Source organism: Kitasatospora sp. NPDC001159 (genome assembly GCF_053598235.1).
The window spans coordinates 1-55,405 of sequence record NZ_JBSFJV010000018.1 but is presented as its reverse complement, the minus strand read 5'-3'; the positions used below and the strand labels follow the sequence as shown (position 1 = coordinate 55,405).

The 55,405-nt window shown below is 72.8% G+C and carries 56 protein-coding genes and 1 pseudogene (1 of these 57 cut by a window edge); 40 read left to right on the top strand and 17 right to left on the bottom strand.

Annotation, left to right across the window (positions count from 1 at the left end):
* Positions 1-699: the 5' portion of a HipA family kinase gene (locus ACWC9T_RS12255; protein WP_449820964.1), read on the bottom strand. The gene continues 195 nt to the left of window position 1, outside the view; 699 of the gene's 894 nt are visible here — the first part of the coding sequence; the start codon lies at positions 697-699; the stop codon falls past the left edge of the window.
* Positions 700-800: 101 nt separating this feature from the next.
* Between ACWC9T_RS12255 and ACWC9T_RS12250 the strand changes: the two genes are divergently transcribed.
* From ACWC9T_RS12250 to ACWC9T_RS12210, 9 genes are all read left to right on the top strand, one after another.
* On the top strand, positions 801-1,241 hold the full coding sequence (locus ACWC9T_RS12250; RefSeq protein WP_396249324.1) for an SRPBCC family protein: 441 nt from the start codon (positions 801-803) through the stop codon (positions 1,239-1,241).
* Between the two features lie 259 nt (positions 1,242-1,500).
* Positions 1,501-2,655, top strand: coding sequence for a glycosyltransferase (locus tag ACWC9T_RS12245; RefSeq protein WP_449820963.1), 1,155 nt, complete (start codon positions 1,501-1,503; stop codon positions 2,653-2,655).
* 391 nt (positions 2,656-3,046) lie between these two features.
* Positions 3,047-4,570, top strand: a complete 1,524-nt coding sequence (locus tag ACWC9T_RS12240) for an exopolysaccharide biosynthesis polyprenyl glycosylphosphotransferase (RefSeq protein ID WP_449820962.1) — start codon at positions 3,047-3,049, stop codon at positions 4,568-4,570.
* Between the two features lie 5 nt (positions 4,571-4,575).
* On the top strand, positions 4,576-5,922 hold the full coding sequence (locus tag ACWC9T_RS12235) for an O-antigen ligase family protein (RefSeq protein ID WP_449820961.1): 1,347 nt from the start codon (positions 4,576-4,578) through the stop codon (positions 5,920-5,922).
* Positions 5,919-7,688, top strand: coding sequence for a lipid II flippase MurJ (locus ACWC9T_RS12230; protein ID WP_449820960.1), 1,770 nt, complete (start codon positions 5,919-5,921; stop codon positions 7,686-7,688). Before ACWC9T_RS12235 ends, ACWC9T_RS12230 begins: the two co-directional genes overlap by 4 nt.
* Positions 7,678-8,568, top strand: a complete 891-nt coding sequence (locus tag ACWC9T_RS12225) for a polysaccharide deacetylase family protein (RefSeq protein WP_449820959.1) — start codon at positions 7,678-7,680, stop codon at positions 8,566-8,568. The genes ACWC9T_RS12230 and ACWC9T_RS12225 overlap by 11 nt, the downstream gene beginning before the upstream one ends.
* Complete coding sequence (locus ACWC9T_RS12220) at positions 8,565-9,680, top strand: glycosyltransferase (RefSeq protein WP_449820958.1); 1,116 nt, start codon at positions 8,565-8,567, stop codon at positions 9,678-9,680. The genes ACWC9T_RS12225 and ACWC9T_RS12220 overlap by 4 nt, the downstream gene beginning before the upstream one ends.
* A gap of 46 nt (positions 9,681-9,726) precedes the next feature.
* Positions 9,727-10,587 (top strand): Wzz/FepE/Etk N-terminal domain-containing protein, encoded by an 861-nt coding sequence (locus ACWC9T_RS12215; protein WP_449820957.1) that lies wholly within the window; start codon positions 9,727-9,729, stop codon positions 10,585-10,587.
* Positions 10,584-11,744 (top strand): GNAT family N-acetyltransferase, encoded by a 1,161-nt coding sequence (locus ACWC9T_RS12210; protein ID WP_449820956.1) that lies wholly within the window; start codon positions 10,584-10,586, stop codon positions 11,742-11,744. Before ACWC9T_RS12215 ends, ACWC9T_RS12210 begins: the two co-directional genes overlap by 4 nt.
* 39 nt (positions 11,745-11,783) lie before the next feature.
* On the opposite strand, the gene ACWC9T_RS12205 is transcribed toward ACWC9T_RS12210, so the two are convergent.
* A complete protein-coding gene (locus tag ACWC9T_RS12205; RefSeq protein WP_449820955.1) occupies positions 11,784-13,004 on the bottom strand; it encodes a glycoside hydrolase family 26 protein in 1,221 nt (406 codons plus the stop codon).
* A 367-nt stretch (positions 13,005-13,371) separates the two neighbouring features.
* Between ACWC9T_RS12205 and ACWC9T_RS12200 the strand changes: the two genes are divergently transcribed.
* The 9 genes from ACWC9T_RS12200 to ACWC9T_RS12160 all read left to right on the top strand — a co-directional run bounded on the left by ACWC9T_RS12200 (position 13,372) and on the right by ACWC9T_RS12160 (position 20,327).
* Positions 13,372-14,391 carry a hypothetical protein gene (locus ACWC9T_RS12200; RefSeq protein ID WP_449820954.1) on the top strand — a complete coding sequence of 340 codons (1,020 nt, stop codon included), beginning with the start codon at positions 13,372-13,374 and terminating at the stop codon, positions 14,389-14,391.
* A 204-nt stretch (positions 14,392-14,595) separates the two neighbouring features.
* Entirely contained in the window at positions 14,596-16,194 is a 1,599-nt protein-coding gene (locus ACWC9T_RS12195; RefSeq protein ID WP_449820953.1) for an ABC-F family ATP-binding cassette domain-containing protein, read from the top strand.
* Between the two features lie 327 nt (positions 16,195-16,521).
* Entirely contained in the window at positions 16,522-16,755 is a 234-nt protein-coding gene (locus ACWC9T_RS12190) for a helix-turn-helix domain-containing protein (protein WP_030059940.1), read from the top strand.
* Positions 16,756-16,988: 233 nt separating this feature from the next.
* Entirely contained in the window at positions 16,989-17,795 is an 807-nt protein-coding gene (locus ACWC9T_RS12185; protein WP_449820952.1) for an enoyl-CoA hydratase/isomerase family protein, read from the top strand.
* Between the two features lie 171 nt (positions 17,796-17,966).
* Positions 17,967-18,503 (top strand): Asp23/Gls24 family envelope stress response protein, encoded by a 537-nt coding sequence (locus ACWC9T_RS12180; RefSeq protein ID WP_449820951.1) that lies wholly within the window; start codon positions 17,967-17,969, stop codon positions 18,501-18,503.
* 54 nt (positions 18,504-18,557) lie between these two features.
* Positions 18,558-18,749 (top strand): hypothetical protein, encoded by a 192-nt coding sequence (locus ACWC9T_RS12175; protein WP_350749761.1) that lies wholly within the window; start codon positions 18,558-18,560, stop codon positions 18,747-18,749.
* On the top strand, positions 18,749-19,096 hold the full coding sequence (locus tag ACWC9T_RS12170) for a hypothetical protein (RefSeq protein ID WP_449820950.1): 348 nt from the start codon (positions 18,749-18,751) through the stop codon (positions 19,094-19,096). Before ACWC9T_RS12175 ends, ACWC9T_RS12170 begins: the two co-directional genes overlap by 1 nt.
* Positions 19,093-19,677 (top strand): DUF6286 domain-containing protein, encoded by a 585-nt coding sequence (locus tag ACWC9T_RS12165; RefSeq protein ID WP_449820949.1) that lies wholly within the window; start codon positions 19,093-19,095, stop codon positions 19,675-19,677. The genes ACWC9T_RS12170 and ACWC9T_RS12165 overlap by 4 nt, the downstream gene beginning before the upstream one ends.
* Positions 19,674-20,327, top strand: a complete 654-nt coding sequence (locus ACWC9T_RS12160) for an alkaline shock response membrane anchor protein AmaP (RefSeq protein WP_449820948.1) — start codon at positions 19,674-19,676, stop codon at positions 20,325-20,327. The genes ACWC9T_RS12165 and ACWC9T_RS12160 overlap by 4 nt, the downstream gene beginning before the upstream one ends.
* Positions 20,328-20,350: 23 nt before the next feature.
* Here the strand turns inward: ACWC9T_RS12160 and ACWC9T_RS12155 are convergent, their stop codons facing one another.
* Positions 20,351-21,112 carry an SDR family oxidoreductase gene (locus ACWC9T_RS12155; protein ID WP_449820947.1) on the bottom strand — a complete coding sequence of 254 codons (762 nt, stop codon included), beginning with the start codon at positions 21,110-21,112 and terminating at the stop codon, positions 20,351-20,353.
* Between the two features lie 146 nt (positions 21,113-21,258).
* Between ACWC9T_RS12155 and ACWC9T_RS12150 the strand changes: the two genes are divergently transcribed.
* Together ACWC9T_RS12150 and trxA are read left to right on the top strand one after the other, a co-directional pair.
* Positions 21,259-21,666: a MerR family transcriptional regulator gene (locus ACWC9T_RS12150; protein WP_355674823.1), complete on the top strand. Its 408-nt coding sequence runs from the start codon at positions 21,259-21,261 to the stop codon at positions 21,664-21,666.
* A 3-nt stretch (positions 21,667-21,669) separates the two neighbouring features.
* Positions 21,670-22,002, top strand: coding sequence for a thioredoxin (gene trxA, locus ACWC9T_RS12145; RefSeq protein ID WP_449820946.1), 333 nt, complete (start codon positions 21,670-21,672; stop codon positions 22,000-22,002).
* Here the strand turns inward: trxA and ACWC9T_RS12140 are convergent.
* Complete coding sequence (locus tag ACWC9T_RS12140) at positions 21,999-22,802, bottom strand: SURF1 family cytochrome oxidase biogenesis protein (protein WP_449820945.1); 804 nt, start codon at positions 22,800-22,802, stop codon at positions 21,999-22,001. The two genes, trxA and ACWC9T_RS12140, sit on opposite strands and share 4 nt — an antisense overlap.
* A 31-nt stretch (positions 22,803-22,833) precedes the next feature.
* Positions 22,834-23,829, bottom strand: coding sequence for a DEDDh family exonuclease (locus ACWC9T_RS12135; protein WP_449820944.1), 996 nt, complete (start codon positions 23,827-23,829; stop codon positions 22,834-22,836).
* 145 nt (positions 23,830-23,974) lie between these two features.
* On the opposite strand from ACWC9T_RS12135, the gene ACWC9T_RS12130 reads away from it, so the two are divergent.
* The gene (locus tag ACWC9T_RS12130) at positions 23,975-25,018 is read left to right on the top strand and encodes a zinc-dependent alcohol dehydrogenase family protein (RefSeq protein WP_449820943.1); all 1,044 of its coding nucleotides are present in this window, start codon (positions 23,975-23,977) and stop codon (positions 25,016-25,018) included.
* Between the two features lie 87 nt (positions 25,019-25,105).
* Here the strand turns inward: ACWC9T_RS12130 and ACWC9T_RS12125 are convergent, their stop codons facing one another.
* Positions 25,106-25,321: an N-acetylmuramoyl-L-alanine amidase gene (locus ACWC9T_RS12125; RefSeq protein WP_449820942.1), complete on the bottom strand. Its 216-nt coding sequence runs from the start codon at positions 25,319-25,321 to the stop codon at positions 25,106-25,108.
* A gap of 326 nt (positions 25,322-25,647) precedes the next feature.
* Here ACWC9T_RS12125 and ACWC9T_RS12120 point away from each other — a divergent pair, with 326 nt between their 5' ends.
* The 3 genes from ACWC9T_RS12120 (at position 25,648) to moaA (ending at position 28,689) form a co-directional block, all read left to right on the top strand.
* On the top strand, positions 25,648-26,004 hold the full coding sequence (locus ACWC9T_RS12120) for a DUF485 domain-containing protein (RefSeq protein WP_449820941.1): 357 nt from the start codon (positions 25,648-25,650) through the stop codon (positions 26,002-26,004).
* Positions 26,001-27,620 (top strand): solute symporter family protein, encoded by a 1,620-nt coding sequence (locus tag ACWC9T_RS12115; RefSeq protein WP_449820940.1) that lies wholly within the window; start codon positions 26,001-26,003, stop codon positions 27,618-27,620. The genes ACWC9T_RS12120 and ACWC9T_RS12115 overlap by 4 nt, the downstream gene beginning before the upstream one ends.
* A gap of 79 nt (positions 27,621-27,699) precedes the next feature.
* Positions 27,700-28,689: a GTP 3',8-cyclase MoaA gene (gene moaA / locus ACWC9T_RS12110; RefSeq protein WP_449820939.1), complete on the top strand. Its 990-nt coding sequence runs from the start codon at positions 27,700-27,702 to the stop codon at positions 28,687-28,689.
* On the opposite strand, the gene ACWC9T_RS12105 is transcribed toward moaA, so the two are convergent.
* The 6 genes from ACWC9T_RS12105 to ACWC9T_RS12080 all read right to left on the bottom strand — a co-directional run bounded on the left by ACWC9T_RS12105 (position 28,686) and on the right by ACWC9T_RS12080 (position 34,667).
* Positions 28,686-28,928 carry a hypothetical protein gene (locus tag ACWC9T_RS12105; protein WP_449820938.1) on the bottom strand — a complete coding sequence of 81 codons (243 nt, stop codon included), beginning with the start codon at positions 28,926-28,928 and terminating at the stop codon, positions 28,686-28,688. The two genes, moaA and ACWC9T_RS12105, sit on opposite strands and share 4 nt — an antisense overlap.
* A 265-nt stretch (positions 28,929-29,193) precedes the next feature.
* Complete coding sequence (locus ACWC9T_RS12100) at positions 29,194-29,577, bottom strand: DUF3099 domain-containing protein (RefSeq protein WP_449820937.1); 384 nt, start codon at positions 29,575-29,577, stop codon at positions 29,194-29,196.
* A gap of 193 nt (positions 29,578-29,770) precedes the next feature.
* Positions 29,771-30,319 (bottom strand): RNA 2'-phosphotransferase, encoded by a 549-nt coding sequence (locus ACWC9T_RS12095; protein WP_449821009.1) that lies wholly within the window; start codon positions 30,317-30,319, stop codon positions 29,771-29,773.
* A 32-nt stretch (positions 30,320-30,351) separates the two neighbouring features.
* The gene (locus ACWC9T_RS12090) at positions 30,352-31,767 is read right to left on the bottom strand and encodes a metallopeptidase TldD-related protein (protein ID WP_449820936.1); all 1,416 of its coding nucleotides are present in this window, start codon (positions 31,765-31,767) and stop codon (positions 30,352-30,354) included.
* A complete protein-coding gene (locus tag ACWC9T_RS12085; protein WP_449820935.1) occupies positions 31,767-33,368 on the bottom strand; it encodes a TldD/PmbA family protein in 1,602 nt (533 codons plus the stop codon). The genes ACWC9T_RS12090 and ACWC9T_RS12085 overlap by 1 nt, the downstream gene beginning before the upstream one ends.
* A 153-nt stretch (positions 33,369-33,521) precedes the next feature.
* Positions 33,522-34,667 (bottom strand): MBL fold metallo-hydrolase, encoded by a 1,146-nt coding sequence (locus ACWC9T_RS12080; protein ID WP_449820934.1) that lies wholly within the window; start codon positions 34,665-34,667, stop codon positions 33,522-33,524.
* Positions 34,668-35,015: 348 nt separating this feature from the next.
* Here ACWC9T_RS12080 and fabG point away from each other — a divergent pair, with 348 nt between their 5' ends.
* Positions 35,016-35,735, top strand: coding sequence for a 3-oxoacyl-[acyl-carrier-protein] reductase (gene fabG, locus ACWC9T_RS12075; protein ID WP_449820933.1), 720 nt, complete (start codon positions 35,016-35,018; stop codon positions 35,733-35,735).
* A 2-nt stretch (positions 35,736-35,737) separates the two neighbouring features.
* Positions 35,738-36,505, top strand: coding sequence for an enoyl-ACP reductase FabI (fabI, locus tag ACWC9T_RS12070; protein ID WP_449820932.1), 768 nt, complete (start codon positions 35,738-35,740; stop codon positions 36,503-36,505).
* Positions 36,506-36,645: 140 nt separating this feature from the next.
* Here fabI and ACWC9T_RS12065 read toward each other — a convergent pair whose 3' ends face one another.
* Positions 36,646-37,359: a FadR/GntR family transcriptional regulator gene (locus ACWC9T_RS12065; RefSeq protein WP_449820931.1), complete on the bottom strand. Its 714-nt coding sequence runs from the start codon at positions 37,357-37,359 to the stop codon at positions 36,646-36,648.
* A 122-nt stretch (positions 37,360-37,481) separates the two neighbouring features.
* Between ACWC9T_RS12065 and ACWC9T_RS12060 the strand changes: the two genes are divergently transcribed.
* The 3 genes from ACWC9T_RS12060 (at position 37,482) to ACWC9T_RS12050 (ending at position 39,647) form a co-directional block, all read left to right on the top strand.
* The gene (locus ACWC9T_RS12060; protein WP_449820930.1) at positions 37,482-38,768 is read left to right on the top strand and encodes a CynX/NimT family MFS transporter; all 1,287 of its coding nucleotides are present in this window, start codon (positions 37,482-37,484) and stop codon (positions 38,766-38,768) included.
* Between the two features lie 76 nt (positions 38,769-38,844).
* The gene (locus tag ACWC9T_RS12055; protein ID WP_449820929.1) at positions 38,845-38,967 is read left to right on the top strand and encodes an SGM_5486 family transporter-associated protein; all 123 of its coding nucleotides are present in this window, start codon (positions 38,845-38,847) and stop codon (positions 38,965-38,967) included.
* Positions 38,968-39,119: 152 nt separating this feature from the next.
* The gene (locus tag ACWC9T_RS12050; protein ID WP_449820928.1) at positions 39,120-39,647 is read left to right on the top strand and encodes a SixA phosphatase family protein; all 528 of its coding nucleotides are present in this window, start codon (positions 39,120-39,122) and stop codon (positions 39,645-39,647) included.
* A 66-nt stretch (positions 39,648-39,713) separates the two neighbouring features.
* On the opposite strand, the gene serB is transcribed toward ACWC9T_RS12050, so the two are convergent.
* Positions 39,714-40,970, bottom strand: a complete 1,257-nt coding sequence (gene serB, locus ACWC9T_RS12045) for a phosphoserine phosphatase SerB (protein WP_449820927.1) — start codon at positions 40,968-40,970, stop codon at positions 39,714-39,716.
* 225 nt (positions 40,971-41,195) lie between these two features.
* Between serB and ACWC9T_RS12040 the strand changes: the two genes are divergently transcribed.
* The 3 genes from ACWC9T_RS12040 to ACWC9T_RS12030 all read left to right on the top strand — a co-directional run bounded on the left by ACWC9T_RS12040 (position 41,196) and on the right by ACWC9T_RS12030 (position 45,816).
* Positions 41,196-43,778, top strand: coding sequence for an FHA domain-containing protein (locus ACWC9T_RS12040; protein WP_449820926.1), 2,583 nt, complete (start codon positions 41,196-41,198; stop codon positions 43,776-43,778).
* Between the two features lie 294 nt (positions 43,779-44,072).
* On the top strand, positions 44,073-45,170 hold the full coding sequence (locus ACWC9T_RS12035) for a GAF domain-containing sensor histidine kinase (protein ID WP_449821008.1): 1,098 nt from the start codon (positions 44,073-44,075) through the stop codon (positions 45,168-45,170).
* A complete protein-coding gene (locus ACWC9T_RS12030) occupies positions 45,163-45,816 on the top strand; it encodes a response regulator (RefSeq protein WP_449820925.1) in 654 nt (217 codons plus the stop codon). Before ACWC9T_RS12035 ends, ACWC9T_RS12030 begins: the two co-directional genes overlap by 8 nt.
* Here ACWC9T_RS12030 and ACWC9T_RS12025 read toward each other — a convergent pair.
* Complete coding sequence (locus ACWC9T_RS12025; RefSeq protein ID WP_449820923.1) at positions 45,813-46,616, bottom strand: hypothetical protein; 804 nt, start codon at positions 46,614-46,616, stop codon at positions 45,813-45,815. The two genes, ACWC9T_RS12030 and ACWC9T_RS12025, sit on opposite strands and share 4 nt — an antisense overlap.
* Positions 46,617-46,765: 149 nt before the next feature.
* Here ACWC9T_RS12025 and ACWC9T_RS12020 point away from each other — a divergent pair, with 149 nt between their 5' ends.
* From ACWC9T_RS12020 to ACWC9T_RS11990, 7 genes and pseudogenes are all read left to right on the top strand, one after another.
* The gene (locus ACWC9T_RS12020; RefSeq protein WP_355676774.1) at positions 46,766-47,557 is read left to right on the top strand and encodes an ABC transporter ATP-binding protein; all 792 of its coding nucleotides are present in this window, start codon (positions 46,766-46,768) and stop codon (positions 47,555-47,557) included.
* A gap of 146 nt (positions 47,558-47,703) precedes the next feature.
* A complete protein-coding gene (locus ACWC9T_RS12015) occupies positions 47,704-48,135 on the top strand; it encodes an NfeD family protein (RefSeq protein ID WP_449820922.1) in 432 nt (143 codons plus the stop codon).
* A 10-nt stretch (positions 48,136-48,145) separates the two neighbouring features.
* Positions 48,146-49,204: an SPFH domain-containing protein gene (locus ACWC9T_RS12010; protein WP_449820921.1), complete on the top strand. Its 1,059-nt coding sequence runs from the start codon at positions 48,146-48,148 to the stop codon at positions 49,202-49,204.
* 196 nt (positions 49,205-49,400) lie between these two features.
* Positions 49,401-50,159 carry a sulfite exporter TauE/SafE family protein gene (locus ACWC9T_RS12005; protein WP_449820920.1) on the top strand — a complete coding sequence of 253 codons (759 nt, stop codon included), beginning with the start codon at positions 49,401-49,403 and terminating at the stop codon, positions 50,157-50,159.
* A 131-nt stretch (positions 50,160-50,290) separates the two neighbouring features.
* A pseudogene (locus ACWC9T_RS12000) lies at positions 50,291-50,377 on the top strand (DUF1272 domain-containing protein); the annotation flags it as partial.
* Positions 50,378-50,411: 34 nt separating this feature from the next.
* A complete protein-coding gene (locus ACWC9T_RS11995; protein WP_396249365.1) occupies positions 50,412-50,717 on the top strand; it encodes a 4a-hydroxytetrahydrobiopterin dehydratase in 306 nt (101 codons plus the stop codon).
* Positions 50,718-50,823: 106 nt separating this feature from the next.
* On the top strand, positions 50,824-52,785 hold the full coding sequence (locus ACWC9T_RS11990; protein ID WP_449820919.1) for an outer membrane protein assembly factor BamB family protein: 1,962 nt from the start codon (positions 50,824-50,826) through the stop codon (positions 52,783-52,785).
* A 75-nt stretch (positions 52,786-52,860) separates the two neighbouring features.
* Here the strand turns inward: ACWC9T_RS11990 and ACWC9T_RS11985 are convergent, their stop codons facing one another.
* Positions 52,861-53,391, bottom strand: a complete 531-nt coding sequence (locus ACWC9T_RS11985) for an HNH endonuclease (protein ID WP_449820918.1) — start codon at positions 53,389-53,391, stop codon at positions 52,861-52,863.
* Between the two features lie 292 nt (positions 53,392-53,683).
* On the opposite strand from ACWC9T_RS11985, the gene tyrS reads away from it, so the two are divergent.
* Positions 53,684-54,952 (top strand): tyrosine--tRNA ligase, encoded by a 1,269-nt coding sequence (tyrS, locus tag ACWC9T_RS11980; protein ID WP_449821007.1) that lies wholly within the window; start codon positions 53,684-53,686, stop codon positions 54,950-54,952.
* 221 nt (positions 54,953-55,173) lie between these two features.
* Here the strand turns inward: tyrS and ACWC9T_RS11975 are convergent.
* A partial coding sequence (locus tag ACWC9T_RS11975; protein WP_449820917.1) for a hypothetical protein occupies positions 55,174-55,405 on the bottom strand: 232 nt, incomplete at its 5' end.

The window sequence follows — 55,405 nt, the reverse complement described above, 5'->3', positions numbered from 1 at the left end:
GACGTAGGCGTGCCGGACGGCGTCCACCGAGTCGAAGCCGGGCTCGTCGGCCAGCCACTGGTCCGGGGCCAGCGCCAGCACCTCCTCCAGCAGCTCCACGGTGACCAGCGGTCCGAGGTCCTCGTCGGCCAGCCGGACGTCCGGGGCCGAGCCGCCGAGCGCGTGGGCGCTGAGGTCGTACCGCTTGCCGACCGAGGCCTCCGCGGTGGCCCAGCGGTGGTGGAAGACCAGCGCGGCGCCGTTGTCGATCAGCCAGAGCCGCTTGTGCCAGACCACCAGGTTGGGGTTGTGCACGGTCCGGTCGACGTTGCCGGTGAGCGCGTCCAGCCAGACCACCCGACCGGCCTCGACGGAGTCCACCGGGATCGTCCCCGGCCGGAAGTCCGTCGCGCCGGGCAGCAGGTCCATCCCGAGGTTGAGGCCCCCGCTGGCCTTGAGCATGTCCTGGATCTCGGCGTCGGGCTCGTCCGCGGCCACCGCCGGGTCGAAGTCCACCAGACGCAGCTCCGGCACCCGCATTCCGAGCCGCCGGGCCAGCTCGCCGACGATCACCTCGGCCACCAGCGCCTTGCGGCCCTGGGCGGCGCCGGTGAACTTGACCACGTACGTTCCCAGGTCGTCGGTCTCCACCACACCGGGCACCGAGCCGCCGGCCCGCAGTGGGTCCACGTAGCGCAGTGCAGTCACCAGATCGAGCACACCGGCCACCCTATCCCGCCGCGTCGCGGCCGCGCCCCTGTGATTGGCTTGCCGGTGAGCGGTACGGACAGCGGTACCCACCACACGAGGAGAGCAAGGTCATGGGACAGGTGCAGGCCACCACCGAGCGGGTCTACGACGCGGCCCCCGAGCGGGTGTACGAGGCGCTGGCCGACTACCAGGTGACCCGCCCGAAGCTGCTGCCCGCGCAGTACAGCGAGTACGAGGTCCGGGTCGGCGGAAACGGCGCCGGCACCCAGGTGCACTGGAAGCTGCAGGCCACCGAGAAGCGGGTGCGCGACTGCCTGTTCACCGTCTCGGCGCCCAAGCCCGACCAACTGGTGGAGAAGGACGCCAACTCCAGCATGGTGATCACCTGGACGGTCGCGGCCGCCGGCGAGGGCCGCACCAAGGTCACCGTGACCGCCACCTGGCAGGGCGCGACCGGCATCGGCGGATTCTTCGAGCGCACCTTCGCCCCCAAGGGCCTGAACCGGATCCACGACCAGGTGCTGGCCAACCTGGCCGCCGAGGTCCGCTGAGCCCCTCCGGAACCCCGATCGGAACCCCGATCGGAACCCCGACCGGAACCCCGACCGGAACCCCGATCGGAATCCGACGAAACCGCGGCGGAACCCGGCGGAACTCCGGCGGTTTCGGTAAAGCAGGTAAATCGCCCGGAATTCCGGGCGGTTCGCCCACCCGTACGAGCCGAAAGCCGTACGGGTGGACGGCCCTCCACCTGCGGGTGACGGGGGCCGCCCGACGCGGGGGAGCCATCCTAGGCTCGCCGCCGTGCATATGACGATCCTTCACGTTTCGCAGCCGGTGGACGGCGGAGTCGCCCGCGTCGTCGTCGATCTGGTCCGGGGGCAGCGCGAGGCCGGGCACCGGGTGCTGGTCGCCTGCCCGCGCGGCGGCCGACTGGCCGAGGAGGCCACCGCGGTCGGAGCGCTGGTCCGGGACTGGCCCGCCGAACGCTCGCCCGGCCCGTCCACCGCCGCCGAGGCCTGGCGGCTGCGCCGGATCGTCCGGGCCGCCGCGCCCGACGTGGTCCACCTGCACAGCGCCAAGGCCGGACTGGCCGGCCGGCTGGCCGTGCGCGGCGCGGTGCCCACCGTCTTCCAGCCGCACGCCTGGTCCTTCGCCGCCGTGGACGGCGTGCTGGCCGCCGCCACCCTGCGCTGGGAGCGCTTCGCGACCCGCTGGGCGCACCGGCTGCTGTGCGTCAGCGTCCAGGAACGGGCGGACGGCGTGGCCGCCGGAGTGCACGCGGACTGGGCGGTGGTGCCCAACGGCGTGGACGTGCGCCACTACGCGCCCGCCGACCGCCGGGCCGCCCGGATCGCGCTCGGCCTGGACCTGGACTCCCCGCTCGCGGTCTGCGTCGGGCGGCTGTGCCGGCAGAAGGGCCAGGACGTGCTGATGGCCGCCTGGCCGGAGGTGCTGCGCCGGGTGCCGCAGGCCCGGCTGGCGCTGGTCGGCGGAGGACCGGACGCGCAGCGGATCGCGGAGCTGGTCCGGGGGACGGCCGAGCCGTCCCGGGTCCGGCTGGTCGGGGACGTGCCGGACCCGCGCGCGTGGCTGACGGCGGCCGACCTGGTGGTGCTCCCCTCGCGCTGGGAGGGCATGGCGCTGGCACCGCTGGAGGCGATGGCGACCGCCCGTCCGGTGCTGCTGACCGATGTGCCGGGCGCGCGCGAGTGCTTGCCGCAGTCGGTGCGGGCGCAGGCCGTCGTGCCACCGGAGGACGTGACCGCGCTCGCCACCCGAATGGCGGAAATGCTGTCCGATCCGATCGAGTGCGAGCGGCGCGGTGCCCGTCTGCGTGACCACGCGGTCGCCCGGCACGACGTCCGCACCGTGGTCGAACAGGTGGACGTCCTGTACCGCCACCTGCTGGGTGCCGGTCCGGCTGCCGGGTGCCGCCGGGCCCGTGTCCCAGAGCGGATCTAATCGTTTCACATGCAGTGAATGCCCGCCGATCAGGCGCTGTCGTATTCGCATCCTCAACCGGATATGAGGCGAGGCGTCAAATCCGAAATACCTATCAATGGGCGGCTGGAATGACACGGCAAGTCAATTTCCGGCCTGCATCGTCCGGTTTGGTATTGTCTGATTTTTCCTTCTTCGTTTCGATATCCCGCAGATTCGCGCCTGAGCCCATCGCGACCGTGTCCCGTGCGACCGGCCGTTCCGCGATCGGCCCCGACGCGGGAGAACCGAAAGCCGCCAGCGATAGCAGGCGCTGTCAGGACCGTGCCCACCGGGCCGGGACGGCCGCTCCACGCCTATCGGTGCCGGGGCACCGTCACCCCGGGCACACAGCAGGGGAGTTCGTGCGCTGATGACCATTGACCACGACAGTGTGCCGCGATCCGGCGGGATCCTGCCCGGCCCGCGCCGACCCACCACCGGGCTGCTCGACCGACCTGCCGGATCGGCGTACACCCGGGTGGTGCCGCCGCCCCGCCGACACCGCAGGGCGATCCGCTCCCGGCTCGCCCTGCCGCTCGCGCTGGTCCAGGTCGACGCGATCGCGCTGTGCACCGCCACCGGCATGGCCAACCGGGCCGTCGACCCGACCGTGCCGCTCACCCCGTTCCTCGGCGTCACGGCCGTCCTGCCGCTGCTCCTGCTGCTCAACCTGGCCGGCGGCCTCTACCGCTCCCGGCTCACCCTGTCCGTCCTGGACGAGCTGCCCGCACTGGCAGTCCGCGCCGTGGTCGCCACCGCCTTCGCGGTCACCCTGGCCGGCTGCCTGGATGGGCGCTGGCCCGACTGCGGCCCCGCCACCCCGGTCCGGCTCACCGTCCTGCTCGGCGCCCAGCTGCCGATCACCGCCGCCGGCAGGGCCGTCCTCTACCGCCTGGTCCGGCGGGTCCGCCGCGGCCGCCCCAGTCCGGCCCTGGTGCTCGGCGCCGGCCGGCTCGGCCGCAAGGTCGCCGCCGTACTCGCCGTGCACGGCGAGTACGGGATGCGCCCGGTCGGCTTCCTGGACGCCGATCCGCTGCTGCTGGCCGGCGACACCGACCTGCCCGTCCTCGGCGGCCGCGAGGTGCTGGAGCGCGAGGTCCGCCGGCACCGGGTCCAGCACGTGATCGCCACCGCCGGCGCCGCCGACGAGGCCGAGACCGCCGCCGCCCTGCGCGACGCCGCCCGGCTCGGCTGCCAGGTCTGGCTCGTTCCCGCCCTGCGCGAGTACGGCTCGCTGCCCATCGCCCCGATCTCCGGCGGCGACCACCTGTGGGGCTTCCCCTGCCTGCGGGTCGGCCGCCCGGCGATGGGTCGCCCCGGCTGGGCCGCCAAGCGCGCCCTGGACGTCACCGCGGCCGCCCTCGGCCTGCTGGTGCTCGCCCCCGTCCTGGCGCTCTGCGCCCTCGCCGTCCGCTTCGACACCGGCCCCGGCGTGCTCTTCCGCCAGCAGCGCACCGGGCTGGACGGGCGGGTCTTCACCGTCCTCAAGTTCCGCACCCTGCGCCCCAGCAACGAGCACGAGTCGGCGACCCGTTGGAACATCTCCCAGGACCACCGGATGGGCGCCGTCGGCCGCCTGCTGCGCAGGAGCTCGCTGGACGAGCTGCCGCAGCTGTTGAACGTGCTGCGCGGCGACATGAGCCTGGTCGGCCCGCGCCCCGAACGCCCGTACTTCGTCATGCGGTTCAGCCAGGCCTACCCCGAGTACGCCGACCGCCACCGCGTGCCGGTCGGCCTCACCGGCCTCGCCCAGGTCAACGGCCTGCGCGGGGACACCTCGATCGAGGACCGGGCCCGCTTCGACAACCGCTACATCGAGAGCTGGAGCCTCTGGCAGGACGTCAAGATCCTGTGCCGTACCGCGGCCCTGATGCTCCACCCGGACGGGAGCTGACCCGCGTGGCCCTGACCCTTCCGGCCCTCCCGCGTCCGGCCTTGCGACGGGCCCTGCCCGCGCTCGCGGACCGGCCCAGCCTGCTGGCCGCCGCCACCGTCCTGCTGGTCTGCGTGCCCACCGGAGAGAAGGACGTCACCGCCGCGGTCCACGTCACCGCCGCCGACGTCGCCTCGCTCGCCCTGGTCGCCCTCACCGCACTGAACCTGCTGCGCGGCCGGCTGCCCGCGCTCGGCCACGCCACCTGCGTGCTGTTCGGCGGGATCGTGGTCGCCGCCGCCGTGGCCACCGTCGGCTCGATCGACCCGGCCACCAGCATCACCGGCTTCGTCCGGCTCACCCAGGTGTTCGTCCTGGTCCCCGCCGGGGTGCTCTGCTCGCTGCGCGACCGCACCGACCAGCGCCTGGTCCTCGGCTCCTTCGTGCTCGCCGCGCTGATCCAGGGCGTGGTCGGCGCGAAGCAGTACCTCACCCACACCGGCGCCTCCTACACCGGCCAGCCGATCCGCGCCGTCGGCACCTTCGGCGCGCTGGACATCATGGCGATGTCCGCCGTGGTCAGCTACGGGCTGCTCGTCGCCCTCGCCCTGGCCCTCGGCGAGCGCGGCCCCGGTGGCGACGTCCGGCTGCGCCGCGCGATGTTCGCCGCCGCCGCCTTCCTCGCCTTCCCGCTCGCCGTCTCCTTCAGCCGCGGCAGCTGGATCGCCACCGGCGTCGCCGTCACCGTCCTGCTGCTGCGCGCCGACGTCCGGCTGCTGGTGCGCAGCGCCGTCCTCGGCCTCGTCGCCGCTGTCGTCCTGGTCGGCGGCCTCGGCCTCGGCGCCTCCGGCGTCACCCAGCGGCTCGGCTCGATCGGCTCCGTCTCCGCCGCCCCCGACCAGTCCGTCTCTGACCGCTACGACCTGTGGGCCACCGCCGGGCGGATCTGGCAGGACCACCCCGTGCACGGCGCCGGACCGAAGGCCTTCCCGCGGCTGCGCGACAGCCACGCCCCGCTGCGGCTGTCCTCCGGCAGCGACGCCGCCGACTCCACCATCGGCTTCCAGCGCGAACCGCTGCTCTCCCCGCACAACATGTACGTCCTGGTGCTCAGCGAGCAGGGCCTGATCGGCATCACCGCCTACGCCGTGCTCTTCCTCGGCCTGCTGCTCGGCTGTCTGCGGCACCGCCGCGGCTCAGCGGCAGGCCCTGGCGGCACGACCCTTGCCGCGCTCGCCCTGCTCACCTGGGTGCTGGTCGACTTCCTGTACGCCGACATCGGCGGCACCACCACCGTGCTGACCTCCGTCGTCCTCGGCCTCGCCGCTAGGGCCCGCCTTCACACTCCCGCCGTCCGGGGGGCGGACCAGTGACCACCGACCAGCCGGCCGTGCTCGCCTCCACCCTCCCGGCCCCGCGCAGTGCGCCCGCCAGGCCCCCGGCCCCCGGGCCCGACCCGGTGCCCCGGCGCGGCTTCCTCGCCAGGGCCTTCGGCGTCACCGCGCTGCTCAGCGCGGCCGGCTCCGGCCTCGGCCTGCTGCGCGACCTGCTGCTGGCCCGCTACTTCGGCGCCAACCAGGGCACAGACGCCTTCCTGGTCGCCTGGACCGTCCCGGAGACGGCCGCGCCGCTGTTGATCGAGGACGCCATGTCCTTCCTCATGGTGCCCGCCTTCGCCCTCGCCCTGGTGCTGCGCGAGGAGGATCCGGACGCACCCGACCCGGTCCGCCAGCTGGTCCGCGCCACCCTGCCCTGGCTGCTGCTCGTCCTGAGCGGCCTCGCCCTGGCCACCGCGCTCGGCGCCCCGCAGCTGGTCGAGCTGCTCGCCCCCGGTCTACCCGACCCGGACCTCGCCGTCACCTGCACCCGGATCACCGCGATCACCGTGCTGCCCTTCGGCGTGGCCGGCTACCTGGCCGCCGCGCTGCGCGCCCACCACTGCTTCACCGCCCCGGCCGGCATCTACGTCGCCCACAACCTCGGCATCCTGGCCCTGCTGCTCGGCTTCCACGGCTACCTCGGCGTACGCTCCGCCGCCCTCGGCGTCGCGCTCGGCAGTCTGCTGATGGCCGGTCTGCTGACCGGCTCGTTCCTGCGCCGACTGCGCCGACTGCGCCGGGGCCCGGCCGGCGGCAGCAGCCGCCGCCGTTCCCGCCGCACCCTGGTGCTGATGCCGCTGGCCCTGCTGCCGGTGGCGGCCTTCACCCTGACCCGGCAGTCCCAGGTCTTCGTCGAGCGGTACCTCGGCTCGGCCCTGCCGCCGGGCACCATCTCGCACCTCAACTACGCCGCCAAGGTCTCCCAACTCGCCATGACGGCGGGCATCCTGATCTGCACCGTCACCTTCCCGCTGGTCGCCCGGGCGCTCGCGGCCGGGGACCTCATCGCCGCCCGCGACCGGGTCGAGAAGGATCTCGGCCAGGCCGCGGCGGTGGTGCTGCTCGGCACCGCCTTCCTGATGGCCTGCGCCCCCTCGGTGGTCTCGCTGCTGTTCGAGCGCGGCGCCTTCGGCCCCCGCGACACCGCCGCCACCGCCGACGTCATCCGGGTGTACAGCTTCGGCCTGCCGGCCCAGGCGCTGACCGGTGTGTTGATCCGCCCGTACTTCTCGTTGCGCCCGGTGGTCCACCGGGCCGACGACCCGCGCACCGAGGACGGTGGCCGCCGACTGCTGGACTGGTACCCGGCCGCCGCGATGGTGCTCGGCCTCGGCGTCACCGTCGCGGTCGACCTGCTCGCCACGGCCCGCTTCGGCGCGCTCGGCCTCGCCGCCGGCAACGCCGCCGGGATCACCACGACCGCCGCGCTGCTGTTGCGCGGCCTGGTGCTGCGCGGCATCCCGTTGCGGCTGCGCCGGGTGCTCGGCGGCCACGGTCGGCTGGTCGCCGCCGCCGCCGGGGCCACCGTGCTCGGCACCGCCGTCGGCGGCCTGACCGACGATCCGCTGCTCTCGACCCTCCTCGGGGGCCTCACCGTGGCGCTGGCCTTCGCCGCACTCGGCACCGGGCTCGGTGCCCGCGAGGTTCGCGGCCCGGTCCTCGCCGCCGCCCGGGTTCAGGGCCTGTCCGGCAGATCTGCCGGACAGGCCCTGAACCCGCCAACCGTCGTCGATGAAGGGAAGTTTCCCCATGGACAATGAACGGGGAACCGTCCGTTCGGTCCAGGCGGGCGTCACCAACGCCCCGCCCGACCGGGCGCGACTGCCCAGGAGCCGCCGCCCGGTCGGCGATCCGACCGCCCCCGGCTCCTCCTCGCCGTGGATCCTGATGTACCACTCGGTGGCGGTGGTGGAGGAGGACCCCTACCAACTCACCGTCAGCCCCGAGCGGTTCGCCGAGCAGATCGCCTGGCTGCACCGGCGCGGGCGGCGCGGCGTCGCGGTCCGCGAGCTGATGCGGGCCCGGGCCCGCGGCCGGGACGACAAGCTGGTCGGCCTGACCTTCGACGACGGCTACGCGGACTTCGCCCGCTACGCCGTACCGATTCTGCAGGCGTACGGCTTCACCGCCACCGCGTACGTGGTCGCCGACCTGCTCGGGCAGGACAACGGCTGGGACACCGAGGGCCCGCGCAAGCGGCTGCTCACCGTCGAGGAGGTCACCGAACTCGCCGCCGCCGGCTGGGAGATCGGCTCGCACGGCCTCGGCCACCAGGCGCTGCCCGGGCTGCCGGCCGACGCCCTCGCGGTGCAGACCCGGGAGAGCCGGCGGCTGCTGGAGGAGGTGGTCGGCGGCCCGGTCACCGGGTTCTGCTACCCGTACGGCGCCGTCGACCAGCCCGCCACCCTGGCCGTGCGCGACGCCGGGTACGACTACGCCTGCGCGATCGCCCACTCCCCGCTCACCGGCCGCTTCGCCCTGCCGCGCTGCTACGTCGGCGACCGCGACGGCGCCTGGCGGCTGCGGGTGAAGAAGGGCCGCCACCTGCTGCGCGACGCCGTCGCCTGCCTGCGCCGTGGTCGCGGGGTCCGCCCCGAGCACCCTGGTGGAGAGCGGGCAGTGACGGAGCGTCGGCCGTGAAGGTCCTGCACATCGTCACCGGGCTCGCCTCCGGCGGTGCCGAGCGTCAACTCCACCTTCTGCTAAGACACTTGCCGCCACACCAGCGGTGCGAGGTGCTCGCCCTGACCAACCCCGGCGCGGTCGCCGACGCGCTGCGCGCCGACGGGGTGACCGTCCACCACCTCGGCATGCGCGGTAACCGGGACCTCGGCGCGCTGCCCCGGCTGGTCCGGCTGGTCCGGGCCGGCCGCTACGACCTGGTGCACACCCACCTCTACCGGGCCCAGCTGTACGGCCGGCTGGCCGCGCGGCTGGCCGGGGTGCGCGCGGTGGTCTCCACCGAGCACTCGCTGCACGCCGGGGTGATCGAGGGCCGTCCGGTCACCCGGGGCGTCAAGGGCCTCTACCTGGCGGCCGAACGGCTCGGCTGCACCACCGTCGCGGTCTCCCGCCAGGTCGCCCAGACCCTGTGCTCCTGGGGCGTCCCGCCGACCCGGATCGAGCTGATCCCCAACGGCATCGACACCGCCGGCTACCGCCGCCCGCCCGCCGAGCGGGCCGCCGCCCGCCGCCGGGTGCGGGCCGAACTCGGCCTGCCGGAGGGCAGTTGGGTGGTCGGCGGGGTCGGCCGGCTGGTCCCCGGCAAGCGCTTCGACGTGCTGCTGGAGGCGCTGGTCGAGCTCGACCCGGCCACCCGGCTGGTGCTGGTCGGAGAGGGGCCCGAGCGCGCCTCGCTGGCGCGGCGGGCCGCCGAACTCGGCGTCCGGGAGCGGCTGGTGCTCCCCGGCGAGCGCGACGACATGCCCGACCTGCTGGCCGCGATGGACGTGCTGGCCGCCCCCTCCACCGTGGAGACCTTCGGCCTCGGTGTCCTGGAGGGCCTCGCGGCCGGGCTGCCGGTGCGGCACAGCGCCTGCCCGGCGCTGGACGAACTGCCGCCCAGCGCCGCCCCGCAGGCCCGCCGCATCCCCTCCGAACCCGCCGCGTACGCCGCCGCGCTGCGCGACCTGCGGCAGCTGAGCGGCCACATCGCCGACCCGCTGCCGCACCCCCCGGCCGTCGGCCACTACGACATCGCCCGGGTCGCCGCCGACCTGGGCGCCCTCTATGACCGGCTGGCCCGCGCTTGACCGCCCGCCGCCGATACCGCCGTCCCGTACCCAAGGAGCCACATCCATGACCACACCGCGCCGAAGCGCCCGTCACCTGGTCCGCCACTGGTGGCCGGTGGCGCTCGCGGTGCCGCTGGGCGCCGCGGCCGGCGCCGGGTACGCCGTCGTCTCGCACCCCTCGTACGCCGCCAGCGCCTACGTCATCGTGGTGCCGCAGAACCCGGGGGAGGCGTCGACCGCGACCAACTTCGCCCAGGCGTACGGGCGGTTGGCGGGCCAGCCGCAGGTGCTCGCGGTCGCGGCCGCCGAGACCGGCCACACCCTGGCCGAGCTGGAGAACCTGGTGTCGGGGACGACCTCCCCGGACGCCCCGGTGATCGAGGTCACCGGCACCAGCGGGCGCGCCCAGGAGGCCGCCCGGACCGCTGACGCGGTGGCCCGCTCGCTGGTCGCCTTCGCCAACACCAGCAGCAAGGACACCAACGTCCGGCTGGTGACGCTGGCGCCGGCCGCCGAGCCGGACAAGCCGACCACGCCCTCCGCCAAGCTGGACGTCGCGGTCGGCGCCGCGGCCGGGGTGCTGCTCGGGTCGCTGGTGATGATGACCCGCCGCCGCGGCGGGGCCGCCGCCGAGCCCGAGGCCGCCGCGGCCGCCGAGGCCGTCGAGACCGTGGCGGCCCGGAAGGCCCCCGCGGCCGTGCGGGTCCCGCGGGCCGCTGCGCCGGCCGGGACCCCTGCCACCCCCCGCCCGCGCAGCGAGGAGCAGGCCGCCAAGGCTGAGCCCCAGCCGAAGACCCAGCCGAAGACCCAGCCCGAGGCGGGGCCGAAGGGCGAGACGAAGGCCGAGCCCGAGCGCAGGGCCGAGCCCGAGGCCGCCGCCAAGCCCCCGGCCAAGGAGAAGGCCGCCGCCGGGAGCAAGCGATGAGCTCCGAGGCCCGCGCCGCCGGTCTGCCGGCCCGGTCGGCGGCACCGGCCTGGACCACCGAGCTGCGCCGCGAGGACGACGCCCTGGACACGCTCGCCGAGGAGTGGGACGACCTGGCCGCCCGCTGCCGGACCGCCACCTTCTTCCAGGCCGCGGGCTGGCAGCGCTCCTGGTGGCGCCACTACGGCCGCCCCGGGACGCTGCTGGTGGTGCTGGTCCGCCGGGACGGCCGGCTGGTCGGCGCCGGCGCCTTCACACGGCGCCCCGGCCCGTTCGGCGGCCTGACCGGCCTGGGTGCCGGGCTGGTCGACTACGGGGACATCCTGCTCGACGACGGTTGCGCCGACCGGGCCGCCGCCGAGTTCGCCGCCGCCCTCCCGCTCACCCGCCCCTGGCACTGGCTGGAGCTGCGCGAGGTGCACCCCGAGGCGGCGGTGCAGCGGGTGTACGAGCACTGGCGCGGGTCCCGTCGGCGCTACCAGGACTCGCTCTGCCAGTACCTGCCGGCCGTCCCGATGGAGCGGCTGCTCAAGCGGGTGCCCGGCAAGACCGCCCAGCGCAGCCGGGTGAAGCTGCGCAAGATCGCCGAGGCCGGGGTGCAGGTCAGCTCCACACCGGTGGCCGAGGTGCCGGCCGCGCTGGAAGGGCTGCTGCGGCTGCACTTCCTGCAGTGGCAGGAGCGCGGCGTGACCCCCGAACACCGCACCGAGCGCTTCGCCAAGCACCTGACCGAGTCCACCACCGGCCTGGTCGCCACCGGCCGGGCGGCCGTCCACCGGTTCCACCTGAACGGCGAACTGGTCGCGGTGAACCTGCTGCTGCTCTGCCCGTCCTTCGGCGGGCTGTACCTGTACGGCGCCCACCCGGCGCTGCGCGAGCGGCTGGACATCGCCGGGCTGCTGTTCAACGCCGCCCTGGACGAGACGGTCGGCGCGGGCATCCCGGTGCTCGGCCTACTGCGCGGCCAGGAGCCGTACAAGCAACGCTGGCGGCCGGACCAACTCCACAACCAGCGCCTGCTGTTGGGCCCGGCGGGCGCTGCCCCGGCGGCCGCCGTCCGGGCCGGGGCGGTGCGCGGCCGCCAGCGGGCGGCGCACCTGCTGCGCAGCCGCTTCCCCAGGCTGAAGGAAGCCCTGCTGGCTCGCCGCCGCAGCTGAGCGGTCACCGAGCACCGCTCAGCACGGGCCCGGCACCGTTCACCGCCGCGAGGGCGTCCCCGCCGCTGACGGGCTCGGCGAGGCGCCGGCCGTCGGGCTCGCCGTCGCGCCCGGTACGGCGGGGGCACCGGGCGCTGCGGGCGGGGACGGCGGGGTGGCCGCGGCCGGGGCGCTCGGCGCCACCGGCACGATCGAGGCGGGGGGCGCCGTCGGCACCACTGTCGGCGTCCCCTTCGAACCGGACATCAGCCGCTTGAACGCCGCGGTCGAGCGCGGATTGCTCCTGCACTGGAAGAAGCCGTGCGGGCAGTAGTCGGTGACGGTCTGGTAGGCGGTGTCGTGGGTGCGCATCCAGTCGACCATCCGCCGGACGAACTCGGGGTTGTCGCCGTTGCGGAACAGCCCCCACTCCGGGTACGAAACCGGCTTGCCGCGCTTGGCGGCGAAGTCCACCTGATCCTGCAGGCCGTACGGTTCGCGCACGTAGTCGTCGAACTCGCTGCCGGCCGGCTGGTCGTAGCTGTCCATGCCGATGATGTCGACCACGTCGTCGCCGGGATAGCACCTGGTCCACGGGATCGCGTCCAGGCCCCGGTTCGGCGCGAAGTCGAAGCGGAACCCCTGCCCGGGCACCGAGCGCATCACCCCGACGATCCGCCGCCAGTACGCCTTCCAGGCGGCCGGGTCGGGCTTGCAGCGGTGGGTGTAGGTGACGCCGTTCATCTCCCAGCCGAGGGTGATGACGGTGTCCGAGCCGCCGAGCGCGACCAGTCGGCGGGCGAGCCGGAGGAAGTGGCTGTCGAAGTCCCCGCGCGAGCCCTGGGCGAGCAGCCTGGCGACCTCGCCGTCCGACACGTTCGCCTCGTTGGGCACCAGCATGGGCACGCCGAGCACGAGCATCCGGGACGGGTCGGCCAGCCGCCACTGCGCCCACATGCCGAGCACCGCCGGCTCGCCCTCGATGTCGGCCCAGCCGTTGCCCGCCAGATAGGTGTGGCCGACCTGCATGTTCGCGTCGCCCAGCCAGCGGGCGTACTGGCCGATCTGCGGGATGTGGTCGTCCCGGGAACCGACGAAGGCACCGAACGGCGGTTCGTGCTTCGGCGGCTGGACCGGCGGGCGGGCGGCGCCGCGCGGCTCGAAGGCGTCCGAGGAGAGGGCCTGCCGCTCGGCCTGGCTGAGCGGCGTCCCGGCCGGGACGCTGGCCGTGGCCGTCAGCAGCAGAGCGGCCGCGGCCAGCGTCAGGCGACCGATTCGCATGGTCTCTCCTCCGGGCGTTGCGAGAGGGGCGGGACGGCGACGACGGGGACGGACCGTGGCGTCACGTTCGCCGACAGTAGGGCCGCCGGAGGGAAGGAAAGGCGGATGTCACCCCAAAGTGGGCGATATTCGAACGCCGTCTGCCGCAACACCCGCCGGTACGCGCCCGTGTATCAGCTCTGTAACGTTCCGGCCGGGCTTGCGGGGCCTACCGCGGAGCGTCCGGCCTCCCGGCCGGGGAGCCGACGACGCAGGTGGGCGGGCGGGCGTGCGGGGCGGGCGTGCGCGGCCGGGCGCGCGGTCGACACCATGTGCGGGCGGCGATTCCGGGCTGACTCGCGCGCCCGGTGAAAGGTACGCTCCGGCCGTGTCCTGGAAGCCGCCGCGCGTACTCACCCCCCGGTCGATCCTGCCTGCCCTGGCGGTGATGCTGGTCCTTGCGGCCGGTGCGGCGGCGCACGCCAACAAGCCGGTGCCGTTCGGTGACCGGGTGGCGGGGCCGGGCGACGCCGAGGCGACCCCGGTGAACTCGCAGTCGGTCAGCTCGGCCGACCTGGACCTCAAGGTGGTCGGCCCCGGCCTGGAGGCCTACCACAAGACGACCGGCGAGCGGGCCTGGTCGTACAACCGCGAGGGCGCCGAGGCGCTCTACCTGGCGATGGCCGGCGACAACGCGATCGTGGTCTGGGACGACGGCCTGATCACCTCGGTGCGTCCGGGCGACCACGAGGTGCGCTGGCACCGCGCGGTGCCGGGCCTCGCGGACTACCTGCGAGCCGACGGCGAGCCGGGCGCCGACAAGCGCACCGAGGCACAGCGCAAGCAGGCCACCGCGCAGCGGGCGGCCGCCGCGCTGCACACCGTCCAGCGGGACGGCTCGCCCTGGCTGGCCGTGGTGACGCCGAACCTGACCATGGGCCTGCGCGATGCCGACGGCGACCTGCGCTACAACGACCGGCCCGCCAACGGCTGCCTCTACGACCCGCTGCGCACCGTCCACACCGACTACGCGGTGCTCATCCCGCGCAGCTGCACCAACAGCAACGGGCTGGCCGTCTCCGGCGGCATCACCGGCTACCGGCTGGACAGCAACGGCTGGGCGACGAGCACCGGCCCGGCCGCCACGGTCAAGGTGCTGGACGCCAGCCGGGTGGAGATCACCGACGGGCCGATCGTCCCGCCCAAGGTGTTCGATACCAAGGCTGCCGCGCCCGAGACGGCCTGCGGCAACCCGGACGCGCCGTTCGCCGCGGTCCGCCCCCAGGGCGGCTGCGCGGACCCGTCGGCGGGCCCGACCGCGGACGCCCCCGCCGGCACGGCCACCCCGGCGGCGCCGGCCGTCCCGACGGCCGCCGCGACCGACCAGCCGACGGCGGCGCAGCAGTAGCCGAGTCGCTTCGGGTACCCCCGGGCGGTCACGGCCCCGGGGCGTTTCGCGCGGCCCGGTAGACTGGCCGTCATGGCTATCTTCTCCGGGCAATAGCGGGCGGCGGCGCCCCTCTCCACCGCGCCGACCGTCGATGAAGCCCTCTTCCCGCCGCCCGGGCCCGTACCCGGCCGCCCGCCCACGTCCCAGGAGTAGTTCCCAGCCATGATTTCCGCCAACGCCCTTGAGTTGCGCGCCGGTGCCCGGATCCTGATCGAGTCCGCGAGCTTCAAGGTCGCCGCCGGCGACCGGATCGGTCTGGTCGGGCGCAACGGCGCCGGGAAGACCACGCTCACCAAGGTGCTGGCCGGCGAGGGCCTGCCGGCCGCCGGTACGGTCACCCGTTCGGGCGAGGTCGGCTACCTCCCGCAGGACCCGCGCACCGGTGACCTGGACGTCCTCGCCAAGGACCGCATCCTCTCCGCCCGCGGCCTCGACACCGTGCTGAAGAAGATGCGCGAGAACGAGGACCGGATGGCCAACGGCAAGGGCGCCACCCGGGACAACGCGATGAAGAAGTACGCCCGGCTGGAGACCGAGTTCCTCACCAAGGGCGGGTACGCCGCCGAAGCCGAGGCAGCCACCATCGCCGCCGCCTTGGGCCTGCCGGACCGCATCCTCGGCCAGCCGCTGCACACCCTCTCCGGTGGTCAGCGCCGCCGCGTCGAGCTGGCCCGGATCCTGTTCTCGGACTCCGACGTGCTGCTGCTCGACGAGCCCACCAACCACCTGGACGCGGACTCGATCGTCTGGCTGCGGGACTTCCTGAAGACCTACAAGGGCGGCTTCATCGTCATCTCGCACGACGTCGACCTGGTCGAGACGGTCGTCAACAAGGTCTTCTACCTGGACGCCAACCGCTCCTGCATCGACGTCTACAACATGGGCTGGAAGCAGTACCAGCAGCAGCGCGAGGACGACGAGAAGCGCCGCAAGCGCGAGCGGGCCAACGCCGAGAAGAAGGCCGCGACCCTGAACGCCCAGGCCGACAAGATGCGCGCCAAGGCGACCAAGACGGTGGCCGCGCAGAACATGGCCCGCCGTGCCGACAAGCTGCTCTCCGGTCTGGAGCAGGTCCGGATGAACGACAAGGTCGCCAAGCTGCGCTTCCCGGAGCCGGCTCCCTGTGGCAAGACCCCGCTGACCGCCAGCGGCCTGTCCAAGTCCTACGGCTCGCTGGAGATCTTCACCGACGTCGACCTGGCGATCGACCGGGGTTCCCGGGTCGTCGTGCTGGGTTTCAACGGCGCCGGCAAGACCACCCTGCTGCGGATGCTGGCCGGGGTGGAGGCGCCGGACACCGGGGAGGTCATCCCGGGCCACGGGCTGAAGATCGGTTACTACGCCCAGGAGCACGAGACGCTCGACGCGGACCGTTCCGTCCTGGAGAACATGCGCTCGGCCGCACCGGACACCGACCTGGTGCAGATCCGCAAGATCCTCGGCTCCTTCCTGTTCTCCGGCGACGACGTGGACAAGCCGGCCGGGGTGCTCTCCGGTGGTGAGAAGACCCGTCTGGCGCTGGCCACCCTGGTGGTCTCCTCCGCCAACGTGCTGCTGCTGGACGAGCCCACCAACAACCTCGACCCGGCCAGCCGCGAGGAGATCCTGGGCGCGCTGCGCGAGTTCTCCGGGGCGGTCGTGCTGGTCACCCACGACGAGGGCGCGGTCGAGGCGCTCGACCCGGAGCGGATCATCCTGCTGCCGGACGGTGTGGAGGACCTGTGGAACCCGTCCTACGCCGATCTGGTGTCGCTGGCCTGACCGGAAGTAGACGCCGCATCCGCTTGTCGGACCAGAAAATCTAGTCCTTTCGGCGTGTCCGGGAATGAAGTAGACCCGGATTCCGTTTAAGGACTTCCTGTCGGCCCGCCACTCGATCGTGGTCGGGCCGACGCTGCTGATCAGCCCTTTCACGACGAACGGCGGCACCCGCCCCGGGGCGTGCACTCTGCGTGAGCGCCCTGGTGCGCTCGGATCACCACCGCAGGACCACGCATTTGCGACATCGACCTTGTCGAATGGGTGGCCAGGACGCGGTGTATGGGTGATCATGGGAATCTGACCGAGCAACGCTACGAGGAGGCACGGGTGGCCGAGACTCTGAAAAAGGGCAGCCGGGTGACCGGTGCCGCGCGTGAGAAGCTCGCGGCCGATCTCAAGAAGAAGTACGACTCCGGGGCGAGCATTCGCGCTCTCGCGGAGGAGACCGGTCGTTCGTACGGCTTCGTGCACCGGATGCTGAGCGAGTCCGGAGTGATCCTCCGGGGCCGCGGTGGTGCCACGCGGGGCAAGAACAAGGCGACTGCCGGGGCCGGTTCCTGACGGTCCATCGGCCCATAGCTGGATGACGCGGCGGCACGGCGCCGACCGGGGAGACGACGGCTGACCGAAGCTGGGCGTCCGCCCTCGGGTCGAGTGGACCGGCCGCCGATCGTCATGTCCGGATCCCCGGGCTCCCGGCTCTCCGTCGATCTTTCCGGACCTGGGCCCTGCCCACGCGCGCCCAGGTTTGTTACCCTCCGGTAGCCAAGTCCCTCGCCACCGGAGGTCCCCGCATGACCGCCCCCGCCACCGACCCGCAGGCCCCGAGCTGGGAGCGGGACGGCGTCCGCCTGGAGATCGACGGCGAACTCGCCGTCGTCACCCTCTGTCAGCCCAAGCGGCGCAACGCCCAGTCGCCCGCGCTCTGGCGCGCCCTCACCGCCGCCGGGCGCGAACTGCCCGGCAGCGTCCGGGTGGTGCTGCTGCGCGCCGAGGGCGTCTCCTTCTCCGCCGGGCTGGACCGGGCCATGTTCACCGCCGAGGGCATCCCCGGCGAGCCCACCTTCCTCCAGCTCGCGGGCTCCGGTGACAAGGAGCTGGACGACACCATCGCCTCCTACCAGGAGGCCTTCACCTGGTGGCGCCGTTCCGACCTGGTCTCCATCGCCGTCGTCCAGGGCCACGCCGTCGGCGCGGGCTTCCAGCTCGCCCTCGGCTGCGACCTGCGGGTGGTCGCCGACGACGTGCAGTTCGCCATGAAGGAGACCTCGCTCGGCCTCGTCCCCGACCTGGCCGGAACCAAGCCGCTGGTCGAACTCGTCGGCTACGCCCGGGCGCTGGAGATCTGCGCGACCGGCCGCTGGGTCGGCGCCGAGGAGGCCGCCGCGATCGGGCTGGCCAACCTGGCCGTCCCCGGTGCCGAGCTGGACGCCACCGCCCGTGACCTGGCCGCCGCCCTGCTGGCCGCGCCGCGCGGCGCCGTCATCGAGACCAAGGCGCTGCTGCAGGGGGCCTCCGGGCGCTCCTTCGACGAACAGCGTTCCGCCGAGCGGGTGGCGCAGGCGCGCCGGCTGCGGGAGCTCGCGGGAATCGGCGACTGAATCGGTAGGCCGTTCGTGGAAGGCCCGGCCCCGGGGAACACCCGGGGCCGGGCCTTCGGCGTTCCCCGGACTGCTCCCGGTGGTGCTCCCGGCGGGCGGGGAACGTGGCGAAATGTCAGAGTTGGGGAGGTTTGCGATATAGCTGGAGCCGTACGACGGGAGATTCGCCCCATGCCTGACACTCCGACGCCCGCGACCCTGCACAAGAACCCCGGCCACGCCCCCACCCCCGGTCCGCCCGGAGCCAAGCCCGGCCCCGGCACGGGCGGCGGCGGGGACGGCGGTCGGCCCGTCGGCGAGCGCGGCCGAACGGCGCTGGCCGTCGGGGTGGTCGAGAAGATCGCCGGGATGGCCGCCCGGGAGGTCTCCGGCATCCACGCCCTGGGCTCCGGGCTGGCCCGTACCTTCGGGGCGATGCGGGACCGGGTGCCCGGCGGCAAGTCCAGCATCGGCCGCGGCATCAAGGCCGAGGTCGGCGAGAAGCAGACCGCGATCGACATCGCCCTGGTGGTCGAGTACGGCGTGGTGATCCCCGAACTGGCCCGGCAGGTGCGGGAGAACATCATCGACGCGGTGGAGCGGATGACCGGCCTGGAGGTCGTCGAGGTCAACATCGCGGTCAACGACGTCCACCTCCCGGACGAACCGGAGTTCGAGGAGGAAGAGGAGCCGATCACGGCGCCGGGGCAGCGGCCCAAGCTCAAGTGACACCCTGCCGCGGGGATCGGTCAAGGTGTTCGGCGGAGGACGAGGGAGTAGCGGATGAACCTGGCCATGGTCGGCCTGGTGGTGGGCATGGCCCTCGGCTTCGCCGGGTACTTCGGCGGGTTCGCGGCGTTCCTGCTGGTGGCGGCGCTCGGGCTGGTCGGCTTCGTGGTCGGGCGGTTACTGGAGGGCGACATCGAGCTGGGCGACCTCGGGGACCTGCTCCGCGGCCGTGACCGGCGGCGGTGATGGGGCCCTCCGGGTCCGCCGCCGCTGTTGTGCCGGGCCGGCGGGGGCGGCTGCGGGTCTCGGAGCGCGTCTACGCCCGGATCGCGGACCAGGTCGCGCGGGAACTGCTGGCGGAGGTCTGGGCCGGGCGGTCGGCGAAGGGGGCGCCGCCCCGGGTGTCGGTGGCGGTGCCGGGCAGCACGGTGACCGTGCGGGTGGCCGTTGAGCTGCCGCTTCCGGCCGACCTCGCCCGGCTGGCCGCCCGACTGCGGGAGCAGATCGGGGCGCAGATGGCGGGGTTGACCGGGACCAGGGTGGCCGAAGTGGTCGTCGTGGTGGAGAAGCTGGTCATCCGGGGAGCGCTGTGAGCGGAGATCAGGAGTCCCCGGAGGCCGTGCAGAAGGTGCCCAGGCTGCGGGCGAGCCGGGCCGGGGCGGCGGCGCTGGTCGCCACGGTGGTGCTGGTGGTGGCGGGAGCACTGCTGTACGACGTGATCGCGGTGCGGGTCGGGCAGCCGGCCAAGCGGTGGCGGGCGCAGATCGCGGACGAGCTGGCGTCACGTCACCTCGACGACCTGTGGGTGCTGGTGGGGGCGGGGGCCGCGACCCTGCTCGGCGGGTGGCTGCTCTGGCTGGCGATCGTGCCCGGGCTGCGGCGGTGGCTGGTGCTGCGGCCGTACGGGGGGACGAGCGCGGCCATCGACAAGGGCGGGATCGGGCATCTGTTGGCGGACCGGGCGGCGGGGCTGGACGGCATCGACCACCTGCGGAGCCAGGTGGGGCGGCGGAGGATCCGGGTGACGGTGAGCGGGTCGGCCGATCCGGCGTTGGTGCAGCGGCAACTACGGGAGGAGTTGGAGCGGGTGGGGTTGGCGCGGCCGTTGCGGCTGGATGTTAAGACGACGGGGGGGCCGATGGCCGGTGGGGTGGGGGAGGGGGCGGCGGGGTGACTCGAACGGTCGTCAACCGGGTGCTGTTGGGGGTGGTGGGGGTCGTTGTGCTGGGGGTCGGGGTGCTGGTGCTCGCCGGTGGGCTCGACCTGTACCGGCGGTTGGGCGTGGATCCGCCGAGCTGGTGGCCGCTCACCTCGCCCGACCAGCCGGTGGTCAGCGAGCGGTCGCGGGGGCGGTGGGCCGGTTCGTCCTGGTGGTGGCCGACGGTGATCGGGGGGCTCTCGGTGCTGGTGGTCGGGATGGCGTGGTGGCTGGTGGCACAGCTGCGGCGGACCGGGCTGTCGAGCATCGCGGTGCCCACGCCGGGGGTGGGCGGCCTGCGGCTGCGGGTGAGCGCGCGGGCGCTGGAGGAGGCGCTGGAGAACGGGACGGCGGTGCTGCCGGAGGTCGAGCGGGCGGGAGTGCGGCTGGTGCGGGCGCCGCGGCATCCCCGGCTGCGGGGGGCTGTACGGCTGACGCCGGGTGGGGACCCGGTCGGGCTGGTGGAGCACTTCGAGGACGGGCCCCGGACGGACGCCCTGGGGAGCCTGGGGCTGGCGGAGCTGCCGGCCGACCTGCGGATCCGGGTGTTGCAGCGGGCCCCCGTCGAGCGCCGGCGCTGGTTCCGAGGACGTCGGCGTCGGCGGGGGCACCCGAGGGTGGTGTAGGCGGGGGCGTCCTCGGGGTGTGCCTAGAGGGAACGGAGCGCGCCGCCGTCGACCGGGACCATGATGCCGGTCAGGTAGGAGGCGGCGGGGGAGAGCAGGAAGGCGGCGACCCTGCCGAACTCCTCCGGGGTGCCGTAGCGGCCGAGCGGGATGTTGGCGCTGTGCTGGGCGCGGACGGCCGCCGGGTCGGGGGCGAGGGAGTCGAGCTCGCGGACCCGGTCGGTGTCGATCCGGGCCGGGAGCAGGCCGAGCACCCGGATGCCGCGGGGGCCGAGCTCGTCGGCGAGGGCCTTGGCGGCCATGGCCAGGCCGGGGCGCAGGCCGTTGGAGATGCCCAGGCCGGGGACCGGCTGGCGGACCGAACTGGAGAGCACGAAGCCGATCACGCCGCCGGAGCGGAGATCGGCGGCGGCGGTGCGGGCGATCCGCAGGGCGCCGAGGAAGACCGATTCGAAGGCGTCGCGCCAGGCGGACTCGGGGGTGGTCTCCACCGGGCCGGCCTGGGGGCCGCCGACGCTGATCAGGATGCCGTCGAGGCGGCCGAAGCGGTCGTGGGCCTCGGCGATCAGGCGTTCGGCGGTGTCGGGGGCGGCGTTGTCGGCGACCAGGCCGTGGGCGGTGCCGAGGGCGTTCAGTCCGGTGACGGCGGCGTCGACGGCCTGCTGGGTGCGGCCGCTGATGAGGACGCGGGCGCCGTCGGCGGCGAGTTCGCGGGCGGCGGCGAGGCCGAGGCCTCGGGTGGCGCCGGTGACGATGTAGGCCTTGTCCTTGAGTCCTAGATCCATGGGGACATCTTGCCGGGCCGTGTGGGTGTTCGTGGGTGGGTGGGTGCTGGGGGCGGGGTGGTTCTTGTTGCGGGCGCGCGGGCTGGCGTTGACGTGTGCGGCAAGGTTTACGGTCGTTGACGGCTGTACGGGAGGAGTGGTTCAGCGTGCGGATCGGGGAGTTGGCGGAGCGGGCGGGGACGACCACGCGGGCGTTGCGGTACTACGAGCAGTTGGGTTTGTTGCCGGCCCGGCGGGCGGGCAACGGGTACCGGGCGTACGACGAGGGGGATCTGCGGCTGTTGCGGGAGATCCGGATGCTGCAGGACTTCGGGTTCGGGTTGGAGGAGACCCGGCCGTTCGTGGAGTGCCTGCGGGCCGGGCACCCGGAGGGGGATTCGTGTCCGGCGTCGCTGGAGGTGTATCGGCGGAAGCTGGCCGAGTTGGACGAGTGCATCGCGAAGTTGCAGGACGTGCGGCAGCAGGTGGCCGGGCAGTTCGAGCGGGCGGTGCGGGCGCGGGACGAGCTCGCGGCTTCCGAGCAGCCACCGGTGTGTGAACTGACGAAGGAGTAGGCGATGGTGGAGAGCGCGGGCGTGCCGGCGGTGACGGACGAGACGTTCGCCGCGGAGGTGTTGGCGGCGGAGGGGCCGGTGCTGGTGGACTTCACGGCGGACTGGTGCCCGCCGTGCCGGATGATGGCGCCGGTGCTGGCGGACATCGCTCGGGAGGAGGCGCACCGGCTGCGGGTGGTGAGCGTGGACGTGGACCGCAATCCGCGGACGCAGGCGGCGTACGGAGTGCTGTCGATGCCGACGCTGATGGTGTTCCGGGGTGGGCAGCCGGTGCGGTCGGTGGTGGGGGCGCGGGCGAAGGCGCGGTTGTTGCGGGAGCTGGAGGGTGTGATCTAGGCCGGGATGGCGTCGAGGGGGACCTCGGGTTCGGCGGCCTGCTTGGCGCGGTCCTTGGCTTCGCGGCGGATGAGGACCCAGACACCGACCGGGATCATCGCGGTGAACAGCCACCACTGGATGGCGTAGGCCATGTGCGGGCCGATGTCGGAGTGGTTGGGCTCGGGGATCAGCTGGGGCTGGTCGGCCGGGGCCGGGGTGGTGCCGGTGAGTTCGAGGTAGCCGCCGAGGAGGGTGGTGCCGGTCTCCTTGGCCTGCTGTTCGGTGTTGATCAGGTTGAACTGGCGGGCGGGCAGGCCGGCCCGGTCCTTGACGAAACCGCCGCTGCTGCCGGCGGTCTCGTCGGGGCGCAGGCGGCCGGTGAGGGTGACCTCGCCGGTGGGAGCGGCCGGGACGGGCGGGTACTCGGTGGCGCCGTCGCCGGAGGGGACCCAGCCGCGGTTGACCAGGACGGTGCCCTTGCCGTCGGAGAGCTTCAGCGGGGTGACGACGAAGTAGCCGATGGTCCCGTTGGAGTCGGTCCGCTTGCGGACCACGAACTCGTGTGCCGGGTCGTACTGCCCGGTGGCCGTCACGGCGTGCCAGGTGACGTCCTCGGGCACCGCGGAACCGGGGGCCGGCGACAGGGTGTCGTAGGGCTCCGGCGAGGCGGTGAGGGCCTTGCCGATCAGCTCGTTCCGGGCCACCCGCGCCTCGTGGCGGTGCAGCTGCCAGAAACCCAGCTTGATCGTCGCGGGGATCAGCAGCAGCGCGATCAGCATGGTGATCAGCCACTGCCGGGTCAGCAGAAAACGGTACACATGGGAACCGTACGCCGACCTCACACCCGCCTCACGCACCGGGGTGCGGGGCGACCTCGCGCAGCAACTGGAGGAAGGCGTCCTCGCCGACCACCGGCGTGCCGACCTCGCGGGCCTTGCGGGCCTTGCCGCTCCAGCTGTTCGGCTCGTTGGTGACCAGGAGGCTGGTGAGCCGGCTCACCGAGGCGGCGATGTGCAGGCCGGCCTCGACGGTGCGGTCCTCCAGCACCTCGCGGTCGGTGGCGGTGTCGCCGGTGAAGGCCACCCTCATGCCCTGGACCAGGGGCTTGCCGTCCTCCCAGCGCCCGGGGTTGGGGTACGGGCAGGGCGGGCGCTTCTTGGCCTGACGGTACTGGGCACCGGTCCAGTTGCCGCGGGCGGGGGTGGCGGGGTCGTCCTCGCCGAGGTCGGTGACCGCGACGCAGGTCTGGAGCGGGAGGGGCACACCGCCCAGACGGGCCAGGTGCAGGCTGGGGCGGAAGGCCTCGGCGAGTACCCGGGCGTCGTCCAGGGCGTTGTGGGCGTGGCGCTGCTGGACGCCGAAGTGGGCCGCGAGCGAGGCGAGTTTGCCGTTGGGCAGCGGCAGACGCAGGTCGCGGGAGAGGACCATGGTGCACAGTCGCTGCTCGACCGGGGCGCGGCGGCCGGCCCGGGAGAACTCGCGGGAGATCATGTTCCAGTCGAAGAGCGCGTTGTGGGCGACCAGGACACGGCTCTCCAGGCGCGCGGCGAACTCGTCGGCGATCTGGGGGAAGGTCGGGGCGGAGGAGAGCAGTTCGGCGGTGAGGCCGTGGATCCACACCGGGCCCGGGTCCCGTTCGGGGTTGACCAGGGTGTACCAGTGGTCGGTGACCTCGCCGTCCTGGTCCAGCTGGTAGACGCCCGCCGAGATGACGCGGTCGGAGCGGCCGAGACCGGTGGTCTCGACGTCGACGACCGCGAAGCCCTCGGCGGGGGCGGCGGAGCGCTGGGCGGGGACCGGGACGGTCCGCGGCGCGCCGTACGTCTCGGGCTGGATCGGTTGCATGGTCCAACAGGATAAGGGGAGCGGTGGCCGGGGCTGGTCGGAATGTTGCCACCGGGGGGCCGGAATAGAGTGGTCGGCGGGGGCGTCGTACATCTGGTCGAGATCGTTTCCGGCCTTCTGGCCGGATTTGTGTGAGGAAGAACGCATGCGCGCCACTGTGATCCACGGACCCAACGACATCCGGATCGAAGAGGTACCGGACCCGGCGATCCAGCACCCGACGGACGTGGTGGTCCGGGTGGTGAACGCCTGCATCTGCGGCAGCGACCTGTGGGCCTACCGCGGGGTGGCGCAGCGGGTGGCCGGGCAGCGGATCGGGCACGAGTTCCTCGGTGTGGTCGAGGAGGTCGGCGCCGAGGTCCGGGGCTTCGCGAAGGGCGACCTGGTGGTGGCACCCTTCGTCTGGTCGGACGGGGTCTGCGAGTTCTGTCAGGAGGGCCTGCAGACCTCCTGCCCGCACGGCGGGTTCTGGGGGCAGGTCGGCTCGGACGGTGGCCAGGGCGAGGCGGTGCGGGTGCCGTTCGCGGACGGGACGCTGGTGAAGCTGCCGAAGGAGGCGGCGGGCGACGAGAAGCTGCTGCCGGGGCTGCTGGCGCTGTCCGACGTGATGTCCACCGGGCACCACGCGGCGGTCTCCGCCCGGGTGCGTCCGGGCGCGACGGTCGCGGTGGTCGGCGACGGCGCGGTGGGCCTGTGCGGTGTGCTGGCGGCACACCGGCTGGGTGCGGGCCGGATCATCGCGCTGGGCCGGCACCCCGCCCGGACCGAGCTGGCCCGGCGCTTCGGGGCGACCGACGTGGTGGCCGAGCGCGGGGACGCGGCGGTCGAGGCGGTGAAGGAGCTGACCGGCGGCCTGGGCGCCCACGCGGTGCTGGAGGCGGTCGGCACCGAGGAGTCGATGCGGACGGCGATCTCGATCGCCCGGGACGGTGGCTCGGTCGGTTACGTGGGTGTGCCGCACGGCGGCAGCGCGGGCGTCGACATCGGTCAGATGTTCGGCCGAAACGTTTCGCTGAACGGCGGTGTCGCCCCGGCCCGCGCGTACATCCCCGAGCTGCTGCCGGACGTGCTGTCCGGGGCCATCGAGCCCGGGCTCGTGTTCGACCGCACGGTGGACCTGGACGGGGTGCCGGACGGCTACCGGGCGATGGACGACCGCTCGGCGCTGAAGGTCCGGATCGCGTTCTGACGCGCTGACGCACTGGTCTCACGGCACTGGCCTGTACCGCACCCCACCAAGCGGGGCGGCACAGGCCAGTGTTCGTTGGTGCTGGGGTCAGACGTAGTAGCCGAAGACGTCGGCGATGAGGTGGGTGGTGTTCCAGGAGCCGTTGAGGAGGTTGACCTTGCCGTCGGGGCCGAGGGGGACGACGACGAGCCTGGGGGTGGTGACTCCGCTGGTGGTCCAGTTGAGGTTGCTGGAGGTGGGCTGCGGGGAGCCGCCGGCCCAGGCGGTGAGGTGTCCGCCGCCGTCGGTCTCGGTCGCGGTCACGTTGAGGACGACGGCCTAGGCGCCCTGCGGGACGCCGGAGCGGCCGGTGACCTGGAGGCTGACGATCTATGAGTGGCTGGAGGTTACCACCACGAATCCCCCGCCATCGAGCGAGTTGTGAGGAGCCGGCATGGGCCGTCCGCACGGTTTCTTTTCAGCCAATTGGATAGTGCGATGGGGTGAACGACTGACTGATCGCCGTGAACCCCTTTCGGGGCGGGCGCGACGCTCCTAGCATTGCGCGGCGCGACCAGGCGTGTGACGCCCCTCACGTTCGACCGTTCCACTTGGGCGACGCTACGTATCCGAAGGAGTGAGGAGACAGAGTGGATTCGCCGCCGATCACCACTGCCGCTACGGAAGCCCAACTCATCGACGACAGCGAGGAGTTCCGTGCCCTGCGGCGCTCGTTCCGGAGCTTCGCCTTCCCGGTCACCATCGGCTTCGTGCTCTGGTACCTGCTCTACGTCCTGCTCTCCTGCTACGCGCCCGACCTGATGGGCACCACGGTCCTCGGGCGCGTCAACGTGGCCCTGGTGCTCGGGCTGCTGCAGTTCGTCACCACCTTCGCCATCGCCGCCTGGTACGCCCGCTACGCGGACCGGCGGATCGACCCACCCGCCGCCGCGATCCGCGAGGCCCACGGTGCCGTCGTCCACGCTCCCCGGGAGTCCGCCGAATGATCGTGCTCGCCAGCTCCGCCACCGAGCACCGCGGCCTGACCATGACCCTGTTCGGACTCTTCGTGGCGGCCACCCTGGTCATCACCGTCTGGGCCGGGCGGCAGAACCGCAGCGCCTCCGACTTCTACGCCGGCGGCCGGGGCTTCACCGGCTTCCAGAACGGTCTGGCCATCTCCGGCGACTACATGTCCGCCGCCTCCTTCCTCGGCATCGCCGGGCTGATCGCGCTCAACGGCTACGACGGCTTCCTCTACTCGATCGGCTTCCTGGTCGCCTGGCTGGTCGCGCTGCTGCTGATCGCCGAGCCGCTGCGCAACTCCGGCCGGTTCACCATGGCGGACGTGCTCGCGTTCCGGATGCGCCAGCGCCCGGTGCGCACCGCGGCCGGGGTGTCCACCATCGTGGTGTCGATCTTCTACCTGCTCGCCCAGATGGTCGGCGCCGGGGCGCTGGTGACTCTGCTGCTGGGGGTCACGGGGGAGGGGGCCAAGCGCTGGACCATCCTCGCGGTGGGCGCACTGATGATCATCTACGTGGTGATAGGGGGTATGAAGGGCACCACCTGGGTGCAGATCGTCAAGGCGGTGCTGCTGATAGTCGGCGCCGCGCTGATGACCGTCCTGGTGCTCGCCAAGTACCACTTCAACCCCTCGGAGCTGCTCGGCGCGGCCGCCTCCGCGAGCGGCAAGGGCGCGGCCTTCCTCGAACCCGGGCTGAAGTACGGGGCCAGCAGCACCTCCAAGCTCGACTTCATCAGCCTGGGGATCGCGCTGGTGCTCGGCACCGCCGGCCTGCCGCACATCCTGGTCCGCTTCTACACCGTCCCCACCGCCAAGGCGGCTCGGAAGTCGGTGCTCTGGGCGATCGGCATCATCGGCGTCTTCTACCTGATGACCCTGGCGCTCGGCTTCGGTGCGGCGGCGCTGGTCGGCCGCAGCGGAATGGTGGCCGTCGAGGGCAAGACGCCGTCCGGGAACACCGCGGCGCCGCTGCTCGCCGAACAACTCGGCGGCGGCTCCGGGACCACCGGCGGGGCGATCATGCTCGCGGTGATCTCGGCGGTGGCCTTCGCCACCATCCTCGCGGTGGTCGCCGGGCTCACTCTGGCCTCCTCGGCCTCCTTCGCACATGACCTGTACGCCAACGTGATCCGGCGCGGGCAGGCCGGCGAGCGGGAGGAGGTGCTGTCGGCGAAGTGGGCCGCCGTCGGGATCGGCGCGGTCGCCATCGTGCTCAGCCTCTACGCGGGCAAGCTCAGCACCGCGGCCCTGGTCGCGCTGGCCTTCGCGGTGGCCGCTTCGGCGAACCTGCCGACCCTGCTCTACTCGCTGTTCTGGAAGCGCTTCACCACCACCGGCGCGGTCAGCTCGGTCTACGCGGGCCTGATCTCCTCGGTGGTGCTGGTGGTGTTCTCCCCGGTGCTGTCCGGGGGCAGGAATTCCCTCTTCCCGAACACCGATTTCCACTGGTTCCCGCTGGAGAACCCCGGCCTGGTCTCCATCCCGGTCGGCTTCCTGGCCGGCTGGCTGGGCACCCTGCTGTCCAAGGAGCGACCCGACCCGGCGAAGTACGCTGAACTGGAGGTCCGCTCGCTCACCGGGCTGGGCGCCCACTGATCGTCCCGTGATGACTATGCTGGCCCGGCCCCCGCCGCGACGGTTGGCCGGGCCGGCCGCATTTCGGGAAGGGACGCACGTGCTGCTCGACACCTTCGGACGACAGGCCGTCGACCTGCGGGTCTCCCTGACCGACCGGTGCAACCTCCGCTGCACCTACTGCATGCCGGAGGAAGGCCTGCAGTGGCTGGCCAAGCCCGACCTGCTGACCGACGAGGAGATCGTCCGGCTGGTCGGCCTGGCCGTACGGGACCTGGGCGTGCGCGAGGTCCGCTTCACCGGCGGCGAGCCGCTGCTGCGTCCCGGGCTGGTCGCCGTCGTGGCCGCCTGCTCGGAGCTGGAGCCGCGCCCCGAGCTGTCGCTGACCACCAACGGCATCGGACTGGCCCGCACCGCGACGGCACTGCGCGAGGCCGGGCTCGACCGGGTCAACGTCTCGCTGGACACCCTCGACCCCGAGGTGTTCCTCACGCTCACCCGCCGCCGGCGCCACCAGGACGTGCTGGACGGGCTGGCCGCGGCCGAGGCGGCCGGGCTGGCCCCGGTGAAGCTGAACGCTGTGCTGATGCGCGGGGTGAACGACCACGAGGCGGCCGACCTGCTGGCCTGGTGCCTGGAACGGGGCTACGAGCTGCGCTTCATCGAGCAGATGCCGCTGGACGCCCAGCACGGTTGGGACCGCTCGTCGATGGTCACCGCGGCGGAGATCCTGGACCTGCTGGCCGCCCGCTTCACGCTCACCCCGGAGCCGTCCGCGGGCCGGGGCGCGGCGCCCGCCGAGCGCTGGGTGGTGGACGGCGGGCCGGGCCGGGTCGGCGTGATCGCCTCGGTCACCCGGCCGTTCTGCCGGGCCTGCGACCGGACCCGGCTGACCGCCGACGGGCAGGTGCGCAACTGCCTGTTCGCGACCGGGGAGACCGACCTGCGCACCGCGCTGCGCTCGGGGGCGGACGACGCGGAGCTGGCCGCGCTGTGGCGGGCGGCGATGTGGGGCAAGAAGGCCGGGGCCGGGATCGATGCCCCGGAGTTCCACCAGCCCGAGCGGCCGATGTCGGCGATCGGGGGCTAACCCGGCTGCTCGGTCTCGGGCCCCTCAGGAGTCTCGGGGTAGTCGGCGAAGGCGACGACCTCCTTGAGGAAGCCGCGCACGCCCAGGAACTGGGACAGGTGCTCGCGGTGCTCCTCGCAGGCCAGCCAGGTCTTGCGGCGGTCCGGGGTGTGCAGCTTGGGGTTGTTCCACACCAGCACCCAGTGGGCGTCCGCCCGGCAGCCTTTGGCGGAGCAGATCGGCGTCTGCGGCGTGTCCATCGGGGTCGTCCTCGGTGCTCGGCGGATCGATCGTCGCCGTCAGTCTTTCACGCGGCCTCGGCCCGTCCGGATCCGGGCATGGCGACGCCGGGCAGCCACGGGGGGAGCCGCCCGGCGTCGGTCCGTCGCTCCGACGGGGGATGCGGAGCGCGTACGCAGTATGTCACGCCGAGACCCCCGGATGGGGAGGTCTTGCATGATTAATCTGAGCTTCTTTTGAGCTTTCGCCAAGTCGATTCGGGCTCAACCCCCACGAATCGGATGGTCAGTTCGCGTCCTGTGAAGTTTCGGTGCCAGCGGCCTTTGCATGTCCTGTACCAGTCGACGCACCAGCCCCACCCGTACCACCGGGGCCGAGCATCAGCGGGGTGTCGTGCGGGATGTCGAAGGTGCTCGGCAGACCCGGCGCCCGCTCCCGGCCCGCGTTGGCGATCAGCACCGCGAAGTACGGCAGCAGCACGCCGCCCGCCAGCGCGGCGAGGGCCAGCCACCGCTGGACGTCCCACAGCACCACCGCGAGCAGCACGCAGAGCGTGCGGATCAGCATCGAGATGACGTAACGGCGCTGACGCCCCCGGACGTCCTCGCTGAGGCTGCTGCGAGCCCCTGTGATCCGGTAGACCTGCCCGCCGTCGGCGCTCTTGCCCATGTGTCCTACCGCCCTCGTCCACGCACCCGCGCCGTGCCGCGCGGCCTCCTCACGGTACGCCCGGGCGCCGGGCACGACGAGACCGGGTGGGCGGGGCCCACCCGGTCGGGCGTGATACGGGAGCCGTCCGGCCGCAGGTGGTCTGTCTCTGGGGTTTTGCCGCGACCCCGGCAAGGATCACAGGGACAGCCGCCTAGGAGCGGCGGGAGAGGTACTGCGGGGGGACGGCGTCGGTGAGCCAGACGCCGTTCTCGCTGAGCCGGAACTCGTGGCCGGCCGCCGCCATCGCGGCCGCGTGCACGGTCAGCACCACCGGGCGGCCGTGCCGGGCGCCGACCCGGGTCGCGGTCTCGGTGTCGGCCGACAGGTGCACGTCCTGGCGGGCCATCGGGCGCAGGCCCTCGCGGAAGATCGACGCCAGGTGGCGGTCGGCGGTGCCGTGGTACAGCACGTGGGGCGGCTCGGTGGCGGTCAGGCCGAGGTCGACCGCCACCGTGTGGCCCTGGTTGGCGCGGATCGAGAGACCGTCCGGCGAGTACCCGAACCGGCGCTTGGTGTTGGCGGCCACGACGTGGTCCAGCTCGGCCCGGGTGACCGGCCTGCCCTTCGCCGCGAGGGCGGCGAGCAGGGCGTCGATCCGTACCCAGCCGGACTCGTCCAGTGTGACCCCCACCAGCTCCGGTTCGTGCCGCAGGATGCGCGACAGCATCTTGCTCGTTCTGACCAGCCGCTTCTCGTCCATCATGTCTCTCGTATCCCCCCGTCGGTCAGTGGCTATGAGGCCTGGCTGACCGAACTCATGTTGAAGTCCGCGACACGCACGGGTGGCATCGCGGTGCGGGTGAACCAGTCGCTCCACTCGCGGGGCAGGCAGCGCTCCGTGCGGCCCACCTCGGTGATCCGGCCGAGCAGGTCGACCGGGGACTCGTTGAACCGGAAGTTGTTGACCGCGCCGACCACCTCGCCGTTCTCCACCAGGTACACGCCGTCCCGGGTGAGGCCGGTGAGCAGCAGCGTCGCCGGGTCCACCTCGCGGATGTACCAGAGGCAGGTGAGCAGCAGGCCGCGCTCGGTGCGGGCGATCATCTCGTCCAGGGTCGGCGCGGACTCCGGGCCGACCGTCTCCAGCACCAGGTTGTCGATCGCCGGGCGCAGCGGCAGGCCGGTGAGGCCGGCCGAGTGGCGGCTGGTGATCAGCTCGGCCAGCACGCCCTCGCGGATCCACTCGGTGGCGGTGATCGGCTCGCCGTTGTCGAAGACCGAGACGTCGCCGCCGCTGCGGTGCGCCAGCACGAACGGGACGGCCTCCAGGCCCTCCTCGTGCGGGTCGGAGCGCAGCGTCAGCGGCAGGCCGGCGAGCTTGTCGCCGATCCGGGTGCCGCCGCCGGGCTTGGAGAAGACGGTGCGGCCCTCGTGGGCGTCGCGGCCGCCGGAGGACCAGCTGAGGTAGACCATCAGGTCGGCCACGGCCGAGGGCGGCAGCAGCGTCTCGTACCGCCCGGCCGGCAGGTCGACCTTGCGGGCGCCCCAGCCGAGGCGCTTGGTCAGCTCGGTGTGCAGGGCCTCGACGTCGATGTCGTTGAAGTCCTGGGTGGCGGCGCCGACCCAGGCCGAGCCGGACAGGTCGGCGGTCTTGGCGTTGATCTCGACCATGCCGGTGGCCTGGTCGTGGCGCAGCCGCAGGCCGGTGGAGCTGCCCAGGTAGCTGGTGGTGATCTCGTGCCGGGCGAAGCCGTACAGCAGCTCGCCCCGCGCGGCGGCGCGGGCGAAGGCCTCGCCGAGGGCCGGGCCGAAGGCGTCGAACACCTCGATCGAGGTCTCCGCGGGCGGCTGGGTGAAGTGCGGGGAGGGCGGCTGGTCGGCGACCAGCGGCTGGGCGTCCTCGGCCGGGCCGGCCGCGCGGGCGGCCGCTTCGGCGGCCCGGACCAGGTCCTCGACGTCCTCGGCGGTGACGGCCTCGCGGGAGACCACGCCGGAGGCGGTGCCCTCGGCGCCGGCCACGGTGGCGATCACGGTGAGGCGACGGCTGCGGGTGACCCCGTTGGTGGTCAGCGCGCCCCCCGGCTTGTTTCCAGGGGCGGCCCAGCGCAGGTTGGCGGTGGACTCCTCGTCGGCGATCACCACGCAGCCGTCGGCGCGGGAGAGGCCGAGTGCCAGCTCGACGAGTTCGTGGGGCTGCGTCGCGGTCATCAGTGACCCGCCTCCTGCTGGGTGTTGAGCACGTTGACGTTGCGGAACAGCGCCGACGGGCAGCCGTGGCTGACCGCCGCGATCTGGCCGGGCTGCGCCTTGCCGCAGTTGAAGGCGCCGCCGAGGACGTAGGTCTGCGGGCCGCCGACCGCCGCCATCGAGCCCCAGAAGTCGGTGGTGGTGGCCTGGTAGGCGAAGTCCTTGACCTGGCCGGCGAGTTCGCCGTTCTTGATGGCGTAGGCGCGTTGCCCCGTGAACTGGAAGTTGTACCTCTGCATGTCGATCGACCACGAACGATCGCCGACGATGTACAGGCCGTTCTCCACCCCGGCGAACAGGGCCTCGGTGTCCGGGCCGTCGGCGGCGGGCTGGAGCGAGACGTTGGCCATCCGCTGCACCGGGACGTGCGCCGGGGAGTCCGCGAAGGCGCAGCCGTTGGAGCGCTTGAAGCCCTTCAACTTGGCCATGCCGCGGTCGAGTTGGTAGCCGACCAGGATGCCGTCCTTGATCAGGTCCCAGGACTGGGTGGCCACGCCCTCGTCGTCGTAGCCGATGGTGGACAGGCCGTGCTCGGCGGTGCGGTCGCCGGTGACGTGCATCAGCTCGGAGCCGTACTTGAGGGTGCCGAGCTGGTCGAAGGTGGCGAAGGAGGTGCCGGCGTAGGCGGCCTCGTAGCCGAGCGCGCGGTCCAGCTCGGTGGCGTGGCCGATCGACTCGTGGATGGTCAGCCAGAGGTTGGACGGGTCGATGACCAGGTCGTAGCGGCCCGCCTCGACGCTCGGCGCCTTCATCTTCTCGGCCAGCAGGACGGGCAGTTCGGCGATCTCCGCGTCCCAGTCCCACTCGCCGCCGGTCAGGCTCCGTCCATCGGGGGACGACCCCCGGACCCCCGTGAGGAATTCGTAGCCGCGGCCGACCGGTGGGGCCAGGGTGCGCATCGAGTCGAAGGCGCCGGTGCGCTCGTCGACCGAGGTGGCCTCCAGGTCGGAGTAGAGCCGGATCCGCTGCTGGGTCGTCATGGTGCCCGCGGTGTCGGCGTAGAACTTGTTCTCCTGGACGGTCAGCAGGGCCGCCTGGACGTGCGAGACGCCCTGGGCGGCCAGCAGCCGGGAGCTGCGTTCGGCGAGCAGGGCGCTCTTCTCCGCGTCCGGCACCTCGAAGGGGTTGACCTCGTACGCGGAGACCCAGGTGACGTCCCGGTGGACGGGCTCGTCGGCCAGCTCGACCCGCTCGGTGGAGCCGGCCGCCCGGCTGATCCCGCCGGAGAGCCGGGCCACCGCGACGGCCTGGGCGGCGACCTTCGCCGCGGCCTCCGGAGTCAGGTCCACCCCGGCGGCGAAGCCCCAGGCGCCGTCCAGCAGGACGCGGACGGCGAAGCCCAGCTGCACGCTGTCGGAGGTTCCCGCCGGACGGGCGTCGCGCAGCCGCCAGGAGGCGCTGCGGACCCGCTCCAGGCGGAAGTCGGCGTGGCTCGCGCCGAGTTCACGGGCCCGGGTGAGGGCGGCGTCGGCGAGGGTGCGCAGCGGGAGGGCGAGGAACAGCGGGTCGACGGCGCGTCCGTGCGGGGCGCCGGCGCTGTCGGCCGGAGGGATCGGAGGCAATCGGGCTCCCAGGTCGCGGGGGTGGCGGTGCGGGTGCCCGCAGGGCGCCCGCACCGCATCATTTCCCGTCCACGGGTCTCCGGCCAGCGCATTTCGCCCGGTGTGCCGCGGTTTCGGCCAGCTGTGTCCTTCGATCGTCGCCGCGGCGGACCGTCAGGAGACGGACTCCCACCAGCCGTCCAGCTCCGGCGGGTTGTCCACGTCGACCCGCTCGCCGGGGCGCGGCACGGCCAGCGGGACGGCCTGGGCCTTGGCCTCCTTGAGCAGCCGCTCGACCGGCTCGGCCCACGGGTGCAGGCCCAGGTTGAAGGTGCACCAGTGGACCGGCACCAGCAGGCCGGCCCTGAGGTCGCGGTGGGCGAGGACGGCGTCCTCGGGGGTCATGTGGATGTCGGCCCAGGCCGCGTCGTAGGCGCCGATCTGCACCAGCGCGGCGTCGAAGGGGCCGTGCTGCTCGCCGATCCGGCCGTAGCCCTCGAAGTAGCCGGAGTCGCCGGTGTAGAAGACCTTGCGGGCGGGGCCGGCGATCACCCAGGAGCCCCACAGGGTGGTGTTGCGGGTCAGGCCGCGGCCGGAGAAGTGGTGCGCGGAGGTGAGGGTGAGCACCAGCTCGCCCAGGGTGCAGGTCTCGTCCCAGTCCAGCTCGATGATCCGGTGCTCCGGGACGCCCCAGCGGCGCAGGTGGCCGCCGATGCCGAGCGGCACCGCGAAGGGCGCGGACTGGCTGCGCACCAGGCGCTTGACGGTCGCCATGTCGAGGTGGTCGTAGTGGTCGTGCGAGATCAGCACGACGTCGACCGGCGGCAGCTCCTCCAACTCGACCGGCACCGGGTGCAGCCGCTTGGGACCGACGTGCGCGGCGGGGGAGCAGCGGTCGCTCCAGACCGGGTCGAGCAGGACCCGGGAGCCCTCGACCTCCACCAGCGCGGAGGCGTGCCCGTACCAGGTGATCTCCACGCCCTCGGCGGCCGGGCCGGTCGCGGCGGCGGGGCGGACGGTGGGCACCGGGTGGGCGGGGACGCGGCCGGCCCGGTCGAACAGCATCCGGCGGACGGTCGCGGGGTCGACACCGGGGGCGTCGGCGGCGCGGGCGAGCGTCGAGGGCGCGTTGTGGAAGACGCCGTCGCGGTACTGCGGGGAGTTGCGCACCCGCTCCTCGCGCTCGCCGTCCGGGCGGCGCCCGAACGCCGCGGGCAGGTCGCGCAGCGACCAGGCGGCGGCGCCCAGGCCCGCCGCCAGGGCGGTCAGGGTGAGCAGTCGTCCGCGTCGGTGGGTGCTCCCGGGCCGTGCCTTGGTCATGCGCCCTGCCTTCGTTCCTCGCCGGGACTGTTCGGGGAAGGGTACGGCCAATCCCGGGTCGGCCGACACCGAGGGGGCAACGGGTGCGTCGGTCCGTGTTGTTCCCGTGCCGTCGCCCCGGTCGTGGCGGGCGCTCCGGCCTGCGGGGCCCAAGGCGTGTCTGACAATTCCCGCCGGGCGAGCCGGACGACGGGCACCGGACGCTGCGGGTACGGATTGTCGGATTGCGACAGTTCCTCCGGTGCGGCGCTGTGGGAGCCCGATGCGCCTGCTCCGCCGACCGCCCGATAGCGTCACACTGCGTACGCATTCCGACGTACGTGCTCACACACGGAGAGAGGTGGATCGTTGAGCCGCTCGGTTCTCGTCACCGGAGGAAACCGGGGCATCGGCCTCGCGATCGCCCAGGCCTTCGCCGAAGCGGGCGACAAGGTGGCCATCACCAGCCGCTCGGGTGAGGTGCCCGAGGCCCTGGCGAAGTACGACGTCCTCGCGGTGCGCTGCGACGTCACGGACGCCGCGCAGGTCGACGCCGCCTTCACCGAGATCGAGCAGAAGCACGGCGCGGTCGAGGTACTGGTCGCCAACGCTGGCATCACCAACGACACCCTGCTGCTGCGGATGTCCGAGGAGGACTTCACGTCCGTCCTGGACACCAACCTGACCGGTACCTTCCGGGTGGTCAAGCGCGCGTCGAAGCTGATGATGCGCGCCAAGAAGGGCCGCGTGGTGCTGATCTCCTCCGTGGTGGGCCTGTCCGGCTCGCCGGGCCAGGCCAACTACGCCGCCTCCAAGGCCGGCCTGGTCGGGTTCGCCCGGTCGCTGGCGCGCGAGCTCGGCCCGCGCAACATCACCGTCAACGTGGTGGCCCCCGGCTTCGTGGACACCGACATGACCGCGGTGCTCAGCGACGAGCGCCGTAAGGAGATCGTCTCCGGCGTGCCGCTGGGCCGCTACGCGGCGCCCGCCGAGGTCGCCTCCACCGTGCGGTTCCTCGGGTCGGACGAGGCCGCGTACATCACCGGAGCCGTCATTCCCGTCGACGGCGGATTGGGCATGGGTCACTGATCATGAGTGGAATCCTCGAAGGCAAGCGGATCCTGATCACCGGCGTGCTGATGGAGTCCTCCATCGCATTCCACACCGCCAAGCTCGCGCAGGAGCAGGGCGCGGAGATCATCCTCACCGCCTTCCCGCGCCCGAGCCTGACCGAGCGGATCGCCAAGAAGCTGCCGAAGCCGGTCAAGGTGCTGTCGCTGGACGTCTCCAGCCCGGAGGACCTGGCGGGCATCGCCGACCAGGTCCGCGAGCACCTGCCGACCCTGGACGGCATCGTCCACTCGATCGGCTTCGCGCCGCAGGACGCGCTGGGCGGCAACTTCCTGGACACCCCGTGGGAGTCCGTGGCCACCGCGATGCACGTCTCGGCGTACTCGCTGAAGTCGCTGACCATGGCGCTGCTGCCGCTGATGCAGGACGGCGGCTCGGTGGTCGGCCTGACCTTCGACGCCCAGTTCGCCTGGCCGCAGTACGACTGGATGGGCCCGGCCAAGGCCGCCCTGGAGTCGACCAGCCGCTACCTGGCGCGCTACCTGGGCCCGCGGGACATCCGCTGCAACCTGGTCTCGGCCGGTCCGCTCGGTTCGATGGCCGCCAAGTCCATCCCGGGCTTCGGCGACCTGGCCGACACCTGGAACCACCGCTCCCCGCTGAAGTGGGACATGAGCGACCCGGAGCCGACCGGCCGTGCCGTCGTCGCGCTGCTGTCGGACTGGTTCCCGAAGACCACCGGCGAGATCATCCACGTCGACGGCGGTGTGCACGCCATCGGCGCCTGATCCGCTGAAACCGCCGCTGCCCGGCACCCCCGCGGAGGGGGTGCCGGGCAGCGGTGTTGCCCCACCCCGAGCCGAAGGGCGCGCCGGCGCCGAAAGAGGCCGAAAGGGAGAGCGCGAGGGAGCGCCGACCGGCGCGCCGGTCAGGAGCGCCCGGAGGCGAGCGGGCGAGTCACGGCTGCCTGTGCCTCCGCGGTGGCGCAGGCGCCGATGGCGCGGCCGGCCTCGATCGAGGCGCGCGGGGCGTCGCCGGCCCGGATGGCGTCCAGGATGGTGTCGTGGCCGATGTAGCGCTCGGCGATCAGCTCGGGGCCGACGTCGTTGCGCAGGTGTGCGCGGGTGACCTCGCCGAGGTCGGCGTAGACGGCGAGTAGCACGTCGTTGTGGGCGGCGGCGACCACGGCCTGGTGGAAGGCGGCGTCGGCCTGGACAAAGTCCTCGGCGTCGCCGGAGTGCCAGGCGGCCTCACGGCGGCCGAGCGCGGCGTCCAGCAGCTCCAGGTCGCGCGCGGTGCGGCGGGCGGCTGCCAGGCCCGCCGCGGACGTCTCCAGCGCCGTCCGCAGCTCGGCGACCTGGGCCTGGTCGGCGTCGGCGAAGCGGCGGTGCATCACCCCGGCCAGCTCGCTGGTGGCGAGCACGTAGGTGCCGGAGCCCTGCCGGATGTCGAGCAGCCCGTTGTGGGCGAGGGCGCGGACGGCCTCGCGGACGGTGTTGCGGGCCACCCCCAGCTGTTCGACCAGCGCGGCCTCGGTGGGGATGCGCGAGCCGACGGGCCACTCCCCGGAGGTGATCTGGGCGCGCAGCTGCGCGATCACCTGGTCGGACAGCGGCGTGCGCCTCGGCGATGACAGCGCCACGGGGACTCCTTGCGGCTACGGGGTGGGTGGGCCCTGGGGGAAGTGGCCGGTTGATGAACGGTCGGCACATCATGCCAATTCCAAGGTGCATCAATTCATCCCATCATTCTATGATGGCGCCCATGGCTCCCGCAGCAGACACCACCGCCACCTCCCCCCGAACCGGGGCCCGGCCGCAGACCGAGCGGCCCTCCGGCTCCGCCAAGTACCTCGGCTTGCTGTTCGCCGTCGCGATCGCCGCCGCCGCCTTCAACCTGCGCCCCGTGGTCACCAGCCTCGGGCCGCTGCTCGACCAGGTCCGCGGCGACCTCGGGATGAACCCGACGCTCGCCGGACTGCTCACCGCCGTCCCCTCGCTGTGCTTCGCGCTGTTCGGCTTCGCCGCGCCCGCGGCAGCCCGCCGGATCGGCCCGATCGCGGTGGTCACGGCCGGGATGGGCGCGATCACCGCGGGCGTGCTGGCCCGCTCCTTCGCCGGCGGCACCGCGGTGTTCCTGCTGCTGACCGCGCTCGCCCTGGCCGGTGTGGCGGTCTCCAACGTGCTGCTGCCGGTGGTGATCAAGCGGTACTTCCCGGAGAAGGTCGGTCCGATGATCGGCCTGTACTCCATGGCGCTGTCCGCCGGCACCGCGCTGGCCGCCGCCGTCACGGTGCCGCTGACCAGCGCGCTCGGCGGCGACTGGCGCTACGGCCTGGGCGTCTGGGCCGCGCTGGGCGCGCTCGCCCTGGTGCTCTGGCTGCCGGTGCTGATCGCCAAGCGCGAGCGCGGAGAGCGCGCCGACGGCGCCGCGACCCCCGCCGAGCTGCCGATCACCCGCAGCCGTACGGCCTGGGCGCTGGCCTGCTTCTTCGGGCTGCAGGCCACCGGCGCGTACGTGGTGATGGGCTGGCTGCCGAAGATCTTCCAGGACTCCGGCGTCGACAAGGGCACCTCCGGGGTGCTGCTCGCGGTCACCATGGTGATCGGCGTGCCGGTCTCCTTCGTGCTGCCCAACCTGGCCGCCCGGCGCGGCGACCAGCGGTTGTTCGTGGTGGTGCTGGCCTCCTGCGGCATCGCCGGGTACGCCGGTCTGGCGCTCGCCCCGGCCGGGGCGCCGTGGGTCTGGTCCGTCCTGGTGGGCCTGTCCAACTGCGCCTTCCCGCTGGTGCTGACCATGATCGGGCTGCGCGCCCGGACCGCGGGCGGGGTGGCCCAGCTGTCCGCCTTCGCCCAGGGCGTCGGCTACCTGATCTCCATCCCGGGACCGATCCTGATCGGCCGGATCTACCAGGCCACCGGCGAGTGGTACTGGCCGCTGGGCTTCCTGGCGCTGCTGCTGGTGCCGCAGATGCTGTTCGGCCTGCGTGCCGCGCGGGCCCGGCACATCGAGGACGAGGCGGTCCACCCGGCCGAGAAGGTCAAGGCCTGACGGGGAAGGTCAAGGCTCGCCCAAGGCGGGAGGGCCGGGGATCGACGGGCGTGTTCGGGGTGGGAGAATTCCGGACATGCCCGTTCTCGACCCGAACCCCACCGACGGCCGCAAGCAGCTCGGCCGTATCGCCCTCGCCTTCGGTGCCATCGTGGTGCTGGTGGCGGTCATCGCCACCGTCGCCGCCCAGATCGGCTGACCACCGCCCGTACCGCCGCCGTACTCCCGGTGCCCCTTTCGTTTCGAGAAGGCGGCCGGGTGAACGGGCACGATGGCACCCGCCACCCCGGGGAGTGGCGGCAAGCGTGAGCGCCGCGCCGCCGGGCGGCTTTTCTGCCAAGCTTGCTGGGTATGAGCGCCGACACGTCCCGCAGGATCATCGTTCTCCGCCATGCCAAGGCCGACTGGCCGAACGGCGTGGACGACCACGAGCGGCCGCTGGCCGACCGGGGCCGCCACCAGGCCCCGGACGCCGGCCGCTGGATGGCCGACTCCGGGATCAATCCCGACTTCGTGCTCTGCTCCACCGCCCTGCGCACCCGCGAGACGTGGAAGCTGGCGGCACACGAACTGCCCAAGCGGACGCGCAAGACCGTGTACGAGGAGCGGATCTACGAGGCCAGCCCGGGCGAGATCATCACCGTCCTCCAGGAGACCCCGGAGGAGTACGTGGACGTGGTACTGGTCGGCCACAACCCCGGGGTGCTGGGTCTGACCCAGGTGCTGGCCGGGGACGCGGGCGACCGGGACGCGCTGGAGCGGCTGCGGCTGGGTGGCTTCCCGACGGCGGCGGTCGCGGTGCTCACCTTCTCCGGCTCCTGGAAGGGCGTCGAGCCGGGCATGGCCCAGCTGGTCTCGTACCACACGCCGCAGGACTGACGGCCGGAACGTCAGCGAGGAGCGCGCGGATCGGATCCGCGCGCCCCTCGTTCACGTCCGCAGGCCTCACTCGGTCGGGGTGCCGTCGTGCACGTCGGCGGCCTCGACCTCCTCACGGGTGATGCCCAGCAGGTAGAGCACGGTGTCCAGGAACGGCACGTTCACCGCGGTGTCGGCGGCCTCGCGCACCACCGGCTTGGCGTTGAAGGCCACCCCGAGCCCGGCCGCGTTCAGCATGTCCAGGTCGTTGGCGCCGTCGCCGATCGCCACCGTCTGCTCCAGCGGCACCTTCGCCTGCTCGGCGAAGCGGGCCAGCCAGCGGGCCTTGCCGGCCCGGTCCACGATCTCGCCGACCACCCGGCCGGTGAACTTCCCGTCCACCACCTCCAGGGTGTTGGCGGCCGCGAAGTCCAGCCCCAGCAGCTCCACCAGGTGGTCGGTGACCTGCGTGAACCCGCCGGAGACCACCGCGACCTGGAAGCCCAGCCGATGCAGGGTGCGGATCAGCGTGCGCGCGCCCGGGGTGAGCCGGACCTCCGCGCGGACCTTGTCGGTCACCGAGGCGTCCAGCCCCGCCAGCAGCGCCACCCGGGCGCGCAGCGACTCGGCGAAGTCCAGCTCGCCGCGCATCGCCGCCGCCGTCACCTCGGCGACCTGCTCCTCGCAGCCCGCGTGGGCGGCGAACAGCTCGATCACCTCGTCCTGGATGAGCGTGGAGTCCACGTCCATCACCACCAGGCGCTTGGCACGGCGCTCCAGCCCGGCCGCCACCACCGCGACGTCCACCCGCTGGGCGGCCGCCTCCTGGGCCAGCTCGGCCCGCAGCTCCTCGGTGGCCACACCGGAGACGGCCAGTTCGACCGCGGTCACCGGGTACTTGGCGAGTCGGAAGACACGGTCGATGTTGCCGCCGGCCGCGGTGATCCGGGAGGTCAGCGCGGAGACGGCGGAGGCGGTCAGCGGGTTGCCGAGCACCGTCACGTGCGAACGGCCCTCGCGGCGCGGCCGGTTGTCGCCGATTCCGGAGAGGATCTCGGCCTGCAGCTTCTGCTCGTCCGCCCAGCGGTGCACGGTGGCCCGCAGGCCGCCCTCGGCGCCGGGCGCGTGGGGCGGGGTGACCAGGGCACACAGCGTGATGCGGCCACGCGTGACGACCTGCTCGATGTCGATCACGTCGACGCCGAAGCCGGCCAGGGTGGCGAAGAGGCCGGCGGTGATGCCGGGGCGGTCCTTGCCGAACACCTTGACGAGCAGGGTGCGCTCGTCCGCGGTCCGGGGCTGGGCGGCGGGGAGGGGCTCAGCGGCCAAGGGCGATGCGTTCATGGTGACTCCCACGCTACCCGTCGGCCCTGGAGGGGCGGGTACCCGTCCCACCTCGCGGGACGGGGGCGCGCCCCGGCTCCGGTAGCAGCCTGGTCACAGTCACCCGGGGTGACTTTCATCGGCGGTCGGCGGGCTGGAATGATTCCCCCCGTCAGTCAGAGGAACAGAGCACCCCCGGCCGGGGGCCACAATTCGGGGGAACCGAGAGAGCGGGGCAGGCGCGCAGTGCCGCAACTCGTCATTGAGATCAACGGACAGCAGCGGACTCTGGAGCCCGGGCGGTCCTACACCATCGGGCGCAACCCGCAGTCGGACTTCCCGTTCGACGACGCCAGGGTCTCCTGGCAGCACGGGACCATGAGCTTCAACGGCAGCGGTTGGCTGCTGGACGACCACGGCAGCACCAACGGAACGTACGTGGCCGGAGCCCGCACCATGCAGGCCCAGCTGTTCCCCGGTGCCGTGGTCAACCTGGGCAACCCGGAGAACGGTCCCCGCCTCGCCTTCTCGGCGCCCGTGGTCGCGGCCGCCCCGCAGCCGTCCCCGGTGCACGACGCCGCCACCGCCCGCGGCCCCGTCCCGACGCCCCACCAGCCCGGGCCGCAGCAGGCCTGGCCGGGGCAGGACCCGTACCAGCAGCAGGCCTGGCCGGGCCAGCAGGCCCAGGCGCAGCAGCCGTACGTGCCGCCGCAGCAGCAGTACGCGCCGCCGCAGGACCAGCACGCCGGCTTGCCGCAGCAGCAGGGCTTCCCGCAGCCGCCGCAGCACGGCGGTGGCGGCGCCCCGCAGCCGACGATGATCCGCAACCTGACGTCGGCCATGCGCACCGTCAGGATCGGTCGTGCGCTGGACAACGACATCGTGGTGTCCGACCTCCAGGTCTCCCGCCACCACGCCGAGCTGCGCCAGCTGCCGGACGGCCGCTACGAGATCGTCGACCTCGGCAGCCACAACGGCATCTTCCTCAACGGCCAGCGGGTGCAGCGTCAGCTGATGGGCCCGCAGGACCGGCTGACCGTCGGCCACTCCGGCTTCGTCCTGGTCGGCGACCAGCTGCAGGAGTTCGTCGACACCGGCGCGGTCTCCTTCTCCGCCCGCCATCTGACCGTCGAGGTCGAGCACAAGGGCGCCAAGAAGGTCCTGCTCAACGACGTCAGCTTCGGCCTCCCGGAGAAGTCCCTGGTCGCGGTCATCGGCCCGTCCGGCTCCGGCAAGTCGACCCTGCTGCGCGCCCTCACCGGCTACCGCCCGGCCGACCGCGGCGAGGTGCTGTACGACGGCCGCAACCTCTACAAGCAGTTCGCCGAACTGCGCTCCCGCATCGGCCTGGTGCCGCAGTCGGAGATCCTGCACCGCGAGCTCACCGTCCGAAAGGGCCTCAAGTACGCGGCCCGGCTGCGCTTCCCCGGTGACACCGAGGCGAAGGAGCGCGACGCCCGGATCGACGAGGTGCTGTACGAGCTGCGCCTGGACAAGCGCGCCGACAACAAGATCACCGCGCTCTCCGGCGGTCAGCAGAAGCGCGTCTCGGTCGCCCTGGAGCTGCTCACCAAGCCCTCGCTGATCTTCCTGGACGAGCCCACCTCCGGCCTCGACCCGGGCATGGACCGCGAGGTCATGCAGATGCTGCGCGGCCTGGCCGACGACGGCCGCACGATCCTGGTCGTCACCCACTCGGTGGCCGAACTCGCGCTCTGCGACCGGCTGCTGGTGATGGCGCCGGGCGGCTCGGTGGCCTACTTCGGCCCGCCGGACGAGGCGCTGCACTTCTTCGGGTACGAGACCTGGGCGGACGTCTTCCAGGCCTTCGAGAACTACCCGGACCACGACTGGGCCGGCCGCTACCGCGGCTCCGTGCACTACCAGCAGTACTCCGCCCCGACCGTCGAGGCGGGCGAGGTGCAGCACGTCCAGGTCGCCCAGGAGGCCGTCCGCCCGCCCAAGCCGCAGAGCTGGGGCTCGCAGCTGTGGACCCTGATGCGCCGCTACATGTCGGTGCTCGCCTCGGACCGCGGCTTCCTGGCGCTGTCGGTGCTGCTGCCCGCGGTCATCGGCGCGGTCAGCGTGCTGATCCCCAACGAACCGGGGCTCGCACCCAACCCGAAGACCCAGCTCCACCTCAACAACGGCGCCGCGACGATCATGCTGATCCTGGCGATCGGCGCCTGCTTCTCCGGAGCGGCCAACTCGGTCCGTGAGTTGATCAAGGAACGGGCGATCTACGAACGGGAACGGGCCACCGGCCTGTCCCGCTCGGCGTACATGATGTCCAAGATCATCGTGCTGGGCATCTTCAGCGTGATCCAGGGCGCGATCATCTCCGCCGTCGGTTTCCTGCCGCGCAAGCTCCCCGAGCACGGCCTGATCGTCAAGAACCTGCCGATCATCGAGATGACCATCGGCATGATCCTGCTGAGCTTCGCCGCGATGATGTTCGGCCTGATGATCTCCGCGCTGGTGAAGACCGCCGAGAAGACCATGCCGCTGCTGGTCATGTTCGCCATCGTCCAGGTCGTCTTCACCGGCTGCCTCTTCCAGATCTTCAGCAAGCCCGGTCTGGAGCAGGTCGCCTGGCTGATGCCGGCCCGCTGGGGCACCGGCATCGTGTCCACCACGCTCGACCTGTCGAAGCTGATGGGCCCCTGGAACAAGGACTTCCAGAACCCGAAGTATGACCCGCTGTGGGACCACAGCGTCGCCCAGTGGGCGATCGACGCGGGCGTGCTGATCGCCATCTCGGTCGTCATCGGCGTGATCGTGACCCGGCTGCAGCGCCGGCACGAGCCGGAGGTCATGCAGAAGGGCTGACAGCCCGTCGCCGAAAAGGGCGCTCTCCCCGGTCGGGGGGAGCGCCCTTCGGCGTTACCCGCCCGCTCGCCACCCCGCCCGCTCGCCACCGGCTCACGCCGCGCCCGGCCCAGCGGCCTAGGTCCCCGGACCTGCGTCCGGCGCGGCCGTGGACGGACGCGACGGCGTCCGCGACGGCGGTAGTTTGGCGATATGCCCAGCACGACCGGTGACCACCGGAATTCCGACGGCCCGCTGCCCGCCTGCGACCCCTGCCTCTCCGGCATCGAGGCCGTCAGCCAGGCGCTGCTCGCGATGAGCCGGCACCTGGAGGTCCGCGAGGTGCTGCGCCGCATCACCGCCTCCGCCCGGGAACTGCTCGGCGCCGAGTACGCGGCCCTGGGCGTGCCCGACGACCACGGCGGCTTCGCCCAGTTCGTGGTCGACGGCATCACCGACGAGCAGTGGCGGGCGATCGGCCCGCTGCCCCGCCAGCACGGCGTGCTCGCCGAACTGCTGCACGAGACCGGCCCCACCCGCCTCGCCGACGTCCGCAGGGCTCCCGCCTTCGAGGGCTGGCCGGCCGCCCACCCCGAGATGGACGCCTTCCTCGGCATGCCCGTCCTGGACGGCGAGGCCGCCGAGGACGAACCCCGGGTGATGGGCGTCATCTTCCTCGCCAACAAGCGCGGCGGCGGCCTGTTCACCGACCACGACGAGGAACTGCTGCGGATCCTCGCCGCCCACGCCGCCCTCGCGCTCTCCAACGCCCGCCTGTACGAACGCAGCCGCGAACTCACCCTGGCCGGCGAGCGCGCCCGGATCGCCCACGACCTGCACGACGCCGTCTCGCAGAAGCTCTTCTCGCTGCGCCTGACCGCCAAGGCCGCCGCCAAGCTCGTCGACCGCGACCCGGCCCGTGCCCGCGCCGAACTCGCCGAGGTCGCCCGGCTCGCTGCCGAGGCCGCCGACGAACTGCGCGCCGTCGTGGTCGAACTGCGCCCCGCCGCGCTGGAGGAGGACGGGCTGAGCGCCACCCTCGCCTCCCAGGTGCAGGTCCTCGACCGCGCCCACACCGCCGACGTGGCCTTCGCCGCCGACGGCGTGCGCGCCCTGCCGCCCGCGCAGGAGGCCGCGCTGCTGCGGGTCGCCCAGGAGGCGCTGCACAACGCGCTGCGCCACTCCGGCGCCCGCCGGGTCACCGTCACCCTGGCCGGGACGCCCGCGCGCGGCGCCCTGCTGCGGGTGCGCGACGACGGGCGCGGCTTCGACCCCGAGTCCGTCCGACGGGCCGGCCGACACCTCGGCCTGGCCTCGATGCGCGACCGCGCGGCCGCCGTCGGCGGCACGCTCACCCTGGAGTCCGCCCCCGGCAAGGGGACGCTCGTCGAGATGGAGGTCTCCGGTGCCTGAGAGCACGCCGCCGATCCGCGTCCTGCTGGTCGACGACCACCAGGTGGTCCGCCGCGGGCTGCGCACGTTCCTGGAGGTCCAGGACGACATCGAGGTGGTCGGGGAGGCCGCCGACGGGGCCGAGGGCATCGACCGCGCCCGCGAACTCGACCCGGACGTCATCCTGATGGACCTCAAGATGCCCGGTGTCGACGGCATCGAGGCGCTGCGCACGCTCAAGGACGAGGGCAGCCGCGCCAGGATCCTGATCGTCACCAGCTTCACCGAGCACCGCACGATGGTCCCCGCGCTGCGGGCCGGCGCCGCCGGGTACGTCTACAAGGACGTGGACCCGGAGGCGCTGGCCGGCGCGATCCGTTCCGTACACGCCGGCCACGTGCTGCTCCAGCCCGAACTGGCCGAGGCGCTGCTCTCCGACGAGGGCCCGCGCGCCCCGCAGGGCCGCGGCGGCACCCTCACCGAGCGCGAGCGCGAGGTGCTCGGCCACATCGCGGACGGCCGCTCCAACCGGGAGATCGCCCGCAGCCTGCACCTGTCGGAGAAGACGGTGAAGACCCACGTCTCCAACATCCTGATGAAGCTGGACCTGGCCGACCGGACCCAGGCCGCGCTCTGGGCCGTCCGGAACGGCGAGACGCGCGCCTAACGGTCCTCGCGCTCGTCCACCAGGGCGTTGTAGGCGGCCACCTGGGCCCGACGGGCGGTGCGCCGCAGTGGCGCCAGGACGGACTGGCGGGCCGCCATCTCGGAGGCGCTGACGGCCGCGCCGTGGCCGCCCGAGGCGATCGACAGCAGCGCGGACACCTGCCGGGCCGACTCCAGGACCCGTACCGCCCGCGGCGGGTAGCCGGGGGCGAGCAGCTCGGTGTGGCCGCGGCGGCGGTAGGCCTCCAGGGCGCGCAGCGCCTGCGGCCCGGCGCCGGCCACGTCGAGCCGGGTGAGCAGGACGGTCGCCTCGCGCAGCCCGTCCGCCAGCTCGCGCTCGGCCTCGTGCAGCGAGGGCACGTCGGCCGGCACGGCGTCGTTGACCTCGGCGCAGCGCCACAGCACGGTGGCCGAGCGGTCCCCCTCCGGGCCGTACACCGTGATCTCCGGCACCAGGCCGAGCGGCACCCCCATCGCGAGCACCGCCTCGCCGGCCGCCATGGCCCGCTCGTTGAAGGCCGCCGGGCCGGTCAGGCCCAGCGGGTGCCCGGCCGAGGGCAGCGCCAGGCGCAGGCCCCTCACCCCGAGCACCCGCAGTCGTCCCAGTGCCCAGGTCAGCCCGTGCTGCTCGCCCGGCTCGTCCCCGGGCAGCCCGGTCACCCGGTGGCTCTCGTCGGCTCCGAGCACGGCCGCAGCGGCGTTGTCGGGCGGCACCAGGCCGCTGAGCAGGGCGTTGCCCCAGGCGGTCAGGCGCCCCGAACGGGGCTCTTCGTACGGATTGTCGGCAGGAGTGGCGAGCATCCGGCCAGCCTACGGAATCGGCGGTCATCCGCGTGGCGTAGGTTTGCCCCTGCGTGTGCGGCGCACCCACCCCGTGCCCACCGGCTGCCGGAGTAGGCTCGCCGCCCGCACCGACGGCCGAGATTTTTTGTATTGGGGAAGGCGTGGGCATGAGCGACGTGCTGGAGCTGGTGGACGTATCCGTGGTCCGGGAGGGGCGCGCGCTGGTCGACCAGGTCTCGTGGTCCATCTCCGAGGGTGAGCGCTGGGTCATCCTGGGCCCGAACGGCGCCGGCAAGACGACCCTGCTGCAGATCGCCTCCTCGTACCTCTTCCCGACCTCGGGCAAGGTCTCGGTGCTGGGTGAGAAGCTGGGCGAGATCGACGTCTTCGAGCTGCGCTCCCGGATCGGCTTGGCGGGCGCCGCGATGTTCGACAAGCTGCCGGCCGAGCAGACCGTCCTGCAGACCGTGCTCACCGCCGCCTACGGCATGACGGTCAGCTGGCAGGAGACCTACGAGCAGTCCGACGAGGGCCGCGCCCTCGCACTGCTCGACCGCATGGGCATGGCCAACCTCACCGGCCGCAAGTTCGGCACCCTCTCCGAGGGCGAGCGCAAGCGCACCCTGATCGCCCGCGCCCTGATGACCGACCCCGAGCTGCTGCTGCTCGACGAGCCCGCGGCCGGCCTGGACCTCGGCGGCCGCGAGGACCTGGTCCGCCGGCTCGGCGCGCTCGCCCAGGACGAGTTCGCCCCGGCCATGGCGATGGTCACCCACCACGTCGAGGAGATCGCCCCCGGCTTCACCCACGTCCTGATGATCCGCCAGGGCAAGGTGCTCACCGCCGGTCCGATCGACACCGAGCTGACCGCCCGTAACCTCTCCAAGTGCTTCGGGCTGCCGCTCACCCTGGAGCGCCACGGCGACCGCTGGTCGGCCCAGGGCCTGCCGCTGGGCTGAGGCCCCGTCCGACCCCGCACCGATCCCTCGTTGACCCCTCACCCGTCCATCACTCGGAAGGCCGTCGGAACCGGTCGCACTTGCGACCGGTTTCCGCCCCTCGACCTGCGGGAACTGTCCGCCTCGAAGGCCCTTCGCTCCCTAGGATGGACATTGTGGACAGCTGGACCTGGTGGCTCCTGGCCGCCGCAGCCCTCGGCATACCGCTGGTGCTCACCGCGGTGCCGGAGTTCGCCCTGTTCGCGGTCGGTGCGCTGGCGGCGGCCGGGGTGGCCGCGCTGGGCGGGGGAGCGGTCCTCGAAACCCTGACCTTCGTCGTGGTCTCGGTCGGGTTGGTGGTCTTCGTCGGCCCGGTCGCCCGCCGGCAGCTGCGGAAGGGTCCGCAGATCAAGATGGGCATCGAGGCGCTCCAGGGTGCCACCGCGGTCGTCGCGGAAACCGTCGACGGGGAGGGCGGTCGGATCAAGCTCAACGGCGAGATCTGGTCGGCTCGCGCGCTCAACCCGGACAGTGTGTACCAGCCGGGTCAGAAGGTCGACATCGTCGAAATCCAGGGCGCGACCGCCCTGGTCGTCTAGGGGAGAGTCCGTGGAACCCGTCCTTATCGTTTTGGTCGTCCTGGTCGTGGTGGCCTTCATCGCGCTGATCAAGACGATCCAGGTCATCCCGCAGGCCAGCGCCGCGATCGTGGAGCGCTTCGGCCGCTACACCCGGACGCTCAACGCGGGGCTGAACATCGTCGTCCCGTTCATCGACCGCGTCCGCAACCGGATCGACCTGCGCGAGCAGGTCGTACCGTTCCCGCCGCAGCCGGTGATCACCCAGGACAACCTGGTCGTCAACATCGACACCGTCATCTACTACCAGGTGACCGACCCGCGGGCCGCCACGTACGAGGTCGCCAGCTACATCCAGGCGATCGAGCAGCTGACCGTCACCACGCTGCGCAACATCATCGGTTCGATGGACCTGGAGTCCACGCTGACCTCTCGCGAGGTCATCAACGCCGGTCTGCGCGGCGTCCTGGACGAGGCCACCGGCAAGTGGGGCATCCGGGTCAACCGCGTCGAGCTGAAGGCGATCGAGCCGCCGACCTCCATCCAGGACTCGATGGAGAAGCAGATGCGCGCCGACCGTGACAAGCGCGCCGCGATCCTCACCGCCGAGGGTCAGCGCCAGGCGCAGATCCTCAAGGCCGAGGGCGAGAAGCAGGCCGAGGTGCTCAAGGCCGAAGGTGAGGCCCAGGCCGCGGTGCTGCGCGCCGACGGCGAGGCGGCCGCGATCCGGACGGTCTTCGAGGCCATCCACGACGGCGATGCCGACCAGAAGCTGCTCGCCTACCAGTACCTGCAGACCCTGCCCGAACTGGCCAAGGGCGACTCCAACAAGCTCTGGATCATCCCCAGCGAGGTCGGCGACGCGCTCAAGGGCCTGGGCGGCGCCTTCAACGGTCTGACCGGCAACGGCGCCAACGGTGGGGCCAACGGCGGCGCGGTCGCGGCGCCGAGCGTCCCGCAGGCGGCCCCGGCGGCCACCCAGGTGCCGCTCGACCCGGCGGCCGGGCCGCGGCCGGTCGACGTCGAGAAGGGCGCAGTCCGTCCCCGGGTGGACCCGGCCCGGGAGTACCGCAAGATCGACCCGGAGTGATGTGACCGTGTTCGGTGGAGGGCCCGCTGCCTGGTGGTGGCGGGCCCTCGGGCTTTACCGCGCCTTCACGCGGCGGCACTGTCCCGTACGTCCCGAATGCGCTGTGGCGTACGTCCCGAATGGCGGGCGGGCCTGGTCGGGCCGGGGCGGGGTCCGGCATGATCCCCTCGGACAGGACCGAGAGGAGAGGTGACCCGTGACGCTCTGGGAGGCGATCGCCGTCCTGGTGGCCGGCGTCGGTGCCGGGATGATCAATGTGATCGTCGGCTCCGGCACTCTGATCACCTTCCCGGTGCTGCTCGCCGTCGGCATCCCGCCGGTCACCGCCAACGTCTCCAACTCCTTCGGCCTGGTGCCCGGTTCGCTCAGCGGCGTGATCGGCTACCGCCGCGAACTGGTCGGCCAGGGCCGCCGTCTGCTGCGCATGGGCACCGCCTCGCTGCTCGGCGGGCTGGTCGGCGCGCTGCTGCTGATCAAGCTGCCGAGCGGGGCCTTCGACGCGATCGTCCCGGTGCTGATCCTGCTCGCCCTCGTCCTGGTGGTGATCCAGCCCCGGGTGGCCAAGGCCGTCGCCGCCCGCCGCCGCCAGGACGGCGACCCGGACGGCAGCCTGGTGCTGCTGACCGGGGTGTTCCTCACCGGCATCTACGGCGGCTACTTCGGCGCCGCTCAGGGTGTCCTGCTGATGGCGCTGATGGGCATGCTGCTCCAGGAGGACCTGCAGCGGATCAACGGGGTGAAGAACGCCCTGGCGATGATCGTCAACGGGGTCGCCGCGCTGTTCTTCCTGTTCACCGCGACCGTCAACTGGACGGCCGCCGGGCTGATCGCGGCGGGCTCGCTGGTCGGCGGCCTGCTCGGCGCCAAGGTCGGTCGCCGGCTTCCGCCGACCGCGCTGCGCGGGGTGATCGTGGTGGTCGGGCTCGTGGCCGTCACCAAGCTCCTGCTGAGCTGAACGAACGTCAGACCGTACTCAGGTCGGAGGAATACGCCATGGCCCTGGAGATGCGCGAGACCTGTGAGCGCTGCGCGGTGTCGCTGACCGCCGACGGCCCCGCCTCGATATGTTCCTAGGAGTGCACCTTCTGCCCGGACTGCACCGAGGCCATGGCCGCCGGCTGCCCCAACTGCGGTGGCGAACTGGTGGCCCGTCCGCGCCGGAAGGCCGCCTGACCGGCACCCGACCGACGACACCCGGAGCGCACCGATGAGCAGCAGGGCACGGCTGAGCGAGGACGAGATCACGGCGGCCCTGGCTGCCCTGCCGCAGTGGGCGCGGGAGGGCGACAGCATCGCCCGCGGCGCGGACGCCCCGGACTTCCCGGCGGCGATCCGGGTGGTGGTCGCCGTCGCCGAGCAGGCCGAGGCGCTCGACCACCACCCCGACATCGACATCCGCTGGCGCACCCTGCGCTTCGTCCTGTCCACCCACAGCGCCGGCGGGCTCACCGGCCTGGACTTCACCCTCGCCGCCCGCATCGACGAGGCCCTGCGCGCCGAGTCGGCGGCCTGAGGCCGGCCCGCTGCGCTGCGTCGAGGGCCCGGGTGGGGCACCTGGACGGGCGTGAGATGCTGACTGCCGCAATCGGCAGGCAGGCGGGGCTGGGAGGGACGCAACGATGGCGCAGGAGCCCTTCGGAGATGCCCACGCCCAGCAGCAGTGGTACCCCCAGGGCGGGTACTACGACCCGCAGCAGCCGCAGGGGCAGTGGCAGCAGCCGGCGCCGCCGGCGGGCTACGAGGGCGCGGGCGGGTACGGGCAGCAGGCGCCGCAGTACGACCAGCCGCGGTACGACCAGCAGGGCGGGTACGGCCAGCAGGGCGGGTACGGCCAGCAGGGCGGGTACGGCCAGACCGGGTACGTGGAAGGCGGGTACGTCCAGGGCGGCTACGGCCAGGGGCAGTACGGCGGCCAGGAGCAGTACCAGCCGTACCAGCAGCAGTACCCGGACTACGGGCAGCAGTCGTACGCGCCGTACGTCGCTGTGGAGCAACCGGCTGAGGAGGCGCTGTACGTCCCGGCGGGCGCCGGGCATTCGGCCGACGGCTGTGTGTACGTCGAGGAGCCTCCGGAGACGCCTGAGCCCGCTGCCGAGGAGGAGCCGGCGGAGCCCGCCGGGTCGGCCGCTGCCGTGTCTGCCGCGTCCTCGCGGGCGGCTCGGCGGAGCGGTGGTGGCCCCGGCTCCAGCTCCGGCTCCGACACCGGCACCGGCACCGGCTCCTCGCTCGCGGCCAAGGCCCGGGCGGCCGCCGACGCCGTGCTGACCGGGGAGCACGTGCCCAGCCGGCGGGCCCTGATGGTGCGGGCCGGCGCCGGGATGGCCGCACTCGGGGTGCTGGTCACGGCCGCACTGACGGTCGGTGCCGAGGGCGGCGGCAGCGCGTCCGCGACCAGCAGCGGCGAGCCCGGCTTCACGGTGGCGCACTCCAAGGCCTGGTCCGCGCAACCCGCGGCCGCCACCCAGGGCGGGGGCGACGACACACTGATCGGCAGTTGGCTGTTGGCCGACGCGGTGGTCCGCGCCGACGGCTCCGGCGTGCACGCGTACGACCGGACGGCGGGCAAGCCGACCTGGTCGGTCGAGCCCCCGGCGACCGGTGCCGTCCCGTGCGGGCTGTCGGCGGGCGTGAACCAGACCGGGCTGGGCGCGGCGCTGTTCCGGCCGCAGGCCGATCCGAAGAGCCCCTGCACGCTGGTCGCCGCCGTGGACACCAAGACCGGCAAGACCGTCTGGACCAAGAACGTCTCGGACGCCAAGGGCGCCTACGCCGCGCGGATCGGCGTCACCGAGGACAAGGTGATCGCGGTCGGCGACGACCGCGCGGTCGCCTGGGACTCCGCCGACGGCAAGGACGTCTGGCAGTACACCGGACAGGGCAAGTTCTGCACCCTGTCCGGCGGCGTCAGCGGCAAGACCGTGCTGGTCGCCTCCTCCTGCGCCGACTCGACGCCCGCCGACCAGGCCGTGGCGCTGAACACGGCGGACGGCAAGGTCTCCTGGTGGCGGGGCCTGAACAACCAGCCGAAGACGGTCACGGTGCTCTCCGCCGAGCCGGCCGTGGTGCTGACTACCGGCGGCAAGCCCGAGGACGACCGGGTGTTCGCCTGGGGCACCAGCGGCGACCCGGCCGCCGAGATCTCGGTGGTCACCGACGACGGCCGGCTGGACGTCGCTCACGGTACGTTTTCGGCCACCCCGAACGTCTTCTTCGAAGGCCGCACCATGGTCGCCACCCTGGCCCCGGCGAACGGCGGCGGGCCGGTGTCCGCGGTCGGCTACGACCTGGACACCGGCAAGCAGCGCTGGAAGGCGCAGACCGCCGCCAAGGGCACCGTCCGCGCGGTCGGCATCGACGGCGGCTCGTTGGTGCTGGCCGCCGACGAGCGCCGAGACCAGCCTGCCCGCCTCGGCCGCTTCCCGCTGGCGGGCGGCCAGGAGGCGGTCGGCGGCAACTTCCCGCCCGGCACCGGCTCGCTGCTGGTCTCCGGGCGGGTCGTGATCGGCGGCGGACAGGTGGTCGTCATACCCGAGCACTCGGCCAACTTCGGCACGGCGGCGGGCTACCAGGCGAAGGGCTGAGCTCCCTTCGCGGTCAGGCTTTTGCGGAGGCCCTTGCGGACGAGCTTGCGGACGGCCTTGCACACGACCCTGTGGTCAGGCCGCCGGGACCGGCCGGCCCGGTATGTCCGGCAGCCAGTCGGCCAGTTCCCTGGCCTCCGAGCCGCGCAGGCCGAGCGCCAGCATCAGGGTGGCCTGCGGCGTCGGCACGAACGGCCGCCGCAGCAGTTTCATCCCGGCCTGCTCCGGCGTCCGGTCGGCCTTCCGCTGGTTGTCCTCGGCGCACGCGGCCACGGTGTTCATCCAGCTGTCCTCGCCACCGTGCGACTTGGGGTGCAAGTGGTCCACGGTGGTGGCCCGGCGCCCGCAGTACGCGCACAGGTGCTGGTCCCGGGCCAGGACACCCCGCCTCGACCACGGGGCCTGTTGTCGGAACGGCACCCGTACGTACCGTTGCAGTCTGATCACCCGTGGCACCGGGACGGCCACGCCCGTCCCCCGGATCGAGCGCAGCGGATGCGCCTGCTCCACCACCGCCTTGTCCTGGAGCACCAGGACGACGGCGCGCTGGAGCGACACCGTTGTCAGGGGCTCGTAGCTCGCGTTCAGAACCAGCGTGTTGCGCACTCGGCACACCCTTCCCACGGGCGTGCCACGGCGGCACGACCGTCTCCACACACGTCACTGCCGCCGCACGGCGGTGGAACCACTCTGAATGGGCCCACAGCCGACGAACAACGGAATTTCCCGTATCGGACAGGCACCCGGGGGAGGGCGGCGGGTGCCCGGCGCGGTGCCTCGGCGAAAACTCGCTGGCCGGGACCGCGTAGGCTCTATCAGGCTGGAGTCGTACCGACCCGGGGCCCGACCGAACCGGGCCAGCACCGGGCAGACGCCCGATCGAAGGAGAAGCGTGACCGTGACGGACATCGTCGACGAGCTGCGGTGGCGTGGGCTGATCGCCCTGTCCACCGACGAGGACGCACTGCGCAAGGCGTTCGCGGACGGCCCGGTCACGTTCTATTGCGGCTTCGACCCGACGGCCCCCAGCCTGCACCTCGGCAACCTGGTGCAGATCCTCACCATGCGCCGCATCCAGCAGGCGGGAAACCTCCCGCTCGGCCTGGTCGGCGGCGCCACGGGCCTGATCGGCGACCCGAAGCCCACCGCCGAGCGCGTGCTCAACGACCCCGAGACGGTGGCCGGCTGGGTCGAGCGCCTGCGTGGTCAGATCGCGCGCTTCCTCGACTTCGAGGGCCCGTACGCGGCGCGCATGGTCAACAATCTGGACTGGACCTCCGGGATGTCGGCCATCAGCCTGCTGCGTGACGTGGGCAAGTACTTCCGCGTCAACAACATGATCGCGAAGGAGGCCGTCGCCCGACGGCTCAACTCCGACGCGGGCATCAGCTACACCGAGTTCAGCTACCAGATCCTCCAGGGCATGGACTACCTGGAGCTGAACCGCCGCTACGGCTGCACCCTGCAGACCGGCGGCAGCGACCAGTGGGGCAACCTCACCGCCGGCACGGACCTGATCCGCAAGGCCGACGGCAGGTCCGTGCACGCGCTGGCCACGCCGCTGATCGTCAAGGCCGACGGCACCAAGTTCGGCAAGACCGAGTCCGGCACGGTCTGGCTCGACCCCGAGCTGACCACCCCGTACGCCTTCTACCAGTTCTGGCTGAACGCGGACGACCGGGACGTCTCCAACTTCCTGCGGATCTTCAGCTTCCGCTCGAAGGAGGAGATCGAGGAGCTGGAGCGCGAGACCGCCGAGCGCCCCGCCGCCCGCCTCGCCCAGCGCGCGCTGGCAGAGGAACTCACCACACTGGTGCACGGCGCTGAGCAGTACGAGCGCGCGGTCGCCGCGTCCAAGGCGCTGTTCGGTCAGGGCGACCTGGCCGATCTGGAGGCCCCGACCCTGGCCGCCGCTCTGGCCGAGGTCCCGAAGGCCGAGGTGTCCGAACTCCAGCCGGTGGTCGACCTGATGGTCGCCGTCGGCCTGGCGCCGAGCCGCTCGGCTGCCCGCCGGACGATCAAGGAGGGCGGTGCCTACCTCAACAACGTCAAGGTGACGGATGAGGAGGCTGTGCCAACCGAGGCGGACCTGCTGCACGGCCGCTGGCTCGTGCTGCGGCGCGGCAAGCGAAACCTGGCGGCAGCGGAGCTGGTCTCGGCCAGCTGACCGGTACCCTGACCTGCCAGCCGATCGTCTGGCTGAAAGCGCACCCGCTCTGAGCTGCGGCTCTGAGCCCCGAGGGCCGGATCTGGACAGATCCGGCCCTCAACGTTTGACGATGTCCTCCAGGTGGCCTAGTGTTGAACGAGTCGCTGGAGCGGCCAACCTACTTCGCAAGATCCACTCTCACCTCGATGCCCATTCATTTGGGGTTGTTGGCGTTTTCGTCAACCGGGTGTGAGCGTGAATTTCGAGCAACGCTCGGAATAAGCTAAAGTGGTGGTCGCCGCGGAAAGCGGCCCCGTCAGTTCGGGAAAATTGGATGAATGAAACTCCGGAAACGGAGCGGAAAACATCTGATAAACTGGAAACACGAAAGAACGAAGCGCCCGGAGGGCCCGCTGGAAGGCGGCCTGAAGGAAGTGTCCGTTCCTTGAGAACTCAACAGCGTGCCAAAAG

Excerpts from the sequence above, each read along its gene's own strand:
- ACWC9T_RS12170 (WP_449820950.1), top strand. The coding sequence starts at position 18,749 with ATGGGGCCCTCCGGGTCCGCCGCCGCTGTTGTGCCGGGCCGGCGGGGG.
- ACWC9T_RS12175 (WP_350749761.1), top strand. The coding sequence starts at position 18,558 with ATGAACCTGGCCATGGTCGGCCTGGTGGTGGGCATGGCCCTCGGCTTC.
- ACWC9T_RS12035 (WP_449821008.1), top strand. The coding sequence starts at position 44,073 with ATGAGCCGGCACCTGGAGGTCCGCGAGGTGCTGCGCCGCATCACCGCC.
- ACWC9T_RS12225 (WP_449820959.1), top strand. The coding sequence starts at position 7,678 with ATGGACAATGAACGGGGAACCGTCCGTTCGGTCCAGGCGGGCGTCACC.
- ACWC9T_RS11995 (WP_396249365.1), top strand. The coding sequence starts at position 50,412 with ATGAGCAGCAGGGCACGGCTGAGCGAGGACGAGATCACGGCGGCCCTG.
- ACWC9T_RS12135 (WP_449820944.1), bottom strand. The coding sequence starts at position 23,829 with ATGCAACCGATCCAGCCCGAGACGTACGGCGCGCCGCGGACCGTCCCG.
- ACWC9T_RS12195 (WP_449820953.1), top strand. The coding sequence starts at position 14,596 with ATGATTTCCGCCAACGCCCTTGAGTTGCGCGCCGGTGCCCGGATCCTG.
- fabI (WP_449820932.1), top strand. The coding sequence starts at position 35,738 with ATGAGTGGAATCCTCGAAGGCAAGCGGATCCTGATCACCGGCGTGCTG.
- ACWC9T_RS12090 (WP_449820936.1), bottom strand. The coding sequence starts at position 31,767 with ATGACCGCGACGCAGCCCCACGAACTCGTCGAGCTGGCACTCGGCCTC.
- ACWC9T_RS12095 (WP_449821009.1), bottom strand. The coding sequence starts at position 30,319 with ATGGACGAGAAGCGGCTGGTCAGAACGAGCAAGATGCTGTCGCGCATC.
- ACWC9T_RS12055 (WP_449820929.1), top strand. The coding sequence starts at position 38,845 with ATGCCCGTTCTCGACCCGAACCCCACCGACGGCCGCAAGCAGCTCGGC.
- ACWC9T_RS12180 (WP_449820951.1), top strand. The coding sequence starts at position 17,967 with ATGCCTGACACTCCGACGCCCGCGACCCTGCACAAGAACCCCGGCCAC.
- ACWC9T_RS12215 (WP_449820957.1), top strand. The coding sequence starts at position 9,727 with ATGACCACACCGCGCCGAAGCGCCCGTCACCTGGTCCGCCACTGGTGG.
- ACWC9T_RS12015 (WP_449820922.1), top strand. The coding sequence starts at position 47,704 with ATGGACATTGTGGACAGCTGGACCTGGTGGCTCCTGGCCGCCGCAGCC.
- serB (WP_449820927.1), bottom strand. The coding sequence starts at position 40,970 with ATGAACGCATCGCCCTTGGCCGCTGAGCCCCTCCCCGCCGCCCAGCCC.
- ACWC9T_RS12155 (WP_449820947.1), bottom strand. The coding sequence starts at position 21,112 with ATGGATCTAGGACTCAAGGACAAGGCCTACATCGTCACCGGCGCCACC.
- ACWC9T_RS12210 (WP_449820956.1), top strand. The coding sequence starts at position 10,584 with ATGAGCTCCGAGGCCCGCGCCGCCGGTCTGCCGGCCCGGTCGGCGGCA.
- ACWC9T_RS12020 (WP_355676774.1), top strand. The coding sequence starts at position 46,766 with ATGAGCGACGTGCTGGAGCTGGTGGACGTATCCGTGGTCCGGGAGGGG.
- ACWC9T_RS12105 (WP_449820938.1), bottom strand. The coding sequence starts at position 28,928 with ATGGACACGCCGCAGACGCCGATCTGCTCCGCCAAAGGCTGCCGGGCG.
- ACWC9T_RS12130 (WP_449820943.1), top strand. The coding sequence starts at position 23,975 with ATGCGCGCCACTGTGATCCACGGACCCAACGACATCCGGATCGAAGAG.
- ACWC9T_RS12240 (WP_449820962.1), top strand. The coding sequence starts at position 3,047 with ATGACCATTGACCACGACAGTGTGCCGCGATCCGGCGGGATCCTGCCC.
- ACWC9T_RS12050 (WP_449820928.1), top strand. The coding sequence starts at position 39,120 with ATGAGCGCCGACACGTCCCGCAGGATCATCGTTCTCCGCCATGCCAAG.
- ACWC9T_RS12060 (WP_449820930.1), top strand. The coding sequence starts at position 37,482 with ATGGCTCCCGCAGCAGACACCACCGCCACCTCCCCCCGAACCGGGGCC.
- ACWC9T_RS12205 (WP_449820955.1), bottom strand. The coding sequence starts at position 13,004 with ATGCGAATCGGTCGCCTGACGCTGGCCGCGGCCGCTCTGCTGCTGACG.
- ACWC9T_RS12115 (WP_449820940.1), top strand. The coding sequence starts at position 26,001 with ATGATCGTGCTCGCCAGCTCCGCCACCGAGCACCGCGGCCTGACCATG.
- ACWC9T_RS12185 (WP_449820952.1), top strand. The coding sequence starts at position 16,989 with ATGACCGCCCCCGCCACCGACCCGCAGGCCCCGAGCTGGGAGCGGGAC.
- ACWC9T_RS12080 (WP_449820934.1), bottom strand. The coding sequence starts at position 34,667 with ATGACCAAGGCACGGCCCGGGAGCACCCACCGACGCGGACGACTGCTC.
- ACWC9T_RS11990 (WP_449820919.1), top strand. The coding sequence starts at position 50,824 with ATGGCGCAGGAGCCCTTCGGAGATGCCCACGCCCAGCAGCAGTGGTAC.
- ACWC9T_RS12245 (WP_449820963.1), top strand. The coding sequence starts at position 1,501 with ATGACGATCCTTCACGTTTCGCAGCCGGTGGACGGCGGAGTCGCCCGC.
- ACWC9T_RS12100 (WP_449820937.1), bottom strand. The coding sequence starts at position 29,577 with ATGGGCAAGAGCGCCGACGGCGGGCAGGTCTACCGGATCACAGGGGCT.
- ACWC9T_RS12250 (WP_396249324.1), top strand. The coding sequence starts at position 801 with ATGGGACAGGTGCAGGCCACCACCGAGCGGGTCTACGACGCGGCCCCC.
- ACWC9T_RS12025 (WP_449820923.1), bottom strand. The coding sequence starts at position 46,616 with ATGCTCGCCACTCCTGCCGACAATCCGTACGAAGAGCCCCGTTCGGGG.
- trxA (WP_449820946.1), top strand. The coding sequence starts at position 21,670 with ATGGTGGAGAGCGCGGGCGTGCCGGCGGTGACGGACGAGACGTTCGCC.